This window comes from Paenibacillus cellulosilyticus, from assembly GCF_003182255.1.
Lineage (GTDB): Bacteria > Bacillota > Bacilli > Paenibacillales > Paenibacillaceae > Paenibacillus_T > Paenibacillus_T cellulosilyticus.
On sequence record NZ_QGTQ01000033.1, the window covers coordinates 1 to 57671 of the forward strand.

At 51.1% G+C, this 57671-nt stretch carries 50 protein-coding genes, 5 tRNA genes, 1 rRNA gene and 1 riboswitch (1 of these 57 running past the window's edge); of the genes, 12 read left to right on the top strand and 44 right to left on the bottom strand.

The genetic code is table 11. The features are described 5' to 3' along the window. The 13 genes from DFQ01_RS26210 to DFQ01_RS26270 all read right to left on the bottom strand — a co-directional run. Window positions 1-241 (bottom strand): 16S ribosomal RNA (locus tag DFQ01_RS26210); the annotation flags it as partial. A 435-nt stretch (window positions 242-676) separates the two neighbouring features. Next, window positions 677-2314, bottom strand: a complete 1638-nt coding sequence (locus tag DFQ01_RS26215; RefSeq protein ID WP_110046958.1) for a cellulase family glycosylhydrolase — start codon at window positions 2312-2314, stop codon at window positions 677-679. Window positions 2315-2361: 47 nt separating this feature from the next. Next, on the bottom strand, window positions 2362-3918 hold the full coding sequence (locus tag DFQ01_RS26220) for a response regulator (RefSeq protein ID WP_174812542.1): 1557 nt from the start codon (window positions 3916-3918) through the stop codon (window positions 2362-2364). Next, entirely contained in the window at window positions 3893-5803 is a 1911-nt protein-coding gene (locus DFQ01_RS26225) for a sensor histidine kinase (RefSeq protein ID WP_245946889.1), read from the bottom strand. Before DFQ01_RS26225 ends, DFQ01_RS26220 begins: the two co-directional genes overlap by 26 nt. Before the next feature lie 78 nt (window positions 5804-5881). Beyond that, a complete protein-coding gene (locus DFQ01_RS26230; RefSeq protein WP_245946890.1) occupies window positions 5882-7591 on the bottom strand; it encodes a type 2 periplasmic-binding domain-containing protein in 1710 nt (569 codons plus the stop codon). Between the two features lie 90 nt (window positions 7592-7681). Next, the gene (locus DFQ01_RS26235; RefSeq protein ID WP_110046906.1) at window positions 7682-8569 is read right to left on the bottom strand and encodes a carbohydrate ABC transporter permease; all 888 of its coding nucleotides are present in this window, start codon (window positions 8567-8569) and stop codon (window positions 7682-7684) included. A gap of 19 nt (window positions 8570-8588) precedes the next feature. Further along, window positions 8589-9557, bottom strand: coding sequence for an ABC transporter permease (locus DFQ01_RS26240; protein ID WP_110046907.1), 969 nt, complete (start codon window positions 9555-9557; stop codon window positions 8589-8591). A gap of 230 nt (window positions 9558-9787) precedes the next feature. Continuing rightward, window positions 9788-9873 (bottom strand) — tRNA-Leu (locus tag DFQ01_RS26245). Window positions 9874-9917: 44 nt separating this feature from the next. Beyond that, window positions 9918-9993: transfer RNA gene (locus tag DFQ01_RS26250), tRNA-Lys, on the bottom strand. 5 nt (window positions 9994-9998) lie between these two features. Further along, window positions 9999-10073: transfer RNA gene (locus tag DFQ01_RS26255), tRNA-Glu, on the bottom strand. A 179-nt stretch (window positions 10074-10252) separates the two neighbouring features. Further along, window positions 10253-10343: transfer RNA gene (locus tag DFQ01_RS26260), tRNA-Ser, on the bottom strand. 1 nt (window position 10344) lies between these two features. Further along, window positions 10345-10420: transfer RNA gene (locus DFQ01_RS26265), tRNA-Asn, on the bottom strand. A 44-nt stretch (window positions 10421-10464) separates the two neighbouring features. Then, entirely contained in the window at window positions 10465-10929 is a 465-nt protein-coding gene (locus DFQ01_RS26270) for a SprT family protein (protein ID WP_110046908.1), read from the bottom strand. A gap of 114 nt (window positions 10930-11043) precedes the next feature. On the opposite strand from DFQ01_RS26270, the gene DFQ01_RS26275 reads away from it, so the two are divergent. Further along, complete coding sequence (locus tag DFQ01_RS26275) at window positions 11044-11397, top strand: hydrolase/acyltransferase (RefSeq protein ID WP_110046909.1); 354 nt, start codon at window positions 11044-11046, stop codon at window positions 11395-11397. A gap of 431 nt (window positions 11398-11828) precedes the next feature. After that, window positions 11829-11969, top strand: coding sequence for a cortex morphogenetic protein CmpA (gene cmpA, locus DFQ01_RS26280; protein WP_110046910.1), 141 nt, complete (start codon window positions 11829-11831; stop codon window positions 11967-11969). A gap of 571 nt (window positions 11970-12540) precedes the next feature. On the opposite strand, the gene DFQ01_RS26285 is transcribed toward cmpA, so the two are convergent. The 4 genes from DFQ01_RS26285 to uptA form a co-directional block, all read right to left on the bottom strand. Next, entirely contained in the window at window positions 12541-14787 is a 2247-nt protein-coding gene (locus DFQ01_RS26285; RefSeq protein WP_110046911.1) for a Tex family protein, read from the bottom strand. Between the two features lie 131 nt (window positions 14788-14918). Then, window positions 14919-15560 (bottom strand): MBL fold metallo-hydrolase, encoded by a 642-nt coding sequence (locus tag DFQ01_RS26290; RefSeq protein WP_110046912.1) that lies wholly within the window; start codon window positions 15558-15560, stop codon window positions 14919-14921. Between the two features lie 4 nt (window positions 15561-15564). Continuing rightward, entirely contained in the window at window positions 15565-16137 is a 573-nt protein-coding gene (locus DFQ01_RS26295) for a thioredoxin family protein (RefSeq protein ID WP_110046913.1), read from the bottom strand. Window positions 16138-16459: 322 nt separating this feature from the next. Beyond that, entirely contained in the window at window positions 16460-17074 is a 615-nt protein-coding gene (uptA, locus tag DFQ01_RS26300) for an undecaprenyl phosphate transporter UptA (RefSeq protein ID WP_110046960.1), read from the bottom strand. Between the two features lie 157 nt (window positions 17075-17231). Here uptA and DFQ01_RS26305 point away from each other — a divergent pair, with 157 nt between their 5' ends. Continuing rightward, complete coding sequence (locus tag DFQ01_RS26305; RefSeq protein WP_110046914.1) at window positions 17232-17687, top strand: cupredoxin domain-containing protein; 456 nt, start codon at window positions 17232-17234, stop codon at window positions 17685-17687. Window positions 17688-17793: 106 nt separating this feature from the next. Then, window positions 17794-18105: a dehydrogenase gene (locus DFQ01_RS26310; RefSeq protein ID WP_110046915.1), complete on the top strand. Its 312-nt coding sequence runs from the start codon at window positions 17794-17796 to the stop codon at window positions 18103-18105. Here the strand turns inward: DFQ01_RS26310 and DFQ01_RS26315 are convergent. The 8 genes from DFQ01_RS26315 to yyaC all read right to left on the bottom strand — a co-directional run bounded on the left by DFQ01_RS26315 (window position 18102) and on the right by yyaC (window position 27108). Then, window positions 18102-19568, bottom strand: a complete 1467-nt coding sequence (locus DFQ01_RS26315; protein WP_174812541.1) for an O-antigen ligase family protein — start codon at window positions 19566-19568, stop codon at window positions 18102-18104. The two genes, DFQ01_RS26310 and DFQ01_RS26315, sit on opposite strands and share 4 nt — an antisense overlap. Before the next feature lie 106 nt (window positions 19569-19674). Beyond that, complete coding sequence (locus tag DFQ01_RS26320) at window positions 19675-20499, bottom strand: PilZ domain-containing protein (protein WP_110046917.1); 825 nt, start codon at window positions 20497-20499, stop codon at window positions 19675-19677. A 145-nt stretch (window positions 20500-20644) separates the two neighbouring features. After that, window positions 20645-20737, bottom strand: a riboswitch (cyclic di-GMP riboswitch). Between the two features lie 37 nt (window positions 20738-20774). Further along, window positions 20775-21857, bottom strand: coding sequence for an HD-GYP domain-containing protein (locus DFQ01_RS26325; RefSeq protein ID WP_110046918.1), 1083 nt, complete (start codon window positions 21855-21857; stop codon window positions 20775-20777). Window positions 21858-21931: 74 nt separating this feature from the next. Next, entirely contained in the window at window positions 21932-23740 is a 1809-nt protein-coding gene (locus DFQ01_RS26330; protein ID WP_110046919.1) for a histidine kinase N-terminal 7TM domain-containing diguanylate cyclase, read from the bottom strand. Further along, window positions 23740-24933: a class I SAM-dependent methyltransferase gene (locus DFQ01_RS26335; protein ID WP_110046920.1), complete on the bottom strand. Its 1194-nt coding sequence runs from the start codon at window positions 24931-24933 to the stop codon at window positions 23740-23742. The genes DFQ01_RS26330 and DFQ01_RS26335 overlap by 1 nt, the downstream gene beginning before the upstream one ends. Before the next feature lie 13 nt (window positions 24934-24946). Further along, window positions 24947-25666 carry a DUF6483 family protein gene (locus tag DFQ01_RS26340; protein WP_110046921.1) on the bottom strand — a complete coding sequence of 240 codons (720 nt, stop codon included), beginning with the start codon at window positions 25664-25666 and terminating at the stop codon, window positions 24947-24949. 12 nt (window positions 25667-25678) lie between these two features. Then, a complete protein-coding gene (locus DFQ01_RS26345; RefSeq protein WP_245946891.1) occupies window positions 25679-26503 on the bottom strand; it encodes an alpha/beta fold hydrolase in 825 nt (274 codons plus the stop codon). A 26-nt stretch (window positions 26504-26529) separates the two neighbouring features. Continuing rightward, window positions 26530-27108, bottom strand: coding sequence for a spore protease YyaC (gene yyaC / locus DFQ01_RS26350; RefSeq protein WP_245946892.1), 579 nt, complete (start codon window positions 27106-27108; stop codon window positions 26530-26532). A gap of 215 nt (window positions 27109-27323) precedes the next feature. Between yyaC and DFQ01_RS26355 the strand changes: the two genes are divergently transcribed. Beyond that, window positions 27324-27548, top strand: coding sequence for a DUF1128 domain-containing protein (locus tag DFQ01_RS26355; protein ID WP_110046924.1), 225 nt, complete (start codon window positions 27324-27326; stop codon window positions 27546-27548). Window positions 27549-27661: 113 nt separating this feature from the next. Here the strand turns inward: DFQ01_RS26355 and DFQ01_RS26360 are convergent, their stop codons facing one another. The 4 genes from DFQ01_RS26360 to DFQ01_RS26375 all read right to left on the bottom strand — a co-directional run bounded on the left by DFQ01_RS26360 (window position 27662) and on the right by DFQ01_RS26375 (window position 32268). Continuing rightward, window positions 27662-28126 carry a hypothetical protein gene (locus DFQ01_RS26360; RefSeq protein ID WP_110046925.1) on the bottom strand — a complete coding sequence of 155 codons (465 nt, stop codon included), beginning with the start codon at window positions 28124-28126 and terminating at the stop codon, window positions 27662-27664. A gap of 274 nt (window positions 28127-28400) precedes the next feature. Continuing rightward, complete coding sequence (locus tag DFQ01_RS26365; protein ID WP_110046926.1) at window positions 28401-29987, bottom strand: UDP-glucose--hexose-1-phosphate uridylyltransferase; 1587 nt, start codon at window positions 29985-29987, stop codon at window positions 28401-28403. A gap of 53 nt (window positions 29988-30040) precedes the next feature. Further along, window positions 30041-31027 (bottom strand): UDP-glucose 4-epimerase GalE, encoded by a 987-nt coding sequence (gene galE, locus DFQ01_RS26370; RefSeq protein WP_110046927.1) that lies wholly within the window; start codon window positions 31025-31027, stop codon window positions 30041-30043. 68 nt (window positions 31028-31095) lie between these two features. Continuing rightward, window positions 31096-32268, bottom strand: a complete 1173-nt coding sequence (locus DFQ01_RS26375) for a galactokinase (protein ID WP_110046928.1) — start codon at window positions 32266-32268, stop codon at window positions 31096-31098. Window positions 32269-32506: 238 nt separating this feature from the next. Here DFQ01_RS26375 and DFQ01_RS26380 point away from each other — a divergent pair, with 238 nt between their 5' ends. Further along, entirely contained in the window at window positions 32507-33361 is an 855-nt protein-coding gene (locus DFQ01_RS26380) for an AraC family transcriptional regulator (protein ID WP_110046929.1), read from the top strand. A gap of 9 nt (window positions 33362-33370) precedes the next feature. Here DFQ01_RS26380 and DFQ01_RS26385 read toward each other — a convergent pair whose 3' ends face one another. Continuing rightward, on the bottom strand, window positions 33371-34432 hold the full coding sequence (locus DFQ01_RS26385) for an asparaginase (protein WP_174812539.1): 1062 nt from the start codon (window positions 34430-34432) through the stop codon (window positions 33371-33373). A gap of 180 nt (window positions 34433-34612) precedes the next feature. Here DFQ01_RS26385 and DFQ01_RS26390 point away from each other — a divergent pair, with 180 nt between their 5' ends. Continuing rightward, the gene (locus tag DFQ01_RS26390) at window positions 34613-35863 is read left to right on the top strand and encodes an NAD(P)/FAD-dependent oxidoreductase (protein WP_110046961.1); all 1251 of its coding nucleotides are present in this window, start codon (window positions 34613-34615) and stop codon (window positions 35861-35863) included. A 64-nt stretch (window positions 35864-35927) separates the two neighbouring features. On the opposite strand, the gene DFQ01_RS26395 is transcribed toward DFQ01_RS26390, so the two are convergent. Then, the gene (locus tag DFQ01_RS26395; RefSeq protein ID WP_110046931.1) at window positions 35928-36488 is read right to left on the bottom strand and encodes a general stress protein; all 561 of its coding nucleotides are present in this window, start codon (window positions 36486-36488) and stop codon (window positions 35928-35930) included. Window positions 36489-36623: 135 nt separating this feature from the next. On the opposite strand from DFQ01_RS26395, the gene DFQ01_RS26400 reads away from it, so the two are divergent. The 4 genes from DFQ01_RS26400 to DFQ01_RS26415 all read left to right on the top strand — a co-directional run bounded on the left by DFQ01_RS26400 (window position 36624) and on the right by DFQ01_RS26415 (window position 39661). Further along, a complete protein-coding gene (locus tag DFQ01_RS26400; RefSeq protein WP_110046932.1) occupies window positions 36624-36959 on the top strand; it encodes an STAS domain-containing protein in 336 nt (111 codons plus the stop codon). A 17-nt stretch (window positions 36960-36976) separates the two neighbouring features. Beyond that, complete coding sequence (gene rsbW / locus DFQ01_RS26405) at window positions 36977-37456, top strand: anti-sigma B factor RsbW (protein WP_110046933.1); 480 nt, start codon at window positions 36977-36979, stop codon at window positions 37454-37456. Next, complete coding sequence (locus DFQ01_RS26410) at window positions 37447-38226, top strand: sigma-70 family RNA polymerase sigma factor (protein WP_425452447.1); 780 nt, start codon at window positions 37447-37449, stop codon at window positions 38224-38226. Before rsbW ends, DFQ01_RS26410 begins: the two co-directional genes overlap by 10 nt. Before the next feature lie 142 nt (window positions 38227-38368). Next, window positions 38369-39661 carry a CorA family divalent cation transporter gene (locus DFQ01_RS26415; protein WP_110046935.1) on the top strand — a complete coding sequence of 431 codons (1293 nt, stop codon included), beginning with the start codon at window positions 38369-38371 and terminating at the stop codon, window positions 39659-39661. A gap of 68 nt (window positions 39662-39729) precedes the next feature. On the opposite strand, the gene DFQ01_RS26420 is transcribed toward DFQ01_RS26415, so the two are convergent. The 4 genes from DFQ01_RS26420 to DFQ01_RS26435 all read right to left on the bottom strand — a co-directional run bounded on the left by DFQ01_RS26420 (window position 39730) and on the right by DFQ01_RS26435 (window position 43977). Then, window positions 39730-40908 carry a fused response regulator/phosphatase gene (locus tag DFQ01_RS26420; RefSeq protein WP_110046962.1) on the bottom strand — a complete coding sequence of 393 codons (1179 nt, stop codon included), beginning with the start codon at window positions 40906-40908 and terminating at the stop codon, window positions 39730-39732. Between the two features lie 175 nt (window positions 40909-41083). Further along, window positions 41084-41548 (bottom strand): disulfide oxidoreductase, encoded by a 465-nt coding sequence (locus tag DFQ01_RS26425; RefSeq protein WP_110046936.1) that lies wholly within the window; start codon window positions 41546-41548, stop codon window positions 41084-41086. A gap of 3 nt (window positions 41549-41551) precedes the next feature. Then, the gene (locus DFQ01_RS26430; RefSeq protein WP_110046937.1) at window positions 41552-42286 is read right to left on the bottom strand and encodes a DsbA family protein; all 735 of its coding nucleotides are present in this window, start codon (window positions 42284-42286) and stop codon (window positions 41552-41554) included. Window positions 42287-42630: 344 nt separating this feature from the next. Then, window positions 42631-43977 carry a GH1 family beta-glucosidase gene (locus DFQ01_RS26435; RefSeq protein WP_110046938.1) on the bottom strand — a complete coding sequence of 449 codons (1347 nt, stop codon included), beginning with the start codon at window positions 43975-43977 and terminating at the stop codon, window positions 42631-42633. A 230-nt stretch (window positions 43978-44207) separates the two neighbouring features. On the opposite strand from DFQ01_RS26435, the gene DFQ01_RS26440 reads away from it, so the two are divergent. Next, window positions 44208-45011, top strand: a complete 804-nt coding sequence (locus DFQ01_RS26440; protein WP_110046939.1) for a lipase family protein — start codon at window positions 44208-44210, stop codon at window positions 45009-45011. Between the two features lie 64 nt (window positions 45012-45075). On the opposite strand, the gene DFQ01_RS26445 is transcribed toward DFQ01_RS26440, so the two are convergent. The 9 genes from DFQ01_RS26445 to DFQ01_RS26485 all read right to left on the bottom strand — a co-directional run. Continuing rightward, window positions 45076-45852, bottom strand: a complete 777-nt coding sequence (locus DFQ01_RS26445; RefSeq protein ID WP_110046940.1) for a GTP cyclohydrolase II — start codon at window positions 45850-45852, stop codon at window positions 45076-45078. Between the two features lie 362 nt (window positions 45853-46214). Further along, window positions 46215-46853: a PAQR family membrane homeostasis protein TrhA gene (gene trhA, locus DFQ01_RS26450; RefSeq protein WP_110046941.1), complete on the bottom strand. Its 639-nt coding sequence runs from the start codon at window positions 46851-46853 to the stop codon at window positions 46215-46217. 4 nt (window positions 46854-46857) lie between these two features. Beyond that, entirely contained in the window at window positions 46858-47256 is a 399-nt protein-coding gene (locus tag DFQ01_RS26455; RefSeq protein WP_110046942.1) for a hypothetical protein, read from the bottom strand. After that, window positions 47256-47999, bottom strand: a complete 744-nt coding sequence (locus DFQ01_RS26460; protein WP_110046943.1) for a pirin family protein — start codon at window positions 47997-47999, stop codon at window positions 47256-47258. Before DFQ01_RS26460 ends, DFQ01_RS26455 begins: the two co-directional genes overlap by 1 nt. Window positions 48000-48044: 45 nt before the next feature. Continuing rightward, complete coding sequence (locus DFQ01_RS26465; RefSeq protein ID WP_110046944.1) at window positions 48045-48737, bottom strand: lipase family protein; 693 nt, start codon at window positions 48735-48737, stop codon at window positions 48045-48047. Between the two features lie 237 nt (window positions 48738-48974). Next, entirely contained in the window at window positions 48975-53246 is a 4272-nt protein-coding gene (locus DFQ01_RS26470) for a glycosyl hydrolase 53 family protein (RefSeq protein ID WP_245946894.1), read from the bottom strand. Between the two features lie 203 nt (window positions 53247-53449). Beyond that, on the bottom strand, window positions 53450-56320 hold the full coding sequence (locus DFQ01_RS26475) for a glycoside hydrolase family 3 protein (RefSeq protein WP_245946895.1): 2871 nt from the start codon (window positions 56318-56320) through the stop codon (window positions 53450-53452). 155 nt (window positions 56321-56475) lie between these two features. After that, window positions 56476-57423, bottom strand: a complete 948-nt coding sequence (locus DFQ01_RS26480) for a TRM11 family SAM-dependent methyltransferase (RefSeq protein ID WP_342770016.1) — start codon at window positions 57421-57423, stop codon at window positions 56476-56478. A gap of 15 nt (window positions 57424-57438) precedes the next feature. Further along, window positions 57439-57671 carry the 3' portion of a hypothetical protein gene (locus DFQ01_RS26485; RefSeq protein WP_110046945.1) on the bottom strand. 1 nt of this gene lie beyond the right edge of the window, so 233 of the gene's 234 nt are visible here — the last part of the coding sequence; only part of the start codon is in view: it crosses the right edge, with 2 bases visible at window positions 57670-57671; the stop codon is at window positions 57439-57441.

The window sequence follows — 57671 nt, forward strand, 5'->3', positions numbered from 1 at the left end:
CCATCCACAGGTGACAGATTGCTCCGTCTTTCCCGATCTCCCCATGCGAGGAAATCGATTATCCGGTATTAGCATTCGTTTCCGAATGTTATCCCAGTCCTGCAGGCAGGTTGCCTACGTGTTACTCACCCGTCCGCCGCTAAGCATCAGAGGTGCAAGCACCTCATCAACTCCGCTCGACTTGCATGTATTAGGCACGCCGCCAGCGTTCGTCCTGAGCCAGGATCAAACTCTCCATAAAAGAAGTGCTTGTATAGCTCATTTAAAACATTTAAACTGACAGTTTCGCTCGTTGTTCAGTTTTCAAAGAACAATTTCGACAACTTTTACATCTTACCAGATGTTAATCAGCGTGTCAACAATTTCTTTTGTTTTGTTTCGACAACGTTCATTATCATATCAGATAACTTCATGTCGTGCAAGCTCTTTTTTTAATCTTTTTTCGAAGTTATTCACTTCAAAAATTCGATTTGTTTTAAGCTTGCCGGCGTTGTGTTTCTCGGCCGGAATTAGAATATATCACGGATAGAATGTGTATTGCAACTACTTTTTATTATTTATTTCGATTTATTTTGATTTTTTCATAGAACAACAGCATCAACATCAAAGGAATACCTAATACTAATATAAAACCGGACTCACTGATCATTCTCCTCTGAGCCCGGTTTCTTCTATATTATACGATATCAATCCATTCTACTTGGATAGGTCCGTCTACCGCTTCAATTACAATCCGATGCAGTCCTGCATCAAGCATCACAGATTCATCCAGTCGGACAATAGTCCACTCAGCATTACTCGGCCGTGCCGTACCGAGCTGCCAACCATCAAGGCTGACGGTTAACCCGCTCCAACTCCCCGACTCTACAGTTGCACGCAGGCGAATCTCTACGCCAAATGGACTCACCTCTACGTTCTCGCCGCTGCCGCTATTACCGGAAGTGAATTCATACGCGAGCCAATCACCAGCACCCAACTGTACAAGCAGCCGCTGGTCCATCGTCCATGGACGTCCGCCATTATGCTGGAAGTTCGAACCCTCTCGCTCGCTATCTACGAAACGAATATCGGTTTTATCATTTACGCGAAAGCCCACGTTACGATCAGCTTTCGCTCCGATGTGATAACCAATCCCCGATCCCTGATAGCCGTAGAAAATAGCAGGAATTCGTACAGGCGCTCTTCTAAACAACGCATTTACTACTTCAGGGTGATACGTACAATTCTCGATGCCGATATTATCAAGGTATGTCCACAAAATCCGTTGCGCCTCTTCCATACTCGGACGTTCTCCGCCAGACAAATAGTCTACGAGTCGGTCCCAACCTTCCGGCCGATTCACAGAACAAGGCGAATTGATCGTGTCCATCTTCTTCCACGTCCAGAAGTTCCACGAGATGTCGTGATCCTCGAACAAGCGAAACGCACCGGAGTACCAATCGATATTGTTCTCTCCGCCTTCGCCCATGAAGATTGGCGCATTCAACCGCTCACGGTCATTGATATATGTCTGAATACTCTCTGTGTCCGGGTTATTCCAGTACTTATGAAACTGCAGAAGCGTATTATCATCGATCATTTCATCGAAAATAGACCAATCCGTCGACCAATGTGCGCCTTCTAGGACGATCATATGCTTCTGATCCACTTCTCGAATGGCCTTCACGATGTCACGGTACAGCGGCATCAACTCTGAATTCAGTGCAGCATTCCAATCCGGCAGCGGCTCATTGAGCAGGTCGTAACCCGCTACAATCCATTCCTCCTTATAGCGATCAGCCAGTTGGCGCCATAAATCAATCGTCATCCGTCGGTAGATCGCATTCGTAAACAACTCAGGCTGATCATTCTCGGAGTCGTCGATATTAGCTCCCGTCTGCCCGCCTGTTGCCCCATGCAGATCCAGTATGGCGTAAACGTTATATTTGCGGCACCAATCGATGCATAAATCTAAACGATGTAAGTTATTCCCCCTGAATCGTACAGGCTCTCCATCCTCGATGAAAGCTCGCGCATTAATCGGAATACGAATAGAGTTGAAGCCCTCTTCTGCAATTTTGCGAATATCCGCTTCTGCCGTGTAACGGTCGTAATACGTCTCCCAGAACTCAGCCGCTTTCTCTGATCCAATAAGCTCTTCAACTATCCGCTCTATTTTTCTCGGCCGATCGCCCTGCTCCGGGAACTTCCACATGTAACCTTCTGGGAGAAACCAGCTTCCAAGGCCTACACCGCGCAAAATAAGCTCTTCCCCATCGCCATTCACCAGCTTCTTGCCCTGTGCACGTACAAATCCAGCCACGTTATTGTTCATCAATACCACACTGATCCTCTCCTATCCTGGTAGTGATCTCGGAGTATTCACTCGGCTCCCAACGCTTCGTTCATCGCACGGTATTCCAGCGGTGATACGCCTTCTACTTCCTTGAAGACACGCGTAAAATGCTTCACATTCTCGAAGCCGACGCTTGCGCTGATCTCATACACCTTCATATCCGATGTCATGAGCAGCTCCTTCGCCCTCTGAAGACGCAGCTTGCGTAAGTAAGCAACGAACGTATCGCCTGTATGGTCCTTGAATGCCTGGCTGAAGTACGAGTAATTAAGCGATACATGGTTAGACACCATCGCCATATTCAGATCCTCATGATAACGCTCTTGAATATAACTGATTGCACGTCCCATCTCACTCTTATCGTTATAGACCGAACGCACTTGGCGAACATAATCATTAAGAAGCAGCAGTAAGCTTTGCACACTGTAATAGTAGTCATGGAAAGGCGCGTTATAGATATCTCCAACTGTCCGATGAAGCTTTAATATTTCGAGCGACCCTTCACCGTAAACCTGAAATACTTTGTCGAACACGTGCTCATTCAATAGGTGGCTAATGCCCTCCAAATAGCTGATGTCATATCGCATAATGGTCTTAATATCAAGAACATGCTGCAGCAGCCGTTTGATATCCGCTTCTCGATCGAGTCCAAGCAAATTGGATATTTTGTGTATATCTTCAACCGGAAGCTTATAAGACTTGCTCTTATCGACAAGCTCTTCTGCACGAATCACATCGGGTGCTGTCAGCAGTACGGAATAAGCAACCGCCGCAACAGCTTGCCGATATCCCTGTCTGACTGCTTCCATAGGCGACATTCGCACGCTGACACCAGCTTGAAACCCACAAGCTGGATGTTCCTTCATATAGGTGGACAGCCGTTCAATCAGAGTTGAACTGTCCGTTATGATGACCAACCGTTCTTCTCTGTCGTAGAACCGGATGCAGCGTCTCTCATTCTCATAACCGATTATTTTATCGATCCGATGCATAAACTCCGCACGCTCAGCTGCTCTAGCGCCGCCATTCATCCGTACAATTGCAACCTGGAACCCCTCATCCAGCCAGCATAACGCCGCCCGTCCTAATAGCTCTCGAACTTCTTCTGCACGGTACCGATCATGCATTAACACATTCTGAAGTTGGGTAATCGCAAATTCAGCCTTCAGCGCGATTGTATTACGAAGCTCATCGGCCACTTCATTCTTCTTCTGCCATTCTTCCTCTAATCGGCGAAGCACTCGAAATAACTCTTCTCTTACGATCGGCTTGAGCAAATATTCTTTGACATCGAACCGAATCGCTGCCTTTGCATATTGAAAATCATCAAAGCCGCTTAATATCACCACATCCGCCCGAGATTCACGTTCCTGCAACCGTTGGATGAGCGTAATGCCATCCATAACAGGCATCCGAATATCGGTAATGACGAGGTCGATCTCCGTCTCATCCAACACCTGCAAAGCTTCTTCCCCATCCGCAGCAAAATAAAACGTATACGCCCCGGCAAACTCTCTATCGATCATCGATTTCAAGCCAACTCTAATGTTCCGCTCATCATCCACGATTAATAGGCTTCGCATAAGCATCTTTACCTCCGGCTATGTTTAAGTACGGCAGCACCATCGTCACGCGAGTATAAGTGCCTTGAACACTATCAATTCGAATGCCGTGCCCTTTGCCATAATTCATGACGATTCTCTGATCCACGTTGCGAAGACCAATTCCGCTGCCTTCTCTCTGTCCGGCGTCCGCGGCGTTTCGCATCTCCTGATACACGGCGTCATCCAAACGGATGAACATGTTCACATCTCGCAGTCTACTTTCCTCAATGCCGTTGCCATCATCGATCACTTCGATTACCAAATCGTCATTCAGCGCGTAGGCTTTAATTGTAATCGTTAATTTACCTTTGCCTCGATGCCCGAAGCCATGCTTCACTGCATTCTCCACAACCGGCTGCAGCGACATTTTCAGCACTTCTTGATCCTTATAAATGTCTGGCACTTCCACATTCAACTCAAGGCTATTATCATAGCGAATGTTCATAATCGCGATATAGTTCTGAATATGAACCAGCTCATCCTGCAGCCGAACATGGTTGCTCGTCCACTGCAAGTTGTAACGCATCATGCCACCTAACGAGGTGAGCGCATCGGAGATGGCGTATTGGGACTCCACTTCCGCCAACATCTTAATATTCTCAAGCGTGTTATATAGAAAATGAGCATCGATCTGATTCTTCAGCGCGTTAAGCTCTGCTTCCTTCGTTGCAGCCTGGCGGCTCACGGCCTGCGCAATCAGCTCGTTCATTTTCTTAAGCATCTGCCTGAAATGGAAAGCTATCTCTCCGACCTCATCCATGCTCGTAATCGCGATATCGACATTGAAGTCTCCTTTGCGTACTTTCTTCATCGATTCACGCAATATCTTCAGCTTCTTCAGAATGAGCGAGTGGAGTAAATATGAAATCATCGACAATAAAGCGATGAGTATAATCGTTGCAATAATAATTGTATTCCGCTGCTTGCTAATGTCGGAAAGCGTGCTCTCCAGCGAAACAATGTTGAGCAAATAGCTATCTAATAGCTCGACATGACTGTAGATTCCAATATACGGCTTACCCTCATAAGAGAAGGAGAAGCTTGCAGATTCGCCCTCCGTGCGATGAGATTCAAACTGCTTCAAGACTTCGTTCACAGGAAGCTTCTGAAACAGCGGTGATGAATCCTTCGTGAACGGCATACCTTCTCGATTCACGACAAGCATTTGGGAGTCGTTGTCTTGTACATCGCTGAAAGTCTTCATAAAGAACTTGCTTATTTCCATACTGACTTCGAGCACGCTGTTATGTCGTATATCATCGGAATATTTGCGCTCCCGCAGCAAGGACACATAAATCGACTCCGGAACATCATTGCCGCTATCTAGAATGCTTTCCGTACTGCGGCTGATGTCCCACCATACGATGCCATTCTGCTTGATCACGGTATCATACCAAGGTTTATTCTTAATCCGATTTTCTTTAAAAATAACAGGCCAGAACTCATACACATTCGGATTCTCGGTATACAGCCGTATATTCGCAATATTAGGGTTGTTAAACAGAAAGTATTGGAACATAGAGAATGTCTTCGTCTTAAAATCAACCAAGCCAGCCGTATCTAAATCTACTCCGCTTTCAAGATAATCCTTGATATCGTTATTCGAAATGGCTAATTCAGCAGTCCGCTGCATAACCTCCATGTTGTTTGCGACATTCATTTTCTCGATATCGAGAATGTACTGATTCTTCTTCGTCATATCTTTGATCGTGTTCAAATAAACGTTGTGGAACAAATACCACGACACCAAAATGATTGGGATAAGAATGATACAAATAAAAGATACAATCAGCTTGAATTGAATCGACATTCGACCAATCTCTAGCGAAGCCTTGGAACCCCATTGCCGAGCAAGTTTTATCACAATGTGTACACCATCCTTGCCCGTTATTGTAATAAGCCTGAAGTCTGCACGGACAGACTTCAGGCTATCACAGTATGATTACTTATTGAAGGCTTGAAGTTTAGCTACATTCGTTTCGTATGCTTTTTGACGATAAGCATCAATTTTGTCTTGTTTGTTGCTATTACGTTCTGCAACGTACTTGTTCCAGATCTCATCGAATTCAGCATCCGATTTGGACAAGATCAGCTTCGGAAGTGTTTTACCCCAGCTGCGTGCGTTTTTGCTGCCTGCGATACCTTCTTCAGAGTTCGCTGGCGCATCGAGGTTATCGAATTCAGACATACTGATCGATTTGCCTTTCGTCCAATCTTCCATTTGCTTAGCTGGATCAACGCTAGGAGGCGCCCATGCCAAGTTCATGTTCGTGTCCATCAGCATCCAGTACGTATAGGAAGCGCCATACTTCTGGTCGAATGCAGCACGGTCTTTGTTGAGCAGGTCAATAACTTCAGGCTTGAACTGGTCTTTGCCGTCGATCGTATCGTACGTTACACCTTTCTCGCCGAGGTACATATCTTTGTTGCCCTCTTCCGAGATGAGGTACGTCAGGAACTCAATTGCTCTCTTCTTATCTTTAACATCCTTGGAGATGAGCGTTACAGTCCAACCGGAAATACCTGGGCCAGAAAGCGTAGGCGCTGCTTTCGACGAGTTCGCAGGTCCGTTAATTGCGATATAAGCCGAATTCGGATCCTTCTGATAGAGCGAGATGTTCTGCGTTGCAAAGTCAGAACGTTGATACAGCATCGCGAAGTAACGGCCTTGCGCAATTTTCTCTTCCATTTGCGCACGTTTGTCGATGAAGATATCTTTGGACAGCAGGCCATCTTGGTTTGCTTGACGGAAAGTCTTCAGCCAGCTGATATACTCAGGATCTAGGCGGCGGTCATACAGCTTGCCGTCCTTCACTTGCGGAATGGCTAGGAAGTTCTGCAGGTAGCCTTCGAGCGAGTAGTTACCCGTCTCCGTGAACTCATGCAAACCAAGCGGAATAAGCGGTTGACCATTCACTTCCGGGAATTTCTCTTTCGCCAATTTCAGTGCGTTCAGGAAGCCTTCCGGCGTGCTCATATCTGGGCTGCCGATTGCTTCGTACATATCCTTACGAACGACGAACGTTTGGTTCGACGTGAAGTTACTGCCGTATTTCTCATAGTCAGCAGGCGAGGACGATGCATTAGGGTAGCCATATACATTGCCGTCTGCTTGCGTGTACCAGCCCAGTTTAGCAGGGTCTGCTACTTTAATGAAGTATGGATCGTATTGATCGGCCAGTTCATTCAGCGGCAGTACGAGATCGCCTTCGATCATTTTGCGAACGCCTTCTTCATACCATCCAAGTGTCAGGAAGTCAGGCAGCTTGCCAGATGCGATCATCGTGTTCAACTTCTCATTTTCGTTGCCAGCTGGCACGATGAAGTTGATGCCTACGCCCGTTTTCTTCGTAATGTATTCGGCAGTAGCGTCTCCGCCCCACTTCTTATTGAACCACGAGAAGTTAATATACCAATCAAATGTGATCGGATCTTTGGCATCTGCTTTCCAGCCTGGCTCATCTGCATTAGCTGTCGTCGTCGTTGCCGTATCCGTATTGTCTGTCGTCGTTGCAGTTTCGTTATTCGTCGTCTTGTCCTCTGTCGTCTTCTCGCCATCATCGCTGCTTCCACAAGCTGCGAGAGAGAACGCCATCGCGAACACGACAGTCAATGCCATCATCGAGGTCCACAGTCTACGTGTTTTACTCATTGATAAGTCCCCTTTTCTGAAATGATTTCATTTATTAGCAACCCGACCACAAGTAGCAGCCAGACTGATAATTAAAGTTAGACAAGTCTCCTAGCCCTTGATGGAACCGATCATGAAGCCTTTAACAAAGTACTTCTGCAGGAACGGATAGACAATGACGATTGGCGCGGTCGTAACGACCATCGTCGCCAGCTTGAGCGATTGGCTTGTAACCGATACCGATACGCCGCTTGGCATTGCTGCCAGCATCTGATTCGAGCCAGATTGCGCAACAACCCGGTACAAGAACGTCTGAATCGGTTGAAGATCCATATCATTCATGTAGATCATACCGGTGAAATAGTCGTTCCACTGGTACACACCATGGAATAACGCAATTGTTGCAACGACCGGCATTGAAACAGGGATGATGACTTTGTAAAAGATTTTGAAATCATTCGCTCCGTCAATTCGTGCTGCCTCTTCTAGTCCGGCAGGTATTTCTCTAAAGAAGGAGAGGAAAATAATAAGATCGAAGAAGCTGAAAGCTGCCGGGATAATGTAGACGAGAAAATTGTCTAGCAGGTGCAGGTCACGAATGAGCAGGTAGTAAGGAATGAGACCGCCACCGAAGAACATCGTAATCGTACCAATCAGCATGTACACCTTTCGCCCAATAAGCTCCTTGCGAGAGAAAGCGTACGCTACCATTGCGGTGAAGAATACGTGTACAACGACTCCGATTACCGTCTTCGCCACTGTGATCCACATCGCCGTCATAATGCCGTCGCTGCGGAATACAGCTCGAAAACTTGTCAAACTGAACACCCTCGGAACCCAGTAGATCCCTCCGCGCATGGCGTCCTCGCCGTCATTGAAGGCATTGACTAGGACATACCAGATTGGATACAACGTGATGAAACATATGATAAGCATCAGAACGGAGATGAGAATCTCGAATGTAAATTCTGATGCCGACTGCCTTTTCGCAGAAAACATCCTTAGGTCACCACCTTGATCAGAATAGAGACGTGTTGTTTAAACGCTTCGTTATGCCGTTAGCTCCCAGCAGCAGAATGAGAGCAATGACGGATTTAATCAATCCAACTGCCGCCGCATAGGAATATCTGCCTGACAACAAGCCTGCCTGATAAACATACACGTCGATGACGTTGCTGGACGTTTCGTTCAACTGGTTGCGGAGGACGAGAATCTGATCGAAGTTCGAGTTGAGCACACCGCTGATTGCGAGAATGAACAAAATCGAAATCGTCCCTTTGATCGATGGCAGCGTAATATTCCACATTTTCTGGCCGCGTCCCGCACCATCAATCGTTGCTGCTTCATATAGTTCGGGAGAGATGCTCGAAATAGCAGCCAAATAAATGATTGCCGACCAGCCGAGCTCTTTCCAAATATCCGAAGTAATAACAATGCCCCAAAAGTACTTCGGTTCCGCCAAGTACGTGATCGGTTCATGTATGACGTTAATCGCCATCAATATCTTGTTCACGATACCAACGTCCGACAGCCACGTTGCCATAATACCGCCGAGAACTACCCATGATAGGAAGTGAGGCAGGTAAGTAATCGTCTGCACCCACCGTTTGAAAACCATAGAGCGCAGCTCGTTGAGAAGCAGTGCGAATAAGATTGGCAGCGGGAAGCCGATAACGAGCTTGATTAGACTCATCCCGATCGTATTCTTGATGACGTAGCCTAAACTATCGTCCTCAAAAAATTCTTTGAAATGATCGAATCCTACCCATGGCGCTGCTGAGATCGGACGAATAATGTCAAACTCTTTAAATGCGATTATGATTCCATACATCGGGATGTAGTTGAATACAATCATCCATGCAACACCAAGCAGCGCCATCACCTGCAAATAACGCTGCGCTATTAATTTCTGCACCCATACCTGGATGTTTGATCTGCCGGCCCTTGATTGCTGCGTGCTCGGCTTCGTTTCTACTTTGACGCTCATACTTGAGGTGCACCTCCATTTCCATCTGTCTTTCTGCCGAAAGCTCTTACACGAGTAATTGTAATCGTTTACATCAGACAGTAGTAGGTGTGAGTTTTCAGGTATGGTGATGTTTTTTTAGGAACTTTTGCGACTCTATGAAAGGACGGTGAATTATGCGGAAAACAAAAAAAATCACTCTGCTACGCGCCAATCGGCACAGTAACAAGTGATTGTTGTTTAATAAGTTATGGTGCGGTAGAGAGGACTCGAACCTCCACGGGCGTACGCCCACTACCCCCTCAAGATAGCGTGTCTGCCATTCCACCACTACCGCACATTTAGAAAATCATCACATTCGCTTCGAGGGTAAGAAGCAAATGGTGAGCCATGTAGGACTCGAACCTACGACACCCTGATTAAAAGTCAGGTGCTCTACCAACTGAGCTAATGGCTCATAGATGGTGACCCGTAGGGGATTCGAACCCCTGTTACCTCCGTGAAAGGGAGGTGTCTTAACCCCTTGACCAACGGGCCTCACATTGTTCAACACGCCCGTTTGAATCAGGCGACTTGAAGATCATATCATGTACCAATTCGTTTTGCAAGCACCTTTTTCTAGGATAACTGATCGCTCAACGCGATTCAACATCTGAACAAAAGAAAAAGACCGATCGAGTTGCACGGTCCCTAGCCTGCAAATCAGATAAAAAATGTGGCGGAGAAGGAGGGATTCGAACCCTCGCACCACTTACGCAGTCTAACCCCTTAGCAGAGGGTCCCCTTGAGCCACTTGGGTACTTCTCCATGGCTCCCCGAACAGGACTCGAACCTGTGACAACTCGATTAACAGTCGAGTGCTCTACCAACTGAGCTATCAGGGAAAATCGTGCAGTGACATTTAATAATTTACCATGCCTGTCCCACTCTAGTCAAGTACATTTAATATTAATTTTCCGGAGCATTTGCCACAGCGGAATCGGGTCGGGTCAAGCCGGCGTCGACGCAAGTATTCCATACCGCAAGAACGGCATACAAGCTTATACTTAAACGGCTTAGGCTTGCGCGCTTCACGCTCCGGCAGCGTACGGCAATATCGGGACGCCCCCACTTGTACGAGCAATTGTTTGAAATCCTGATCACGATGCTGATAGCCCCGCTTCATAATATGAAGATGATAATGGCACAGCTCGTGCTTAATGATTTTCTCCGTCTCTTCGGCTCCGAATGCCTCAAGCTGATGCGGACTGATTTCGATGTTATGCGATTTTGTAAAATAACGCCCGCCAGTCGCCTTCAATCGGCCATTAAAAGTAGCGCGATGCTTGAACGGTATACCGAACGACTCCAGCGATACTCGTTCCACCCACGCCTGCAGCGTCTCATCATTCATTGATAATCTCCTCCACCTACTTGAATTGTAAAGGTGGGCTGCGATACACTTCAAGTAGAAAGTTCGATCTCGTTCGAGCTGTTTTTGTTATTAGAGGGGAGAATCTTTACTATTATGCCAACTATGCGCTACGTTCTGATGAAACAGAATGACACGGTTCATTTCGTTGAAATGCCGGAATCGCACGCTTACCAGCTTAGCGCGCTCAATCTGCGTTTGCATAAAGAAATCGACAAGCTGACGGCAAGCAATGTCCCTGCACTTCCATACGCCATCGCTGAATGCGACAATGTCGAGCTGCATGATGCAACGATCCAAACGATTTCCGGATTGGATTACTTGAACAAGCTGGAGCAGGATTTTGCCCAAATTAAAGAGCAATCGTACCCGCTCATCTCGCTGCTGACCGAAATTCGCGCACTGCAAGCACAGCTGGAGCAGTGGTACGAAGAGGAATACGAGAACTAACAAGATGAAACGCATTACGCTGACTTATAATGGCGCAGTGCGTTTTTTCTTTTATACGGTGTGAAACCTCTATCGAAGCATCTCGATGATGTGCGACCGCGTTTAGCGGTAGGTTTTGACGCCGATAAAATTCGCGGTGTGAAACCCTTTATCGAAGCCATTCGATGATGAGCGACCGCGTCTAAAGGTAGGGTTTAACGCCAATAAACATTGTGGTGTAAAAACCTCTATCGAAGCATCTCGACGATGATCGACCGCGTTTAGCGGTAGGTTTTGACGCCGATAAAAATTTATATTTCCGGGTACACCCGGAAATTATTAATTTTTATGCGGTCGAATTCACGCGAATGAAATCGTTTCGGACCTGCACTTCTACCCATCCATGCCCATATGCTATTCATACAGTACGGTCCGGGAGGGGGACGACGCATATGCCGCAGTGGCTGTGCAATCAACTGATGCGCGCGTACCAGAAGAAGGATATTCGGCAGATCCGTCTGCTGAATGACTGCTGGTATTTTTACCGCGCGAAGCAGCGTCCGAGCGAAGAATCCGTAACAACGAATAGTTAAGCTAAGGGGCTGAGCCCCTTTGAACCCTATTACTTTCAGCATAATCAACATTTCTTTCTAACCGCTTTAAATCAACATTTCTACCCATCTAGAGGATTTAATCCCATCTAGAGGATTTCTACCCCCCTAAATCCTCCCTGCTAGGGAGGATCCCATGGGACTCCCGTCCCCTGGACCCCGGAAGGGGGAACGTGGGATTGGCAGAGACGCCGTCGCATTCTTTGGTGGTAGGAATCGCGTGCCCCTGTGGGGCAAAGCTTACTGGTTGCGCGTGATATAGATCCAAAGAATTAAGCGTTGTTGAACAACGCTTAATTCCGTTTAGACTGTGTTAAAAGAGATATAAGTGTAGGGAAACATAACTTAATGTATCTCGATGTGTGGATTTTCGTGCATAGTGCCGTATTAGGTGTGATTTTACAACACTTATAGGGTGGCGAAGATGCGAGTATATAGAGTAAGAGTGGTTATACCGCGCTTATTCCTGGCTAAGCTTGCTTGAATTGCTAAGTTGGAATACAACAAAAGCCGATCCCCTGTTGCGGGATCGGCTTTTTATTGCATACATCCTCTAGTCGGGTTTGACCATGGTGAGGCTGACGCGGCCTTTCTTCGCGTCGGCTTCGAGTACCCAGACGGTGACGGCATCGCCAACGGATACGACGTCCGTCGGGTGCTTGACGAACTTGGTGCTTAGGCGCGAAATGTGGACAAGGCCATCGTTCTTGATGCCGATGTCGACAAACGCACCAAAGTCGATGACGTTGCGGACGGTGCCTTGCAGCTCCATGCCCGGTTTCAAGTCCTCGAGCTTGAGCACATCCGTCCGGAAGATTGGTGGTGGAAGCTCTTCGCGCGGGTCGCGGCCTGGACGCTGCAGGGAGTCGATGATGTCGCGCAGTGTCGGTACACCAACCTCAAGCTCAGCAGAGAGCTTCGTTACATCCGCCTCAGCCAGCTTGGCACGCACAGACTCGGTGCCCACATCCGCCAGCTTCAATCCGAGCGCGCGGAACAGCTTGTCTACAACCGAATACGATTCCGGGTGAATCGGCGTACGGTCCAGCGGGTTGTCCCCCTCTGGAATCCGTAGGAAGCCGATGCACTGTTCGTAAGACTTCGCGCCAAGCCGAGGAACCTTCGAAAGCTCCTTGCGCTGCGAGAATTTGCCGTTCTCATCACGGTACTTTACGATGTTGCGGGCAATCGTCGCATTGACGCCTGCTACGTAGGACAACAGCGACGGAGACGCCGTATTCACATCGACGCCGACGTGGTTAACCGCAGACTCTACAACGCCGCCTAAGCTTTCCTCCAGCCGCTTCTGACTGACGTCATGTTGGTATTGGCCAACGCCGATCGCTTTCGGCTCGATTTTCACAAGCTCAGCCAACGGGTCCTGCAGACGACGTGCGATCGAAACCGCACTCCGCTCGGATACGTCAAGCGACGGGAACTCCTCTGCTGCAAGCTTGGATGCCGAGTAGACCGAAGCACCCGCTTCGCTGACGATCATATATTTCAATTCATTAGCGCCTGCCGCTCCGGCCTGACGCCGTTTGCCGATCAGGTCTGCAATGAACTGCTCCGTCTCCCGTGACGCCGTACCATTGCCGATTACGATCAAGCCAACGCTATACTTGTCCAGCATGCCATTCACAATGCGCTCTGCATCAGCTACCTTGTTGTTGGGAGGCGTCGGGTACGAGACGGCTACTTCGAGCAGCTTGCCAATGTCGTCAACGACAGCGAGCTTGCAGCCTGTACGGTATGCAGGGTCGACACCAAGCACAACCTGGCCGCGAACTGGCGGCGACAGCAGTAGATTACGCAGATTAACAGAGAAGATCGAGATTGCATGTTCTTCCGCCTTCTCCGTCATCTCGCCGCGCACCTCACGCTCGATGGACGGTGCGATTAAACGTTTGTAAGCATCCTCAATAACCGAGGTCAGCACCGCCACAATCTGCGGTGCGGTATGCCGGCGGACAATCGTGCGGTTCATCCAATCATGGACGCGGTCAGCTGGAACGTCGAGCGCTACGCGAAGCACCTCTTCGCGTTCGCCCCGATTAATGGCGAGTACACGGTGAGGCGGCAGCTTGCGTACCGGCTCCTGGTAGGCATAATACATTTCGTATACCGTCTCAGCGCTCGCATCCTTCGCTTCCGTCCGGAGCACACCTTGATCATGCGTAAACTTGCGGACCCATGTGCGGATGGCAGCGTCGTCGGCAATATTTTCAGCAAGGATGTCCATGGCGCCCTGTAGAGCTTCCTCTGCACTGTTAACGCCTTTCTCCGCATCAATATAACGCTGCGCTTCTACTGAGGGATCTCCCTGCTTCGGTTGAGCCCATATCCAGAGTGCAAGCGGCTCGAGGCCACGTTCCTTCGCAACGCTCGCTCTCGTCTTCCGCTTCTGACGATAAGGACGATACAGGTCTTCGACCTCCTGCAGCTTAACAGCGGATTCGATGCCTCGGCGCAGCTCGTCCGTCAGCTTGCCCTGCTCGTCAATAAGCCGAATAACCTCGCGCTTGCGCTCTTCCAGGTTGCGCCGATATTGCAGCTTCTCTTCAATATCGCGAAGCGCATTCTCGTCGAGCTCCCCCGTCATCTCCTTGCGGTAACGCGCAATGAACGGAATCGTATTGCCCTCATCAAGCAGCGACACGGCTGCCTTCACTTTCGTCAGCGGAATGGACAGCTCAGCCGCAATATCGCGTATAATCCGTTCCCGCTCGGCCGCCGCTTGCTCCTCCGATAATTTCGTTACATTCGCTTCTGTCGGTGCATCCTGCTTCTCAACCGCCACTTCAGCAAGCCCCTTCCATCTCGTACTTATAAAGCCCGTGTTCAAAAAGTTCGGTTTTCAGCACCTGATGTCGAATATGCTTCTTGTGATGCTTCGGGATCAAAGACGTACTTTTTGAACAACCTCTTAAACTAGCGGTGTAAGCCAACGAACGGATTATTCGCCTTTTCGAATCCGATCGTCGTCTTCGGACCATGTCCGGGATATACCGTTACATCGTCCGGCAGCTTGAACAGCTTGAGCCGTATCGAATCATAGAGATCCCGCTCGCGACCACCTGGCAGGTCGGTACGTCCAATAGATGCGCGGAACAGGACGTCGCCGCCAAATAGATCGGAGCCGCAGAGGAGGCTGACGCTGCCCGGCGAATGGCCAGGCGTATGCATCACGGAGAACTTGTGTCCGATGAGATCAAGCGTCTGTCCTTCGTCCAGCGCATATTCCGCAGGGTCCGTCGTCAGCGGCGGCGTTACGTCTTTCCAACGGTAAGAGCCGTTCAACTGCGCATTGGTCAACCAATCCGCCTCTAGATCATGTATGTAGACCGGGCACCCCTTTGCTTTGCGCACTTCATCAACGCCGCCCATGTGGTCAAAATGTGCATGTGTCAAAAGGATTGCCTCTATCTGAATCGATGCAATTCGTTCGAGCAGACGCTTCGGCCCCATGCCAGGGTCGATAATAACGCCTCTCTCGCCGGATTCATCCGTCAATAAGTAACAGTTCGTCTGCAGTGGGCCAAGTGAGAAGGTCTGTATATTCAGCTTCGTCATCGGCTTAAATCGTAGTGAGCAGCTGACGCAGCTCGCTAACAATATCAGTTTGGTAGGCTGTGCCTTCGCCTTCGCCATAACGACGCATGATTTCTTCCCGCGCCGCAGTTAGATTCTGCTGATAATCTGACGCTTCCCGATCAGGATTGCCTAGCTTGAACGCGATCATCGGTTCTTGAACATGCTTTGTACGTGGGCCCCACTGTCCGCGTACAACACCGTCTGCTCCAGCAAAAATAACGACTGGGATCGAGCGTCCGCCCATTGTCAAAAACTCATCCATCGTATCGAGATGCTGCTCCATAATAAGCACTTCTGTCTTGACGCCGCTTACCGCAAGCGCATGAAATACGACCGGCAGGTTGCGAACTACGTCGCCGCACCAATCTGCAGCAAGAATCAAGCAGCGCAGATCTTCGCGGCCATTGAGCGATTCGAAAAACTTGCGGTCTTCCTTATTCGGCCATTCGAAGGATTCGTATATGGAACGGAATTGATCTTGGTTTTTGGTCATGCCGTCGATGAACTGCTGAGGCGAAATCCCTTGGTTCAGCTTCGCGCTTACATTTTTACCCATGATGGCGAACCTCACTTTCATATCCGATATAATTAGTTGTCATTCTTCTTACTATTGAGTGTTCAAAATGATCGGTTTCCAGCACCGAGAAGGTTGGAGCAAGCGGGGAATGAGGATCGGAGCGTAGTGATTTGCTACGTGAGAACCGGAAGTCTCAGCTTCATCCAAGATTCGATGCCTAGTCTTGTGATGCTTCGTGATCAACAACGGACTTTTTGAACGACCTCTAAATATTGTAGCAGATTTAGGCAGATACAGGCAAAGAAACGGACATGCTCTCAGCCAAAGGCCGGGTCCATGTCCGCTTATTCCAATAGGTGTATTAAGCTGATTTCTTGTTATTGCGGGAACGTACAATTTTGAACACCACATAGACGATTAATAGGCCAAGCGCGACCAGAATGCCTTCGTGAATATACTTGCCCGCTTCCTCTTCGATCGTATCCCAATTGTCGCCAAGGGATCGTCCCAAATAAACAAACAGAATCGACCATGGCAGCGAAGCCAGCGCCGTCAGCAGCGTGAAAATGCCGAAGGACATCCGCGCCATGCCTGCAGGAATCGAGATGACCTGACGCATGACAGGGACGAACCGCGCTGTAAAGACAATGCCTTTGCCATACTTGTCGAACCAGCCTTCGGCAATATCGATATGCTTCTTCTTAATCTTCAGGAACTTCCCGTACTTATCAAGGAATGGACGGCCGCCGTATCGGCCGATCGCGTACAAAATCCAGTTCTGAAGAACAGCTCCGACGGTACCGAAGATAACAGCTCCTAAAAACGATATTCTCCCGTCATAGACCAAGTATCCCGCATAGGCTAGCACAACCTCACTCGGAATGACCTCTACCATTAAGCCGAACAAAATGCCGAAGTAGCCGAGATCCTTCATCCATTCGAGCATCGTCGCCACAACATCTGACAATACGTGCATGGTTTCTCCTTTCGCCTCTCCCATAGGCCTGTCTTGTCTCTTGTTTCGTATTCTAGCATACCCTTATGCCAAGTCCAAGTGCCTGAGGGGGCATGTTCAGACAGGCCTGCGCATAGACTAGCCTCGAATAGATACGTATAAGTGGAGGAGAAGTTGCATGACAAAATTTCTCGTAATCAAAAAAAGAAATATCCAGCTCCTTGGCGCCTTTCTCGTCGTGACCCTGCTTGCTGTCGTCGTGTGGCGCGTTCAACTGACCAAAGTTGAGCCTGCTGCGGCTGCGCCAACGGCTGGTACGCAGGTGTTCACGCTCGTGACGGGAGAGTTCGAGACGAAGGACAAGAACGGCCAGATGCTTGAAGCCTATCGCTTCGACCCAGGCTCGATCGTTGTGAAGAAAGGCGTGCCCGTCGAGCTGCGCATTATCGGCATTAGCGGCGACACGCACCCATTCGTCATCGAGGGACTTGGCCTGAAGGGCGAAGTGAAGAAAGGCGAAACGACCGTTGTCCGTTTCACCGCAGAGCAAGCTGGAACGTATGAAATCAGGTGCCTGACGCACGCAGATATGCGGAGCGACGGACCGATGGTTGGGTATATTTTCGTCCAGTAGTTTGGTGGATGGGTGAAAAATATCGTCCGCACCGTTCAACGTTCAGGCTAGTGTCCGCATCCTAAATTAGTGCATACGATAGCCGTAGAGAGGAGGCGGTTGTCGTATGAAGCCCACGAACGAGAAGCATTCTACCGGGTACCCGACCGCTCGCAAAATTAAGAGAGCTTGCAGCAACGAATTGTATCGCACCGCCAAGCGGCTGAACAAGTGGATTCCGAAGGAGAAGCAGGAGGAAGCTGAGAAGCTTTACTTCAAGAAGGTAGCGCTTAATCTCCCTTGGATTCATGAGAATCAAAGCAATCGTAAAGTATTATCCGACTGGTGGGACGAGAATGTCAGCGCCGAAATCGCCGAGTTGTGGGAGGTTGACCGCACGGCGCTGTGCGAGGCGTTCCGACACGCTTTTGGCGGCTAGGAAGCTTGTAGGACGCTTCGCGAATCTGCTTGGGCGGCTTGAGCGTTAATTCCGTACCCTGCAATCGCGAACAGCAGCAGCCACCAGCTGCCATAGCTCATATCGAAATCAATTGCCGCGTGCAGCAGCATGGCGAGCATAGGTGCTAGCAGAAGGCGCTGCTCGCCCGTGCGCCAGATAGCAGTAAGCAGTGCGCCGAGCATCAGCAGCACTAGCGATAATCCAAGCAGGCCATGATTGAGCAAAATGTCGAGGTACCCGCTGTGTACCTCGTAGATGCCGAATCGTGGGCCTGCGAGCTGCCGCCAGGTGTCACCGCCGCGGCCAAGTAGAGGCGCTTCCCGCCATAGGCGAAGCGCCTCTTGGTATAGAGACGCGCGCGAAGCCGCCGTCTCGTAATGCGCGCCGAGCCGCGCATACAGCTGCTGCGGTGGCAGCAGCGCCAGCGCGGCGAGGCCGGCTGCGAGCAGCATCGCGCTCGCAGCGATAGCGCGGCCCGGCCGCGCTGCGCCTTCGGCGAGCAGCCTGCTTCGCAGGGCTGCGAGGCCGATGGCGCTGGCTGCGAAGCAGCCAAGCAGCGCGGCGAGGCGAAGCGCCGCGGGAGGCGCCAGCGCGATGCGGCACGCGAGCGCGGCGCAGACGCTGGCCCAGCCTGCGCTGGCCAGCCATTGCGCGAGCCGGCGCCCGCGCAGCAGCAGGCAGCCGGCGGCGAAGCCTGCGATGCAGGCGAGCCCGGCGCCGCGCGACTCGGCGAGCAGCAGCGTAAGCAGCAGTGGCGCAGGCAAGCTGACGGCTGCCAGCTTCATAAGCGGATGCGCCGAACGGGCTGGTCCTACCGCTAGCAGCAGTAGCAGCATGGCCGCAGCGAAGATGCCCTGTGCATTGGGATATTGCAAGAAGCCAGACAGCCTTACGCCCATGCTCGCTACGCGTATATCAGATTCAGCCAGCAGAAACCCATCCGATAACGGAGACGGAAGCATGCCAAACCACCCCGCAATCGTCACAGGTCCGATCAGTACCCCTGAAGTCACAAGCACGCTGATCCGAGTGATTGAAATGGTCCTAGTCGTCTTCCGACGCTGCAGATCATATAACAACAGGCCTGCTAGTCCTATAACACCGAGCCATCGAATGCACGCCTCTGCCACAGCAGCCCTATCCAAGGACTGACTCATAGCGAGCTGACTTAGGCTGCATAAGGCAAGCCCAAATAGACTGAACCATACAGCAGAGGTCAGTTGGTCATGTTCGCTGTCATCTACTTCTAGTCTACGATGATCGCTGCTCCAAATCCCTGCAATTGCTAGCCACGCCGAACAAAGGACAACTAGCAACGAGAACAAAGCCGCTGCATCATCATCATACAAGCCCGTATGAATAATAGCCGTTCCCGCTGCTACTGCCGCCATCCCAGCAGCTGCCCCTTGTGCGAACCTGCCCCCGCTGCCATTCTCAAGCACTCGCCATATCACCTCTTGCAATGCGTATATGCAGCACATACGATGCAGTATTGCCTTTCTAGACTGAGGCGAAACAAGCAGCACCCAAACCAAAAAAAGAAGCCGCTCATGAATCTGAGCGGCTTGTCTTATTATTTTTCTTCAACTGCAGTCGACGATTCGTATAGAACATGCTGACTTGCTCGCGGAGAATATAGGCTCGAAGAGCCCTTTGCTCCTTCTCCTCCATACCCTCGAAGCGAGCACCGTAATATTTGCCTTCCGGCGTCGTCTGCGATCGAACGATGGAGAGCGCGCATCGAATGACGCGTTGACCATCGATCCGAAGCTCAACTTCAACATTCTCACCCGTCATAAGCGGCACTGCAGGCTGCTCAATTAAGAAACCGATACCCGAGTTGCTGATGTTGCGAATTCGAATAGATGTGCCTTCCCATTCGTCCAGCTCAACGCCTGCGTCATGAAACAGCTCGTCCAATTCAGCAAGCAGATCGTCTGAGACAAGGCCTGCATTCGCAGGAGCTATTAAATCTGTAATCTTCGGTGCAGCCTTCACTTTCTGCCCTTCTCGTGGAAGCCGCAGTATACCGGTTGCCGCCACTTCAACGCGCGGACTCTCCCGCTTCTCAACGAATTGGAATGCACGCGGAGGAAAAATAACTGCAATCGAACCTTCATCCTTGCCTATAATCGTTGATTGGAGGCGGTGAATGCCCATAGGAGAATAAAAAGTTAGCTGCACCGAATCACCTAGCTCGAAACGCTTGTATTCATTCAGATCAATGCCTAGCAGTTCACCTTCCACATAAGTAGAGATGCCCGTCGTAACATAGTCCTGCTTCTCAACGATCGTTCTGCTATGTACAAGCGCCTTCGGTGCAATCAACTCTTTATCCTTCTTGTGAAGCTCTTGTCCGCTCCTAATCGCCATGAATCTAAACCCTCCCTATGTTGGATAGCACTCGATTACATTTCTCACTGACACGTAATGTAACGAATTGGTCCGAAAACAAGCAAACAAAAAAAGCCGCATTCAAAAAAAGAAGCCGCTCCAAATCTGCCTGCAAGGGAGCGAATTCGGTAACCAGGCTGCCAAACGCTGCGCTTCGCAGGTATTAGGCCCTATGGCTTTGCGTCCTTGCCTTTCGACAAGTTTGCTATTATCGTTCGTTGTCCTCGTATTCAGTTAGTCCGTGCTGGTTACCGTTATAACTCTTCAACAATCAATATGCTTACTTCGTTCTTCAGATCAATCTCATACGGATTAGAAGGGCGAGTTCCGTCCGGCTCCTCCACAACCCGCACTTTCGGGCGATGAACGGCGAGTGAATTGTTCGCGGAAACGACTGCAATCTGTCCTGTACTCAATCGGACAGTCGTCGCAATTGGATAAACCGAGATGTGCTTGCAGAACAGCTTGACCAATTCGAAATCGAAATACGTATTCCCGGCGGCAAATAAAAACTCAATCGCCTCCGACGGTGTGTAACGTTTGCGATGCGGCCTTGGCGATGTCAACGCATCATAGGTATCTGCCAGCCCTACGATCTGGGCGTACAGATGGATCTCATCACGCTTGAGCCCCCTTGGGTAACCCGATCCATCAAACCTCTCGTGATGTTGCAGCGCACAATGCGCAGATAACAAGGAAAGGTCATGCTGCTTCCGGAGAATATCAAAACCGTCCGTCGTATGGCGCTCAATAATCGCTCGCTCTTGATCTGTCAGCGTACCTTGCTTATTCAGAAGCTCTTTAGGTACCTTCGTCATCCCGACATCGAACAATAAAGCCCCTACCCCAAGCTCCTCTAATTGAATACGATTGTAGCCTTTCGCAATACCGATAATGCCTGAAAGAATAGCAACGTTAACTGAATGTTGGAACAAGTAAGCATCCGTAGTATGGATACTTGTCAAATTGACCATGACGTCGCCTCGCACCATCACGTCATTCAGAATCTCGCCGAACACCTGCCGCAGCTGGCGCCCCATCTCAGGAGCAACCGCTCTGCCCTTCATAAAATTCTGATCCTTCAAGTTCGCCATCGTCTGATAGACAGCATCCACTGCTTTTTGACGTGTTTTATCCGAAATTGCCTCTGGCGGTTCAAGGTCATCGGTAAAGGAGTCCTCAACGAACAGAATATCGATGCCAAGATTGCGAAGTCTGTCTATAAACCGTTCGTTCAGTTCAACGCCCACGCCTAGGAGAACATTCCCATTGTCCTGCAAGATCGGCTTCGCCAGCCTCTCACCAGGCTTAATCTGATGAATGTTTACCTTCTTCATTCTAAGTTCCCGCCTTCTTCATGCCAAAAAATATAGAGCGCATTCATATTGTACCATGACGTATTGCCTACTGACTACGTACTCGCGTTAATCGATTCATCATTTTGATATTCGATATTCGTACGAAAGTGTCGACAAACAACTTGATTGCGGCCTGCATGCTTTGCTACGTACAACGCCTCATCCGCCGATGCGAATAACTGCCTCAAGTAGGCCGCAGATTCGATCACATTCTCGGGCTGAACCGCTTCGTCTGCGACAACGCCCATGCTGATCGTAACTGACAACTTCTTGGTGCTTCCTGCTTGGTGATGCGCATGGTCAGTTTCTCTCCCCGCTGCCGCCTCACGTTCAGCCGGTCCGTTCCACTTCATTCCTTCATCGTTCCAGAACAGTTCACTGCGCTCCACCGCAGAACGAATTCGTTCTGCCGCTTCAGCCGCAAGTTTCATGTCAGCACCCGGCATATACACCGTAAACTCTTCTCCGCCATATCTGGCCAACACATCATTGGGACCTAGCATACCTCGAATTGTATCAGCCGTTTGGACTAGGACCATATCCCCAACCAAATGACCGTACGTGTCGTTCACATTCTTGAACAGGTCAATGTCGAACAATAACACGGAAACCGGCTTGCCAATCATCGCAAGTGATGGCAGCTCACTCTCCAGCCTGCTGAGCAGGTACCGACGATTGAAACAGCCCGTCAAGCTGTCGATAACCGCCATGCGTTCCAGCTTACGGTTCGCTGCGGACAGCTCATCCTGCATCATCAGCAGTTCCTGGTTCTGATCCTGCAGCGTCTCATTCTGCCGCCTCGTCTCCTCCATAAGCAGCCGATAATCGGTTACGTCCTGGATCGTTATAATTCGCCCTGCCGTCTCGTCATTGTTCGCTTTGATCGGGGCAGACGCAATGACTACATGACGCTTCGCTGTCGTAAACGACGGAACGAGCACCTCCATCTCCAGACGCTCTGGAGAATTCGCTTCATGCCATTCAATAAACAGCTCCGATTGCTCCGATACAGCCCGCATTGTGCTAAGCATGACCCTAATATCGAATTTGTCCCCAACACGAAACGGCATAACCGGCTGCATAACACGGTTAATGTCAGCAACATTCCCCTGTTCATTGACAACGATAATTCCCGAGGACATCGAGTTAAATACGTCCTGCTGAGCGAATTGCACAAGATCGAACAGCCGATTACGCTTGATCGCGATAACGAAATACAGACCACTTAATGTCATACCCAACGACATTAGACCCGGTACAACATAACCAGTGAATTCGAATATAACGTTAACGCAAATGTCGATAACACCAAATAACAGAAATAAGATTAAACCACGCAATGCCATCTGCACTTGTTTGCGCATTTGCACGACACAGCCACTGTGGTGAATAGCACCGCGCATGAGTTGAATCGCACGTGCCATGTATCCGCAGAGAACCGCCACAAGCAGCCAGAAAAAAGGTCCGTAGTCGGCCTCTGTCAGCCGCGTCCCCGTCTCCTTTATAAACCAATGATAAGGGTTAATCATAACGGCTGCTGCGACTAGGATGGAAGGAATCGCACTTACGAATAACTTAAACCTACTGTACACATAAGATCTTCCTGTGAGGAAAACCGCGAATACAAACCAACCGTAGCCCAGTACAGCCAAACAGACGTACATCATCTTCATAATGTACATCCGGTACTCCGGAGGGTCCGCCATATAGAGCACAGTCTGGCCCAGCGGCCAGTTCAGCATAAACATATGGAACAACAAATAAATTCGATGCAGCGTCGTAAACGATCCCCGCATGAATACGAGTACAAAAAGAGCAAGCAGGATCAAATAGTTGGCAAATTCAATCCAAACGCCAATCATCACTTTTCACCTTCGATTACCGGCCGAGGACGCCTCTCTTCACCCAGCGCCTTCTCCAAATAAGGATCAATTGATAGCATATTGCGATATTGAACATACTCGTCCCATTTGCGACGCTTTACCGATTCCGGAACTGCTGCTGCCACTGCTCGAATAAGCAGGTTTTTCGGCGTGTGCTCAGGATCGATGAACTCGAGCATCTGCACTTTGTAGCCGACTGACTCAAGCAGCGCGCCGCGTGCCGCATCGGTTGCCAGCGCTGCGAACCGCTCTTTCAGCAGTCCGTGCGAGAGCAGCGGCTTCAAGCTGTCGTTCTCGATCTGTCGGAAGAGCTCATGCTGACAACAAGGCACAGACAAAATGACTTGCGCTCCCCAACCGACCGCTTTCGCTAGCGCCGCATCCGTTGCCGTATCGCAGGCATGAAGCGTGACGACCATATCAGCAGAGGCCGTTTCGTCATACTCTGCAATATCGCCGACCATGAACTTCAACCCGTCGTAGCCAAGCTTGTCTGCCAGTGATTGGCAGAATGCAATGACATCCGCTTTCAAATCAAGACCGACTACTTGCAGCTTGTACCCCTTCTCAATAACGAGCAGGTGATAAAGCGCAAACGTTAGGTACGACTTGCCACAGCCAAAGTCAATTACTTTGATTGGACGATCCGTCGGCAAATGAGGCAGTACATCCGTCACCATCTCCAAAAACCGATTAATCTGACGGTACTTGTCCATCCGGCTATCCTTCACTTTGCCTTCGGCAGTCATAATGCCGAGCTCTATTAAGAACGGGGCAGGTGCATCCAGCACGCGATTTTTTTTGCGATTATGGTCTACTGTATCAGCCGCTTGAGCCGTAGCCGGCTTCTTCAACACGGCAGCCTTCCCTTTCTTGCTGAACAAAATCTGATAGTCTGCTTCCTTCGTCTTCACCAGCGCCTGTCGGTACTGCGTTTCCAGCCGCTCAGCCATGCGCTCGCCCGCTTCTGCTATAGGCACATTCTCATGATTTGCTTTGTTCGGATAGTGGTACTCAAACTGAAAGTACAGCCCATCTTTCAATTGAACAGGACGAATCGTCGTGCGGCCCGGAGCATCTCCATCCTTGCGGCGAAGTTGACTGAGTGTCGCTTGCAGCACCAATCCTTCTTCCACCCAGCGCTTCAAATCTAATCGCCATTGTTCTTCCATAACGCTATTACTTTCACTCCTTCATTCGATCAAGCTCAGCTAGGCCAAGCTCCAGCTCTTCCCGAGGCAGCCCACCAGATTCAAGCTGTTCATCGGTCAATAACATTAAACGTGTATAGAAATCTTGCAGATCACTTGAACGGCCAACACCGTCTTCATACATCGCATACAAATAGTTCTCTGCTTTATCGAACCAGCCTCTATTCTCAGCCGCGGCTGCGGCCAGCAACCCCGTGCTCCGCGGCAGCTTCGCGTTACCAAGCCTCTCCATGAGCAGCGCAGCCTCATCGGACTTAACAGACTGATCCGAATCTGTCTGATCTTCTGTCTCTAAAGCGGCGGCAGTTATACCAAGCTCTTCCGCCAGCACACTCACATGGGCTTGCTCCTCTACCTCAGCAGCTAAGTGCATATGCAGCGCTTTGGCTCTGAGTGAAACAGCTTCCGATTCACGCCCAAGCTCCTCCAGCGTGTCTGCCTCTGCAGACATCAGCGTACCAAGCGCACGAAGATCCTCCGGATCGGCAGTGCCTCGTTGACCAAGCATACTAATCAGATCGCCTGCAGACAGCTTACGAGCAAGCTCGGGCTTCATTCGCAGCAGCTTCTCCAGCAGATCGCCAGACAACGCGAGCGCTTCTTCCTGCTTCTGCTGCTTGCGCAAGCCCATCATTTGCCCAAGCGTATCCGTCATACTCTCAATCAAACGCATCATATAGTCACGCTGAAGCATTCGGGTCCCCTCCTAGATGGTTGCTAAGAAATTACGGATGCCTTCCGCAAGCTGTTCTGGAGATTCGAGCATCCCCATATGTCCTGCAGTCTCAAGCAATACTTGGCTGACGCCTGCTCTATCCGTTGTGAACGTGCGCTCTACTGGAATAATGCCATCCTTTGCGCCCGCCACCAGAAGAAGCGGCAGCTTCGACGTCTCTAATACGCCGAGCCGATCTGGACGCTCCTTCATACCAAGTGCCGATGCCTGCGCGCCTTGCGAAGCTGTGCCGTATCCGATCTCGATTGCACGCCCGACAAGTTCGGCTGGTGCGGCTGGAGCGAATAGGTTCGGCACAAGCCCCTCAACAAACGTTGCAACCCCCTGCTGCTCGATCTTCTGTACCGTGCGATCACGGTTCTCACGTGCTGCCTCACTATCAGGCAGGCCTGTTGAATGAACGAGGCCAAAGGCACGCAGCCGGCTTGGATGCTGCTCTGCAAAGGCTAGTGCAGTGTAGCCGCCCATCGAGTGGCCGAGCAGGACGACCTGCTCCAATTGAAGCACGTCGAGCAGCGCCAACACATCGCCCGCCAGCGTCTCCATTGTGTAGACCGATTCATTAGGAGCTGACGAGCTGCCATGCCCTCTCGTATCCGGCACGATCACTCTTGTCCCCTGATGAACCAGCTTCGATACAAGCTGCTCCCAATAAGCCGAGCTGCCACAATAGCCATGCAGCAGAACGACATTGACGTCTGCACCACCTTCTGGCATCGAATCCGCGTAAGCGATCGTAAGTGTTCCATTATGTACGACAGCAGAACGATCTGCTATGGAAAGCTTGCTCATCATAACTCCTCCTGGTCTTACATATCGTATTAAGACTGTACACGCAATGCAGCATCAATTGCCGCAGCTGCCGTCTCCGCCATTCGCATAACAAGATGGAGCGATGTTACTTGCAAGGTGCGGTAAGGTTTTGGACCCTGACGGTTCACAACACCTGCAATAGAATAATCACCAATCGGATCGAGATTTAGTCCGATCCCTTCCCCCGGCTTTAGCGGACCTTCTGCGACCGCGAACATACCGATAGATTCAGGCCGACCAAGGCAGGCGTCGATCGTAATAACGATCGTATGGGGTGGCGGGTGAATGCCCTCAAGGGCGATCCGCTTTGCATCTAGCGGCTGCTCCATCGTACCATTGACGTTTGACCAGCCTTTTGCCTGCAGCGCAGACCCGACTAAGGGTCCGAATGCATCGCCGGTTGAGCAGTCGGTTCCAATGCATACAAAAGCGATTTCTCGGCCTTGCCGAAGCGCTTCTGCAGCGGGTGCAAGAAACGACTGGAGACCTTCGGCGCCCACTGTTATCGATACCCGTTTGACAGCAGCCTGCGGCTGTCTGGTTTTGCTTCGAGATCCCATAATACCGCTTCCGTTCCTTTCCTTCATTCCTCATCCATGATACTTGATTTCATAAGGATCAGCAATGAACGGCAGGCCCAATTCAATAGGAGAAAACCTCTGTCGAGGCTTATCGGGATGAGCGGCCACTTTTGGAGGAAACATTTATGGAAAGGTTACGGATAGACCATTGCGCTTCCATGGCGATGAACGAAAAGGCATGGTACAATACATCAAACGATGGAATAGTGAGGGATTAGATAATGAACTTAAATGAAGCAACAACAAGCAATGTGGCGTTTATGATTGAAGAGATTAAATCCAAGCTCAAAATGGCAACTGCCGCTGCTATGCAGCCAAGCCACTTCGACTTGAACCGGTATGAGGATATCAAGGATATATATGAAGTAATCGCCTCTAAGCCGACTTTCAGCATCTCAGAAGTTGAAGCGCTTGTGTCTGAATTAGGCAAGCTAAGAAATCAATAATTAATTACATTTTATAACATGGATAATCATTATTCTACAAAAATCATCAAAATAATATCGTAAAAAGAAATAAAGACCGAGGCCTATTCAGCGGCCTCGGTCTTCTGTATCAATTATTGTTCGCTTTCACTTGCTTCTGGGTCCGTCGATGCAGTTGGAGCAACCGTCTCAATTGACAGTTTGACCGTTACCTGCTTGCTTTCACCCTTCAGAAACTGCGCTGCACGCTCCAGCTTCTCCGCTAATTCGTTCCCGCTCAGCGTCACATTCAGATGGTAGGAGAAATGATCGCCAGGCTGTCTCGAAGCGCCGTAGCCAGCTTGTGCTGCATAACGGTCACCACCATACAACGCAGGAGCAACTGCCTCGCCCGGGAAAAATTTGTCCGACTTGTTTACAACACGCTCATAGATACGAAGCTTCTTCAGCAGCATATAATATTGCGCGGAATGCTTGAAGCCCCAAGCATCACGGATATCCTTCAAGGTGTAGTCCATCTTCCAACGCTTCAAGTGCTCGATCTGTTCCTCTGTATTCAACTTCAAGAAATCATCTAGTGGAAAAATTGCGCTAGACATCGTTACTCCTCCAATCGCTATATCAGCTTGAAAAAATAAGTTACAAAATGACCGTAAATCATATAAAAATCATTTAGTATTATTTTCTATAAAATAATACCATAAATATTATCTAAAGGCCAACAGTGCAACACGAATAATTTCAGACATCATTCGAGCGATTTAGTGCTATTTACATAGAAAAACCGCTCCCATCTGCCATTAAATGACGAACGAGAGCGATTTGTTGTATTGTATATAATTCTATAATCGTAACTAATTGAATAAACTACAATTATTGTTCAACCAGAGAGAGGGACGTCATGAAACGACGGAATGCTTCGCGGCCTTCCTGCGTCGCCTTATAGACGCCCGCATCCTTCAGAACCGCAAGGAACTTGCCGCCTGTTTCTTGTTGCAGAACATTAGCTGCTTCATCGACGCTCAGCGCGCTGCCATGGCGCTCAATGAGCTCACGAATCCAAGGCGCATGCGGTTTTAATGCGAACGATTCCGAAGCCGCTTCTTCCTCGCTCCACGCTTTCTCACCCGTCAGATAAGCTCCAATTGCTTCAAGTTCCGACTTCAAGCGTCCAGGAAGCACAGCCAGACCCATAACCTCGATCAAGCCGATGTTCTCTTTCTTCACGTGGTGCAGCTCGCGATGCGGGTGGAAAATTCCATCTGGATGCTCTTTGCTCGTCCGGTTGTTGCGGAGCACGAGATCAAGCTCATACTCGCCATTGTTCAGACGTGCAATTGGCGTAATCGTATTGTGCGGAATACGATTGCCACCTTCACCTGCACTATATGCCAGCACATCGGCTGCAGCATCGGAATATTCACGCCAAGCGTCCAGAATCCGGTTCGCTGCTGCAAGCACGTTAGCGCGGTCGCTGCCATTGACGCGGATAACCGACATCGGCCAGCGCACGATGCCGAAGCGTACGCCTGTTGCCGATGGATCAACGAACGAAGCTTCGATCGGCGCTTCCTCCATCGGGAACGTATGTCTGCCCGCTTGGAAGTGATCGTGATGGAGAATCGAACCACCGACGATCGGCAGATCCGCATTCGAACCGATGAAATAATGCGGCATCGCATCAATGAAATCGACCAAGCGGCCAAACGTCTCATGCGAGATGCGCATTGGCGAGTGCTCGCCCTTCAGAACGATGCTGTGCTCGTTGTAGTAAACATACGGCGAGTATTGGAAGTACCAGCGTTCACCGCTCAGCTCAAGCGGCAGCACGCGGAGGTTCTGGCGCGCCGGATGATCGGCTCTGCCCGCGTAGCCAACGTTCGTTTCGCACAACAAGCATTTTGGATAACGGCTTGGAGGAAGCGTCTTGAGCAGCGCAATTTCCTTCGGATCCTTCTCAGGCTTGGACAAATTAATCGTAATCTCCAGGCTCCCGAATGGTGTCTCGTGGCGCCAATACTGATTCTTACGAATACGGTTCATCTGAATGTAGTTCGAGTCGATGTTGAGCTGGTAGAAGCGGTTTGTTGCCGCTTCTATGCCTTCACGCTCCGCGCTTGCGCGGAACGATGCTGCCACTTCCGATGGGCGCCCCATCAGCATGCCCATCATGCGAGCATCCAGCAGATCACGCTGCGTCAGCGTGTTGTCTGGGATGAGTCCAGCCTCTACCGCATAATCAATCAACGGCTCAAGAATCGATACCGGGCTGTCCAGCGCCTCGTCTGGCAGTTCACCTTCATAAGGTGCAGTGAATTGGAACAATTCCAGCAGGGCGTTACGTGTATATGATTCATCAAGCGCATCGATCATCCCGCGCTGCATACCGAATCGAACAAGCCTCTCGATCAATATTGCCGCTTGGTCGGCATCAACCGCCAACTGTAGTTGTTCTGTCATAGCTGTCGCTCCTTCTACCTGTGCATGCTCTAGTGGAATTGCCTATCGTATCATTACTTGCTGTAGCCGTTCGGATTCGCCGAGTGCCACTGCCAAGCGCTGCGGATAATGTCATCCAGCTTGTCGCGTTTCGGCTGCCAGCCAAGCTCCTTGCGAGCACGCTCGGACGATGCGATCAGAACCGCCGGGTCGCCTGCGCGGCGAGCTTCCATGACAACTGGGATTTCCCGTTCCGTTACAGCGCGTGCGATATCGATGACTTGTTTAACGGAGAAGCCTTGACCGTTACCAAGGTTGTAGACGGCGCTCTCTTCGCCGCGGCGGAGACGATCTACTGCGAGCACATGCGCGTCTGCCAAATCGCTGACGTGGATGTAGTCACGGATGCACGTGCCGTCTTCTGTCGGATAATCGTCGCCGAATACCGAGATATGCGGACGCTGACCAAGTGCCGCTTGCAGCACGATCGGGATCAGGTGCGTTTCTGGGCTGTGGTCCTCGCCGATTTTACCGCTAGCGTGCGCACCAGCTGCATTGAAGTAGCGGAGCGATACGTAGTGAATGCCGTGAGCGGTGTCGAACCACTTCATCATTTTCTCCATCGCGAGCTTCGTCTCTCCGTAAGCATTCGTCGGAACTGTACGGTCATGCTCATCGATTGGAACGCGCTCTGGCTCACCATACGTCGCTGCAGTCGACGAGAAGACGATGCGCTTCACACCATTCTTGTTCATTGCTTCGAGCAGGCACAATGTGCCGTACACGTTGTTGTGATAATATTTGCCCGGATTCGTCATGCTCTCGCCAACAAGCGAGTTCGCTGCGAAGTGAATAACTGCATCGATCGAATTTTCTTTGAACACTTGATCCAAGAATGCTTCATCGCGAAGGTCGCCTTCGTACAGCTTGCCGCCGAGTACTGCTTCCCGATGTCCTTGCTGCAAGTTGTCGACAACGACGATTTCTTCCCCGCGCTCCAGCAATGCAGCTACCGTATGCGAACCGATGTAGCCTGCGCCACCTGTTACCAATACTGCCATATCGAATCTCTCCCTTATTTAAAATTATTTTTAATCCGTTAACTGTATAGTTCGTGCTATCCGAGCACTTATACGAGTTCTTCTACCCCGTTGCCGATGCTGCATACGTAGAAGTCAGCTGCGAGGCCTGTCGCTTCGTTATACTTGCGGCCGACTTCTTCCTTGAAGCGCTCAATCGCGTCTTCATGGACGAGCGATACGGTGCAGCCACCAAAGCCTGCGCCTGTCATACGCGAGCCAAGCACACCCTCTACGCTGCGCGCGGCTTCAACCATGGCATCCAGCTCAGCGCCTGTTACTTCGTACAGATCGCGGAGCGAGTCGTGCGAGCCGTTCATCAGTTGACCGAAAGCAACCAGATCATTTGCCTTCAGCACTTCGATCGAGCGAAGCACACGGTCGATTTCTTCAACGACGTGACGAGCACGGCGGCGTACCGTCTCATTCGGAATAAGATGAGCACTCGCTTCGAACTGCTCCACGTTAAGCTGGCCGAGCAGCGTAAGCGATGGGTGTGCCTGCTTCAGATCCGCTACCGCCTGCTCGCATTCGCCGCGGCGTTCGTTGTACTTGGAGTCCGCCAGACCGCGGCGCTTGTTCGTGTTGCCGATGACGAGCTTGTAGGCGCCCGATTGGAACGGAATCAGATCATATTCGATCGTATCGCACATAAGCAGAATCGCGTGATCCTTCCGTCCGTTCGCAACCGCGAACTGGTCCATGATGCCGCACTTGACGCCGTTGAACTCGTTCTCCGAGCGCTGCGCCAGCTTCGCATTCTCAACCGTGTCGATTGGCTGGCCTGCCACGCTCAGCAGTGCAAACGCCGTTACAACTTCGATCGATGCGGAGGAGGACAGGCCTGCACCGTTCGGGATTTCACCGTGATAGAGCAGATCGAAGCCGCTGTCCCACTTCACGCCGCGCTGCTGAAGCTCATTCACGATTCCTTTCGGATAGTTCATCCAGTCATCCTTCTTGTCGTATACGATGCTGCTAAGCGATACTTCACCACGAAGTTCGAAGTTCGTAGAAGCGAATGCCAGCTGATCATCCGTACGTGGACGGAGCAGCAGCGTCGTGCCGAACGTCAATGCTGCCGGGAATACATAGCCGCCGTTGTAGTCGGTATGCTCACCGATCAGATTGACGCGTCCTGGTGCATGAAACACTCGAATTGTATCTTCGGCCCCGCCGAAAAGCGCAATGAATTGCTGTTTCAATTGTTGTAGGTTAGCCATTGTAGCGATCACATTCCTTATCCTGTCGAAATGAATTGCTGTTATCTGAATTCAGTATAACGGAATAAGCGAATGCTCGAAAATGGCGTGAAGTGCTCTTCACATGGATTTATGTGACTTCCTTCCTTGCGATTCAGCCCAACCTGTAGCACAATATAGAAAACTTCATAACCGAATCTCAATTATATGTGACTTTATTAAAAAGGTAAATATTACATAAATACGGAGGGACTGTTCCATGAAGCATCCTTACACGTATATGGTCGCCTCGAATCACTCGTCTGATCGGTTCCATGGACTAAATGTGCTGTTCGCTGGTGAAAGCCAAACAAAACCCAGCCATAAGGTCGGGCCAAAGGTGTATGACTATTACCTCATGCACTACATCCTATCGGGCAGCGGCACATTCACCATTGATGAGACGCCTTATGCCTTAAAGGCAGGCGATACGTTCCTCATTGAGCCCGAACAGCTAATCCGTTATACGTCAAATGATTCGGAGCCCTGGATGTATCGATGGATTGCTTTCGAAGGACATGAAGCAGACAAGCTGCTGGACGCATGCGGCTTCCATTCAGCCAATCAAGTGCTGCGGCAGAAGGTCGATCGAAGAACTGCCGTACTGTACCGCGATGTGTACCGCTCCTTACGCGAAGGGGGATCGATGGCGGCCGTGCAGGCCGTCGGGTACCTTCAGCTGTTGTTCAGCGTATACGGAAGGAAGGCCGCTGGTCTGGAGGGCAGCATCGAGCGCAGCGAGAACGGCGGCGAGACGCTTGTCCGTCAGGTCACCCATTATTTATCCGCTCAATACGCCATGCCCGTCTCGATCGAACAAATGGCAGAGACACTCGGCTACAATCGAGCCTATCTGTCACGGGTGTTCAAGCGTGCCACAGGCATGACGCCTGTCACCTTCCTGCTTCGGCTGCGCATCGACAAGGCGCGGCTGCTGCTGCGGGAGCGTCCAGAGCTCACCGTCGAACAAATTGCAGCATCCGTCGGCATTCCCGATGCGCTCTATTTCTCCAAGCAGTTCAAACGAATCTACGAACAGTCTCCTTCTTCTTATCGCAGAGACGTGCTTCAGTAATCATGCCCTTCATGATGTCTTAGTAAAATGCAGTTGAACGCCCGCTTCTCTTCTTCCGATCATCCGACCCGAGTCGTTGTACATCGACGAAGGGAACGCTTCGCCGATCTGCTGACTTAGCCGATCGGCTTCACTTGTTGGCAGCAGGCCGTTGTCTGCGAGCTGCTGGAGAACAGCAGGCAGGATGACGGGCCAAGCCAATTCGCTGCCGTCTGACATTTTCACAATGATGCCCAATCTCTCCTGCCGGAGCCCCAACGCGAACACGCCTTGTGCGCCACTCTTGGCAACGCAATTGCGATCGCGCAGCAGGACGCTGGCAAGCCTGCCCGTTCCTTCGACTAGATCCGGACGTGCATTCATTGCACAGGTTATACGGTCGAGCATCTGCTGGACGTCCTCATTCAGATTTGTCGGCGGGGAAGCTAATCTCGCATAGAGCAGGGCAAGTTTACGCAGCGGTATCGCGTACACAGGCAGCCCGCATCCATCGAACCCACCCGTCAATTCCGATGCCGACAGATCGGTGAGCTCTGCGATCCAGTGCCGAATCGACTGCTGAATCGGATGATCCAGCTCGGCATAGGTGGCCGATGGCCATTCCTCCAGCTTACATGCCGCGAGCAATCCGATATGCTTGCCAGCACAATTATGAAACAGCTTGCGAGGCTTGCCGCCTGATCGGATGTAGATATCACGTGCTTCTATATCAAGCGGAAGTCCTCTATCGAAGACGAGCTCCTCTTCCTTAATACCTGTCTCGTGCAGCATAAGCTCCAGCATTTGCAGATGGACGGGTTCTCCTCGATGCGAGGCGGTCATCATTGCAATTGCATCCTCTGGTAGTTCATAAATATCCATGACGCCTGCACTTAGAATCGGCAGCGCTTGAACGGGCTTCGCCGTCGAACGCATGAACGTTGGGACAGCAGGATCTCCTGCCCATGCAATCAGCTTACCCGCAGCATCAACAACGGCAATATGGCCATGATGTACATTCTCTGTCTCCGCTCCTCTAATCGTTACGGCTAGCGGAATTCCGCCTGTCTCTTGTTCTGCGTTTGTATTCATCCGTAGCATCCCCTCTCCACCAAATCCGACTAACCGCCACAACTCGCTTATCGTCCGTAATGTTCCCGTCTTGCTAACGATTATATTCGGTTCTCTGCTAGACAAAGACTTCATGCCGCTCCCTCGCAGAGCATTGTATGGCCGGAATTGGACATAGTAAATAGCGGGAGTGATTGCTGGATGACAAGGAAACAATTGCATACAGGTTCAATGTATTGGCCGACTACATCAACGCATCCTGCCCCGTCTTATGAACCGCTTGGCAAGCGAAATGTCCACTACGATGTCGTCATCGTCGGAGGCGGCATGTCGGGCATTCTTTGCGGGCACGAGCTTGCATCCAAAGGGATACGGGCAGCAGTCGTCGAACGGGAGACGGTTGCTGGCGGAAGCAGTACCGCGAACACAGGGCTTATTCAATTCTCGAACGACATTATGTTATGCGAGTTAGCAGAACTGATCGGGGAACAGAAAGCCGTCTTATTTTATGAAGCATGCAAAGATGCCGTCAATCAACTAGCCAGCTTAGCTGCGCGATTGCCGAACAAAGGTGGACTCATACGCCGTTCCAGTCTGTACTTAGCCAGCTCGGAGCATGAGCTGCCGAAGCTTCGAACTGAATATGAAATGCTTCAGAAGCATGGCTTCGATGTGGAATGGTGGACGCAGCACGACATAGAGACCCACTTCCCATTCTCGAGATCCGGTGCGATCGTAACGCATGGTGATGCAGAGCTCAATCCTTACCTGTTCATTACGGAGCTTGCAGAGGATGCCGTACTTAAAGGTCTTGATCTGTTCGAGCATTCTGATGTAATCTCCCATAGCGCGAACACGAACGACAGCATGCATATTCTCACCACATCGGACGGCGGCTCAATCATTGCAGCACATGTTGTCTTCGCGGTCGGCTATGAGCCAGAGGAACTGCGCTGCCAATTAATCAAATCCGATCTGAATCGCAGCTTCGCCATTGTGAGCGCCCCTCAGTCTGCTTCAATCGACGTCTGGCACGAGCGGATGATGATCTGGGAAACTGCCCGGCCTTATATCTATATGCGGACGACTCCGGACAATCGGGTTATTATAGGCGGACTGGATGAGGAGCCTCCAGCTCCGATCGAAGGGTCAAACGCTCGAAGCAAACGAGATAGCAAGCTCTACAACCTTCTAGAGAAGATGTTCCCAACCTTGTCTGCGCCTATCGAGTACGAATGGAGCGCAACGTTTGGTGAATCATGCGACGGCCTTCCTTTCATTGGACGCGATCCAGCTCATACCAACGTTTACTATTGTCTTGGCTATGGCGGAAACGGTACGGTCTACAGCGTCATTGCTAGTCAACTGCTATACGAGTCGATACAAGGTCGGACATCAACACTTGCCGATATATTGCGGCTGGACCGTCCATCGATTCAGAATCTCTCGTGAAACAACAGTAGCCGGCCCTCCTGCAATAAACAGGATGACCGGCTGCTTCGAATCTGCCAAGTCTCTATATAATTTGCGTTGCACCTGTCGCTCGATAAATCGCTTCAGCATTGCTTAACACCGATAGTTCGGGGCCGCCATCGACCTCGAGCAGCGTTTTGCTTTCGGTTGTAGCGGCCATTACAGCAATGGCGCCGTTCTGAACGGCTGTGCGGCATTGATCGAGCTTCTCGTCCTCAACACCCAGCGATGACAGGATACGATCATACGTGGATTCATTGCCGTCTGTACGAACTGCAGCCAGATAGGATGCAGCCGCGTAAGGCATGCCGCCTGCATAGTACATGCTGCCGAAAGCGATGCCTGCTGCAGCGACCGAAGTGCCGATAAGTGATGACTGACGAAAATCGCCGTTGGAGTAACCGTCCGAGTGATTGCCGGTTGCATCAACAATGTCGCGAAGCTCATCCACATGCATGCCACATTCTGCTTCAAGTATGCGTGAATGGTAGCCATCCTTAGCGATGACGCGAAGCTCACCGGTTGTAAATCCAGCCTGAAGCAGCTGCTGCACGGCGTTAACGGCATGCCTTTCTGAATCAAAAATGCCGATTTTGCTTGCCATATAAGGACCTCCTGTCCGATGGGATAAATCGGTTACATTATGCCCTGTTTCACAATTCGTTATTTGCGGTTATGGTTATTTCATAGATATTATATAGGTAAACGTTCTGCATTCCATTGAAGTGGGGTATCGGTTATGAAATCACCCGATAAATTTTATCTAAGAACAGAGAATCAGGAAGGACGCTGTACGGTATACCTGAATGGCGAGCTTGACCTTGAGACCGCATCCCAGATGCGCGCTGCGATGTCAACGCTCGTGGAACTGACGGACCGAGACCTCGTGCTTAATTTGCGCGACCTGCGCTACATCGACAGTACAGGAATCGGCATCCTTGTGTCCGTCGTGAAGGCACGCCACGCGAAGAGCGCTCCTTTCCTTGTTGAGGCGATCCCGCCAAATATACGGAAGCTATTCGATATGACAGGCATTTCACCATTCTTATCTGGCTCTGCGCCATCATCGTACTGAAAGGAGATCATGATGCAATGCGTATGAAGGATGAAATCATTACGATCTTCGTTCCGGCTGCAGCAGAATACGTTGATCTTGCTCGCCTGGCGTTATATGGGGTTGCAAGTAAAATGGGATTCTCCTTCGAGGAGATTGAAGATATGAAAGTTGCATTGTCAGAGGCGTGCAACAACGCCGTGCTCCATGCTTACGGCGATTTGCCTGGCGGCACAACGATCGTGGCGCCAGAAGAGCAGCCGCGTGTCGAGATTCGTTTCATTAAGCAGGCGGATGCCTTGTCGATCATTGTAAAGGACGACGGCAGCAGCTTCGATGCGGCTACAGCGGCGCGCAGAGCCGAATCCCTGCACGGTAAATCTGTCCTTGAGCTGGAAGCTGGCGGACTTGGACTTTATCTCATGCAGGCTCTAATGGATCAAGTCGAAGTATCCAGCGGCTCAGGCACACAGGTCATGATGACCAAACGTTTATCCAAAAGCGGGGAATGGGCATGACATTCCCTCCGTCCCGGCAGCTTCATGATAGCGCCGCGCGGATTGCGGAGTATCAGAGGAATCCGACCAATGAAGCTGCAACGATATTAATTGAACATCATGCCCCGATCGTACGAATGGCTGCCAGCAAAATTGCACGCAACCGTCCAGACCTGTACGAGGATCTCGTCCAAGTCGGCCAAATGTCGCTCCTGCGACTGTATCGGCAATACGATCCAGCGGTCGGTGTGCAATTCGAGCCTTATGCAATGAAGAGCATTATCGGTCATATGAAGAATTATCTTAGGGACAAATCCTGGTATATCCAGGTGCCCCGCCGCATTAAAGAAAAAGGAATCTCCGTCCAACAGACGATTGATGAACTAACCGTCCGGCTGGAGCGATCTCCTAAGGTTGAAGAAATTGCAGCCCATATGGAGCTCACTGTCGAGGAGACATTGGAAATTCTCGGCGGACGTGATCTGTACCATTACGTATCGCTGGATACGCCAATCAGCGAAGAGGACAGCACGACGACGCTCGGAGAGCTGCTGCACTCCCAGCTAGATGAATACGAGCATATCGATAAGAAGCTCGATATCGAAGCAGCAATGGCCCAACTTAAGCCCGAAGAACGGCAGGTGCTGAAGCTCGTGTTCGAAGACGGTGTCCCTCAACGCCTCATTGCGGAGCAGCTTGGCGTCTCTCAAATGAGCATCTCGCGCATCCAGCGCAGAGCGATTGAGAAGCTCCGTCGCAGCTTAACGGAAAACCATCATCCCGATTCATGAATAAGCGCACCGACGAATGACGCATATGGCGGCATGATCGGTGCGCTGTTTCGCTATTTTCGTTGAACACTTCGGCCTGTTCGGGTTATGATGAAGAAATGAGAAAACCTCTATCGGGGTCGATTCCAACAGGAGGCATTGTATGAACGAACGAACGTTTCGATTCCCAGCTGGCTGGGAGTGGCTGCAGCTTCGGCAGCCGTTCGCGGAAGACCTGCATCAGCAATCGACTGACGCTCGGGAAGACGTGCAATTGCAGCTTGAATTGATCCCATCGATGCCGTCACGAACGAAGCGAACCTCTACAGATAAACTGCCGGACAGCGCAGCACAAACAGATATAGCAACGAAGCGGGAACAGCTTAGGCAAGAGCAAGCTCGCGAGCGGCTCCTTGCATTGAAGCTGCGTATGCCAGCCTGCTCGGCTTGGCTTGATGACTGCTATGAGCGAAGTGCAAACCATATTGTCGTACATCGGCTTGAAGATGGACAACCCCTGCTCTACGGGACGCTGCTTGTTCAGTTATCCGATGACAAGAAGGATATTCAGCCGCTGCGCTATTGGGTAACAGCAGGACAACTCACGACGATCCATGAGGACTGGCGGCTGTCGATTCGGACACAGCAGCCTCCTTGGGATATGCAGCTCCAGCAATGCTCCAATAGCTACGAGGCATTTGCAACCATTCTGAGCGTTGTACTCGATCAGCTGCATCACGGACTGGACAGCTTCGAGAAGAAGCTGATGGATCAGGAACAGGCGCTTCGCAGCCGTGATCAGCAGATTGAGCGGATGAACCTGTTGTTCGACTGCCGATATGATCTGCTGCATTGGCAGCGGCTGTTCGTACCCGTCTGCGAGCTGAACAATGCGTTGAAGGAAGCTTTCTCAGCGAGTACCTTGATCAGGAGCGAAGCTTATACTCGGCTTCAGCATAAGCTGGAACGGATTGATGCGCTCATTCAAACGTACGCACGTGAGCTGGACACGCTCATCGCGATGGGCGAAGCGGCTTCAACACAGCGCGGCAACGATACGCTCAAAGTACTAACCAATGTCGCTATCCTGCTCGCACCAACCATTGTGGTCGGCGCATTATGGGGCATGAACATTCGCAGTCTCCCTTATATGGAGGAAGCATGGAGCTTCCCAGCGATGTGTGCCATTGATCTGCTCGTGACCATCATTGCCTGGCTGCTGCTGAGGCGATCTGGCTGGTTGGGGCGTCGTCCTCCTCAAACAACGGCTCCATCGACTGCTGAGATCGGTCGCACATCTCATATTCGTGCTGATCTATCAGTCGGAACGTTATCGAGAACGCGTCGAGGTACGAAGAAGAAATCTGTTAGCGATTCCGTCGCAGACCGGCCTTCACCAGCGATCTTGAACCTGACGGAAACGGGTGCCGTCGATAAGCCGCGCAGCCGTCAATAATGCATGCAAGCCTCCTCAGTGCTGAACAACCGTTCGGCGCTGGGGAGGCTTTCTTTGTGCGTGCTATTTTATTTCAAGGCAATCCACAGCAGACATTGGTCGTCGGAATGACCGCGGCCTTCTGCCGGCTCCCCGAATAACGCTTCCCGCCACTGTTCTGGGAAGCTGCCGCAATCATCCGAGCAACTGCTGCTGCTCAGCTTCTGGCCCAGCATCTCAATAGGGTCCTCGGTAACATCGTCAGACCGATCGAGCAATCCGTCCGTCACAATGACCATTCGGTCACCTGGCGCAATACGAAGCGATTGCTTATTGACAGGAATGCCATCAAACAAACCAATGGCGGGGCTGCCGCCCTTCAATTGCTCCACCTGATCCGTACCCAAGCGAAGGAGCAGGCCTGGCGGATGCCCTGCATTCACATACTCCACGATACCGCGCTCCATATCGATCACCATGTAGATGCCAGTGAAGTAATATTGAATGAGCTGGTCGGAAAAATGCAGCTGCATCGCCCGTCGATTCAGCTCTCGTACGACATCCTCCGGATCGGACAGCTTACTCATCACTTCCTTCAGGACGGAGGCGATGAACATACAGACGAGCGAGGACGAGATGCCGTGTCCCATCGCATCGATAACGGCAACGGCATAGCGGTTCTGATCGATTCGATGCCACGCGTACAGATCGCCTGACAGCTCCTCCGAAGGACGATAGATCGCATCGATGACGATCTGCTCATTCTCCAGCCGCTGGGGCAGTACCGCGTATTGTACCTCACGCGCCAATCGCAGCTCATCGCGCAGCCGGCGGTCCCGCTCCCGATGCCAGTTCTTCTGCTGCTTCAGCCGCAGCGCAGAACGAATCCGCGCCATCAGCTCGACCCGATTGATCGGCTTGGTCACATAGTCTGACGCACCTGCATCAAGCGCCTCTGCCAGCTTCTTCGAATCGCCGATTGCCGTTACCATAATGATCGGAATATCTTTGAGCCGCTCGACGCCGAGAACGGTCCGACATGCTGTAATACCATCGATGCGAGGCATCATCATGTCCAGCAGAATAAGATCGACATCCGGCTCCTCATAGACCGGCTTCAGGTCCGTTCCATCCTCGCTAATGCCCAGCAGTGTATATAACTCAGAGGCTGACGAGCAGGAGCTCAAATTCCGATAACCTGCCCGCTTCAGCATTTCCTGTACGACCGTCACATTCATTGCATTGTCGTCCACTAGGACGACGCGCATATTCAATCTGCCATTGCTTCGTTCTTGAGCTTGCATACTATACCCTCGTTTCTTGTCCGCAAGTCCGTCATTGTTATGTTATTAATACCCGCCCCTCACGCGATCGAATCAACAACACAAAATAGCTGCCCAAGCGGGGAATCAACCGTTCCGCCTGAGCAGCTATTCGCTGCTATTATTCTGCTGCCGCTTCCAGCGCTTCCTCACGCTTGTAAGCGCGATTCGTAAGCCAGAGGTTGCCTGCGATCAAGATGAAGGCAACAAGTGCCATTAAAGGAATTGTAATGACACCAAACCAATCGAGATAATCCTCGTTGCATGGAACGCCGACGTTGCACGGCGACATTTCATACAAGCCCGGCACCTTCTGTTCGGCATAATGCCAAGCGGAGATGCATCCGCCAACGATTGCGAGCGGCAGCACGTAGGAAGCCATCCGTCTATCGCCTCGATAGGCTGCCATTCCGAGCAGAATCACTTGCGGGTACATGAAGATGCGTTGGAACCAGCACCACCGGCATGGCGTGAAATGCAAGACTTCGCTCATATATAAGCTGCCTGCCGTTGCGGCAATGCTGACGATCCAAGCCATGTACAGGCCATAGTTATAAAAGAAAGACGAGCGATTGTCATCATTCATCGATTATTGGCCCGCCTCATCGACTTCTTTCAGTGCCTTCTCAATGGCTGCTTTCACTGGCTCGTAGTTCATCGCGTCGGAGCCGCCGACCTTCGTCCCGTTAACGAACAGGGTTGGCGTGCCTGTAATGCCAAGCTGCGGAACGCGGCTCATCTGATCGGACAGTTCCTTCGCATACGTCTCGTTCTCAATGTCGCTGCGAAGCTTATCGTAATCGATGTTCAGCTTCTCATCCTTCGCGAGCTGAACGAGATAATCGACCGTCGCCCACTGCTCACTTTCGTCTGGCTGCTTGTCATATAGCGCCTGATAATATTTCCAGAACTCGTCATTGCTCTGATGATAAACGGCAAGGCCCGCAAGCGCTGCTGTCTTGGAGTCAGGGCCGATGAAGTGATAGTTCATGAACGATAAGGATACGATGCCTTTATCGATATATTCTTTAATCAGTTCAGGCTTAACGTCCGTTGCGAACTGCTGGCACGCAGGACATTTGAAGTCTCCGAACTCGACGATTTTCACCTTTGCGTCTTGACTGCCAAGCGTTGGAAGGTTCGCATAATCAAAATCCGCTGGATCCGGCTTCGGTGCTAGTGCAAACAACAAAATAATAGCAACTAAGAGGATGCCGCCCGATGCCCACATCAACGTTCTGACTTTCTTCTGGCGTTCTTTGCTGCGTATTCGTAAGTCCTTGCGGTTCTGCTTGTAAGTCGATTTGCTTACTGCTTGTCCCACTCAAATTCCCTCCGATCGATATAAGTGCATAGATAGATCCATTATACCTGCTCAACGTTAAATTAACACTAAGAGGTTGTGAAAAAGTACGCTTTTGATCACGGTGTATCACATGAATGCTTAATCGACATCGAATCTTGAATGAAGCAGTGACTTCCGGTTCTCACGTAGCACAACACTTACGCTCCGATCCTCATTCCCCGCTTGATCCAACCTTCTCGGTGCTGAAAACCGAACTTTTTGAACACATACTTTAAGATAGCAAGAAAAAGGGAAAATGAAAAACCGACAGCAGGATCGTGAGATCCCGCTGCCGGCCTGTCCATTAAGCTCCGAAAGAGCATTTAAATTTTGAACCAATTGAGCGCTGCAACCTTGCTGTAGAACTTGAAGCTGTCCTTTGGAATACGGACTTGTGTATCATAATCCACATACGTCATACCGAAGCGCATCGAGTAGCCGAATGCCCACTCATAGTTATCCATCAGCGACCATGCATAGTAGCCTTTGACGTTAACGCCAGACTCAATAGCACGGGAAACCGATGCCAGGTGAGATTTGATGTAACGCGTACGACGGTCGTCATGCACTTTGCCATCAGCGGATGGCTCATCGTTGTAGCAAGCACCGTTCTCCGTAATGTAGATCGGAATCTCGCCATAGTTGTTCTTCAGGAACATAAGCGCGTTGTACAGACCTTGCGGATAGTACGTCCAACCGATGTCCGTGCGATCCCAGCCCATGTCGACCTCTTCCCAATCGAACAGACCTTCATTTTCTTTATAACGACCAACCGTACCGGTGTAATAGTTAACGCCGAGGTAGTCGATCTTCTGCGAAATGTCTTCCATATCGCCAGCTTGAATCGGCACTTCAACGCCTTTGCCGCGGAACCATTCAACCAGCATCTCCGGGTAATGGCCATGCATAACTGGGCGGATGAACCATTCGTTTAACCAGCCTGCTTGACGCTCGCAAGCATCGATATCTTCTTGGCGCGTGCTGTAAGGCTCGCGCCATTCCATGTTCGGTACAATACCGATTTGGCCTGGAATGCCAAGCTCGCGGAATTTGCGAACTGTGCGGCCGTGCGCAACAAGCAGGTGATGCGATACGTTCGTCGCCAGCTGCAAATCGCGGTTGCCCGGAGCATGCTCGCCCAGGTAGTTCGATAGGAAGGATACGCACCATGGCTCGTTGAACGTCGCCCACAGGTTGATTTTACCCTTCAAGGATTCGAAAACGGTTTCGGAATATCGAACGAAATGATCGATCGTTTCGCGGTTATCCCATCCTCCGCGGTCCTGCAGCGCCTGCGGCAAGTCCCAATGGTACAGCGTAACCATCGGCTCGATGCCGTATTTGAGCAGCTCATCAACGAGACGGTGATAGAAGTCCAAGCCCTCTTGATTTACTGCGCCGGAGCCATCCGGAATGATACGCGGCCAAGCGATCGAGAAACGGTACGTTTGGATGCCCATATCGGCCATCAACTTCACGTCTTCTGGATACTTGTGATACATGTCGCAAGCAACATCACCATTGTCGCCCATGAATACTTTGCCTGGCGTACGTGCGAACGTATCCCAAATCGACAGCCCGCGGCCGCCCTCTTGATACGCGCCTTCTACTTGATACGAAGCTGTTGCTGCTCCCCATTTGAAGCCTTCTGGAAACTGTACAATTGCCATGTCTAACGTGTCACCTTTCCTCTGCCTTAGTGTATAACCATAATGACTTAACTCTCAGTATAGTGCCAAAAGTCACAGCATCCTATGTGTGATTTTGGCACTTCATGATGCAATTTTGTTGCCGAATGTAGATTTATGTCGATGGTTCCGAATTGCCCTGCTGCTTCATAAACTGTATGGATGACCATTGGAATCCGTCTGTGTGGCGCAGCTTAGGGAGGGAATGGCAGATGGCAGAGAAAAAAAGTGATAATGGGCAGCGGTTCGACACTCGCACGGCGTTGTTCCTAGCGGCGGTATGCGGACAATCCCGAGTACAATACAGCAACCCTGACGGTGCATTCCTCATCCCTGCAGGCTACCAGCTGGCAGGTTCATTCAAAGCGCAGTCATACGAGAACAAACCGGAATATTTCGGCTTCGTCATCGAATCCGATCATGCTGTCGTCCTTACCTTCAGGGGTTCCTATTCCCCAACGGACTGGGTGTCGGATTTCATCTCGCAGCAGGTTCCGTTCAAACCGGTGAAAGCTTCCTGCCAATCGCATAAAGGCTTCACCGATATATATATGACGTGTCAACAGACCGTTCGCTCGATTCTAAAGGAGACCGATCCCGATAAGCCGCTGTTCGTGACAGGCCACAGCCTTGGCGGAGCACTCGGAACGCTGGCAGCCTTCGATATAGTCACGAATACGGATAGAGAACCCATCGTCTATACCTATGGGTCTCCTCGAGTCGGCGATGTTAAATTCGCCCGCTTGTATAATAGAGCCATTAAGCAGCACTGGCGGGTGCAAAATGAGTACGATATTGTACCTCACTTGCCGCCTCTCGTTTATCGACACTCGAAGCCAAAGAAGGTTTTTTACTATATGCATGTGAAAGGTGAAGTAAAACGGTCGTTTCGCATGGGTTCGGTGTCCAACAATCATTTGATCGGCAGTTATTTTGCAGATCTGTCGAGAGAAGATCCTGCTTATGCTTCGATGATATGCGAAGGGCCTCCCGGCTGGTGCCCGTCGCCCAGCTGATCCTCCCCTAAAGAGGAAAAGGACGGGCAAGCGCCCGTCCTTCGTGGTTCGTATTAAGTTGCCGCTATGATGATGGGTTTGTTCGGCTGCTGCTGTCGAAGTGACCGGAGCGGCGAACTTTGGTTTCCAAGTATCGCTTGTTGAACTCGGATACGTCGCCCCATAACGGTACACGTCCCGAGACGTCTGCACCTGAAGCGACCAACGCGTCTAGCTTGCGCGGGTTGTTGGTGATAAGCGTAACAGGTTTCGAACGAAGTTCCTTCAGCACTTGAATCGCATCGTCGTAGCTGCGGATATCGTCTTGGAAGCCGAGCTGCAGGTTGGCATCGACAGTGTCGTAGCCTTCCTCTTGCAGCACGTACGCCATCGCTTTGCTGAACAGGCCAATGCCGCGGCCTTCATGGTTCGCCAAGTAGAAGAGCGCGCCATTGCCGTGCTTCACGATCATCTTCATTGACTGCTCCAGCTGGTAGCCGCAATCGCAGCGCTTGCTGCCGAAGATGTCGCCCGTATGGCAGATGCTGTGCATACGAATGAGCGCGTCTGGCGCGTTGGCGAAGTCACCGTACACGAGTACGCTCGATTGCTGCATCTCAGCAAGATTAGATGCCGACAGACGCGAAATAATTTGCTCCGTCGACTGCGGTTCATCTTGGCATGTATCGCCTGCCATTTTGTCACAGCGAAGCCAGCAGTACCATTGGAATATATGCGTTTCGCCACCCAAGGAAACAGGCAGTCGAACCGGGCCGACCAAGTAAATCATCTTGTCGCCGCTTGGCACAGTGGTAATTTTACGCTTTAATATCGAAATGATGTCCGTTTGAATGGTGTGCATGCTGCTTCCGCTCCCCTCCACCATCGGCGTTTAGTTCTATCTAGTGTTGCCTGGCGGTAATGATCAAATTCATTTGCGAGTTGTGGTTACTTTTTGTAAGTATATAAAAGTATATGAATATACCATCCTTTTGTCAAATCGGCATTGCCGATCGGGCAACCATTTTTAGTAAAGCATGACCTCGTTCTCATCTATTGTACGCGCTGCTGCGGCGTTGGAACTAGACCTTCCCCATAAACGGCAATCGTCCCGAGGTAGAGCTGCTTCATTCTTTTATGCCGGCTGCGTTTGAATGAATAGCTGGTTATACATAAAAGGTGGTCCATCCATTATGGGCCACCTTTTGTCGTATCTATAGATGATTATAGGATAAACAACAAAATCGCAAAGAAATGCAGGATAGATCCGCCGAGTACAAACAGATGCCATACGGCATGATGGTAAGGGAAGCTTCGCCATACGTAGAATACGGTGCCGAATGTGTAGAGCAGTCCGCCAGTGATCAGCAGATGCAAGCCACCTGGGGCCAGCCCCTCCACGAGCGGTCCCCATGCGATGACGATAATCCACCCCATCGCGATGTACAACAGCGTCGAAGTGAAGAGAAACCGACTGGCGAAGAACGATTTGAACACAACGCCTGCAATTGCGACACCCCATACAACACCGAAGAGCGACCAGCCAAGCGCCCCCTTCACAATATGGAACAGAATGGGGGTGTACGTACCAGCGATAAACACATAAATGAACGAGTGATCGAGCACCTCGAACAAATTTTTGACTTTACCTTCAGGAAAGCTGTGGACGAGTGTTGATGCGGTGTACAGCAGCAGCATGGAGGTTCCATAAATCGTAAAGCTCACGACATGCACGGCCGTTCCTTTCCACGCTGCAAAAACAATCAGCAGGACGAGAGCAGCGATGCTGAGCGCAGCCCCGACACCATGCGTAATGGCGTTCGCAACTTCCTCGCGCCTCGTATACGTATGCGTATTCGCCATAAGGCTACACCTTCTCGTTCGAATAGGCCATATAGGAACCGACATTCAACGTAAGCGCTGCTCGTGCAGCATCATAACCCACAACAGGCTGATGCTCATCGTACATCCAATATTTCTGGACCGAGCCTTGGCTCAATGCAACTTCTGGTGGCAGTGCTTCGAAATAAAATAAGTTCAAGAAAGCTGCATTATCTGCAATAAAGGCTGCGTCCTCTGCATTCACGCCATGGACCTCTAGCGTCCATCGTCCATCTGACTCGCGAACATCAATGACCAGTCCAGCAATCGCGGTATCGATTAGCAATCGTCCGATCGCCAGTTTAATGAGCACCTTGGACCCGGCTGGTGGCGGTGATTGATGACCTGGACGTTTCGGCTCATAGATAGCTTGTGCCCCTGTCATTACGCTTCGCCTCCCTCGCGTACCGGCTGAGGCGTCATATCGATCAGCAGGGCCAGCAGCGGATGTTCACCGATCGCCGACATTCGGATGCCCGTCTCGTTCGTCATTCGAACCGTGTCGCCTTCTGACAACGTATTGGATACGCCATTGATCGTTAGTTCAGCAGAGCCTCTCGCGATATATAAATAATGCAGCCGCTCCGCCTGTGATTCATAGCTGACAACTTGACCTGGCTCCAACTGGGTCAGGCTGACGGTAACATCCTGATGAATGGCTGCAATATTCGGACCGCCTTCACGACTTACAACCGGCAGCCAGCGTCCGCGCAGTGCGTTCGTATCATAATGTGTCGTCTCATAGTCCGGCTTAAGACGGGCCTGCTCCGGCAGGAACCAGATTTGCAGCAGCTCAACTGGCTCTTGGCTTGGATTCACCTCTGAATGGATAATGCCCGTCCCCGCGGTCATCCGCTGAATGCCGCCAAATGTCGTCAAAGCCGTGTTCCCTGCACTGTCCTCATGCTTCAGCTCGCCGCGCAATACGACCGATACGATCTCCATCTCGCGATGCGGGTGGGCACCGAAGCCTCTTTCACCGGCAATAATGTCATGGTTAAAAACGCAAAGAGGACCGAAAAACCGGTTGCTCTCGTCAAAATAACCTGCGAACGAGAAGTAATGCCGGCTTTGCAGCCATCCTGCGTCATTAGAAGCGGCCTGTGCCGCTCTGCGAATATCGATCATAGCGATCCCTCCGATACTACTACTTAATACCCTTAGTGTATCGGATCAAATCCAACCGTTCAACCGGCTTCGAATGCGATCAACCGTTTTGTCCAAATTACAAACTGCTTCCTCATCAATAAATGGGTTCAAATGTTTAAAATAATCGGCGTGCCCGCCAACGATCGGCATTCCTTCTACGTAGCCTGGTGCGTATTTGTAATGGTTCCAGTGCGGAATCGCGCCCCGCTTGCTTCGGCTCCAGCCTCCCCAGCTGCCGATCCGGGTAATGGGATCGTTCAGCTTGCCGCTTGCATCAATCGAATGAAAATAACTGACGCGATCCTTCAGCGCTGGCAATACGCGAATGCGCGGCGAACCAATTTGCACAACTCGGAAATCACGCAGGACTCCGTCCTTATGCAGCTTAACCGCCGCCTGGTAAGCCGCTGCGCCACCGCCGCTGTGGCCGACCAGAAGTACAGGACCATTGCCGTGATAGGTTGCTTTTATGCCATCTACAGCCTTGCGCCCACCTACTCGGAACAGCGAAGGCCGATTCGTCAAATCACTGCCCACTTCAAGCACCTGCGCCCATACATTGCGGCTGTTGTTGCCATAAGGGAACAGCACATGAATATCCAGCTTGCTCGTTTCCTGCTTCAGCATGTTCTCCAGCTTCCGGCAGCATTCGTTGAACATTTGATTAGCCGTCGCTACGCCAGCCATTAAGTAAACCGTCAAGGGTGTCGTCATCATCGTGTTTTCCTCCGCGACCGTCATTGGAAGATGAATAAGTTGTATCTACATTATTTGAAGCTCGCATACGTTTTCATGCAGAGCCCTATGTTCCAATTCGAGCACAAACACTCATGAAATTTACAATATCTTATTCCTTCTACTGATGAAACGCAAATAAAACGTATAGCCGAATGCCAGCTGATAAAAAAAGAACAGCTGATTGTTGTTCAGCTGTTCTCTCTCTTGGTTCACCTGCTATTCTTTTGTACCAGATGCCGCTTCAATCGCTTGGAATGCCCAATGCGTGGATGGAACATCCGACCATGTCGGTGTCGTTACATCCGCGGTCAGTTCCAAGCCTAGAATGCGGTTAATGATCGTGACCGCTTCAGCACGGCTCAAGTATTGGTCTGGCTTGAAGCTGCCGTCAGAATAACCTGTCATGATGCCTGCATCAGCGACAAGCGCGATGTACGATGCCGACCAGTGGTCCGCTGTATCCGTGAATGCTGCAGAGGTATCGCCTTTAAGTCCGAGCCAACGCGCAACGATGGTTGCCATCTCTGCTCTCGTAATGGACTTCGTTGGTTGGAAGCTGCCGTCCTCATAGCCCGTCATCAGACCCCATGTGGATGCAGTCGCAATGGCGTCCGCCGCCCATCCGAACGAAGCGCTGTCCGTGAAGCTGACTGGATCGGAGCTTCCTTGTTCACTTGCCACACGCGAGAGAATGGAAGCCATCTCGGCACGTGTCACAGCCTGACTAGGACGGAACGTACCGTCTGGGTAACCATTCACATACGGCTGCTGCGATTCCATCTGCTGCAGGAACGAAGCCCAATTGTCGATTTGAAGAATCGAGAACGTACTGAACTTGTCTACATAGAACTTCAGACCGTAGCCCCCGTCTGCAACCTGCACAAGCTCCGGCTGCACCAGCTCTTTGTCACCATCGCTATGCTCGATATAAATCGCGAGGCTTGCAAGGAAGTCCGCACGTTTCGCTTCGTCCGTAGGGATCACGTCGCTTGGGAGTGGCAAAATCAGATCGACTGGTTTCACATTCGATTCGATCATCACTGGGCGGCCGACGATTTGCGTACCGCCATCGCCTGCCACCGTTACAACAAGCTGCTCGCCTTTCGCACGATCAAGAACCTCTTGTGCATCCTTGCTGCTCTTCAGCGGTGTAACCGTAAATACCACTTCTCCATTTTGCGAACGAATTGTTTCTTTCGATACGCTAATAGTAGCGCCGCCGGCCGTTAATTCAAGACCGACACCGCTATCCGCCAGCGCTCTGACTGCATCCGCTGGCAGCGTTACATCAATCTCAGAAACTTCATCCTGCGAGTCTGGGATGACGATCTCCACCGAATGCTGGCCGTCGGCAGCTGCCTTCGAGGCTGCAGCCTTCGCAATGTCAGCAGGCAGTGTCAGCTCATCCTTCTTCGTGCCATCCGACTTCGTTGAACGCTGCACGTTAACGGACGATCCACCATTAAGCGTAATACCGATTTGCGAATTACCCGAGCTAATGATCGTTACCGACGATGAATTCGTTGGTTTCGTTGGTTCTGACGGATCTGTTGGGGCCGTATAATCCCCAGCATAGCTCAGATAGAAGTCATCCAGCGTTCCCCATGCACCAGCATCTGCCTTAATGTTGGCGCCGATCGTGATTGTGCCATCCGTGACGAGAATGTTCTGGATCTCCGGCGTATTCCATACTACCCATCCGTTAACGCCAGTTGCTGCTTTCGTTTCCGTGCCACCGGCAATTGCGAACAGGTTCATATCCGGATTGGCTGCGTCGCCGCCTTGAATATTCATCGACAGGTTGTAATAGCCTGTCTTCAGACCTGTAATCGTCTGTTCTACTTTGAATTGAACACCTTTTGCAGAATAAAAGTGAAGGGAGTAATTACCCGTCTTCGCATCGCTTGCTTTGTTCTGATAGTCCGGTTCTGTAAAGCCTTCTGGATACGTAATCTTCCACATGCTGCGATCGCTTTGCTCGAAGCTTCCGTTTACAACGTAGTTCTGTGCCTTGACTGTCAGCAGCGCCTTCACAGCTTGTTGTCCATCGACTACACCATTAATAACGTAGCTGCCAGCACCACCGGCAACCGCCGCCGCGTACTGCGTCTGATCCCAAGTTACCGCTGCCGATCCAGTCGTGCTGTCGTTATACGTTACCGTAACGGAGGATGGCAGCGTGATTGACTCGCCCGCGATAGCTTCAACTGTAACATCTTTAATCTCATCGATACGGAGCGGCGCAACCGCACCGTTATTCACGTATTGGAACACCTTCAATGAAGGAAGCGGATGTCCCGTGAAATCGAACAACGCTTGATTATCGACCGCGCTGCCGCCGTACCATTCGCCTGCATCATCTGGGTCGTATTCCGCTGCATAGCTGGATGCCCAGCCAGAGCCGAACTGTTCCCACTTCAGCTTGTTCTGCTCAAGCTCAGATGCAGGTCCTACTGGCAGCCATGCTGGCTCCCAATAGAATACGCCAAGTCCCGCAGCGCCTACATTCGCAACCGCCTCGATAACGTTACGAACAGAAGTGGCTTGTCCTTGTACCGTAATTGGATAATCCAGCGTCTGTCCGCTGCTCTTCGGAGCCGTATTGCCGTGGCCGTCTCCATCCTCAGCGGTGTACGCATAAGACGTCTCAGCTACCATAACTTTCTTGCCATACGTATCCGCCACATTTTTCAGTACCGACGTCAGATTGCTGAGCGTACCGTGCCAGAACGGATAATAGGAGCTTGCGAATACGTCATAGTCGACGTTGTTGTTTTGCAGCGTCTGCGCATAAGAAGCATAGCGGCCCGATGTTTCCGGATTCGTAAAATGCAGAGCGATTAAGATCGAAGGATCGATTTCACGGATCGCTTGGCTGCCCGCGTTGAACAATGCACTCATTTTCGTCCAATCCGTCTCGCCGACGAATCGTCCATTCGTTTCATTGCCGACCTGTACCATACCGATGTCGATGCCAGCATCCAGCAGCTCCTGAAGACTTTCTTTCGTGTAGTTGTACAAAGCCGTTTTCTTATCATCAAAGCTGAGGTTCGCCCACGCCTTCGGCGCTTTCTGCTTGCTTGGGTCTGCCCAGAAATCAGAGTAATGGAAGTCTACAAGCAGCTTCATGCCATTGGCAGTCGCCCGCTTGCCGATCTCAATCGCATGCGCTAGATCGTTATCACCGCCGCCATAACCACGGCCTGTCGTATCGAATGGATCGTTCCAAACACGAACCCGAATATAGTTCACACCGTCATCGTGGAGTGTCGTGAAAATATCCTGCTCTTCACCTGCTTCATTGTAGAACGTAACGCCACTCGCTTCGAGCGACAGAATGCTGGAGATGTCTACGCCTTTAATGAAATCATCCGAAAGACCCGCTACCTTCTTCACGAAAATGTCGGCTGCCGCGGGTTCCTCTGGCTGCTCCGTATTCGTGCTCGTCTGCGTCAGCACGAAGCCGTCTACATAACCCCAAGCGCCCGGCGCACCAGTAATGACTCCGCCGACCTCAACATTCTGAGTGTCCTGCGACAAGACGAATGTCAATTGGACTGCATCCCATGCATTATAGCCTGTTGTAGCAACTGAGCTGCCTGATGTGGTACCAGCAAACAGCTTCAGGCTGCCTGCTTGATTGTCAGACCCGCCCATCGAATTAGCTGTCAGCTCATAAGTGCCTGCTGGAAGCGCAGCGATCGTCTGCTTAACCGTAATCGATTGGCTGCTCGTCGCTGCCGACTTGATCCAATATTTGAAGCCGTACTCGCCTTCGCTTGGCGTAAGATAAGAGTCTGTTGCGTACTTGAATTGACTCAGCTCTACGCTATTCCAATCCGTTGGCTCCACCGTCCAGGAGTTGTCCGACCAGAAGTCCGACTCGAACCCGCCATTCGTAATAAGCGGCGCCTCTGGTTCAATCTTCACCAGCTTCACGCTGTCCAAATAACCCCATGCATTGGGCGCACCATTAACGATCGCGCCAATCTCGATGCTGGTTGCGTCCTGCTCAAGCTCGAACGACAAGCTCACCGTATCCCATGCATTGTAGCCGGTCGTTGCCTTCGCTGTACCCGTGTTAGTGCCAGCGTATAATTGTACAGTACCAGCTGCGCTGCCGCTGCCACCCATGGAACGAATCGACAGCTCATAGCTGCCTGCCGGCAGCGACGCAATCGTCTGTTTAACCGTCAGCGACTGATTGCTTGTCGCCGTATCCTTGATCCAATATTTGAACGCATTCGCTCCCTCGTCCGGCGTTATGTACGAGTCATTCGAATATAGGTACTGCTGTAGATCTACACTGCTCCAATCATTTGGCTCTACCGTCCACGAGCCGTCCGACCAGAAATCTGATTCAAATCCGCCGTTAACAACACCTGCATTCGGCGCATCTGCGGCTGATACAACAGCACCTAGGCCAAACCAGGATGAGCTGAACGCCAACAGCAGGGCCATTACCATGCTTATTGCTTTTCTTCTCACGTTCAAATCCCCTCTCTCTTCACGTCATGATGATCGCGTTAATGAAAGCGCTTATCATTTAAGACTATAGCAATCGTTGGGATTCCCGTGAAGTTATTCATTCGCAACATTTTGTATGCAAATGCAAGGATATGCAGCAAAAGGCCGCATCGTTCACCAACTATCGATGAACGAAGCAGCCTTAACTTATTACATCAGCCTAGTTATTGGAAACGTAGACGATTCAAGCGAATCGCACCCTCCAGCTGTACATATAACGTATGTCGTCCGCTAATCGAAACGATGCTGCTGCCGACTGTCGACCAATTGTGCCAGCCGCCCGTCATCGCAACGTTGTACTTGGCAATTGCCGGTCCGTCGATAGCGTCCAGCCAAATATTAATTGTGCCGCCCGCTGACTCCCCTGACGATGCTTTCGCTTCGAAGGTAAAGACCTCTGAATCAAAATCAACGTTATCAAACCGAATCCAGCCTGTACCGCCAACAGGTGCTACTGCAGTTCCGCCCTCGCGGCATTCCTCCAGTCGAACCGATTCATACTCGTTGTAGCTCTCCGCCCATGTCCAAGCTGACAGGCTGCGCGGCGGAACCGTCTCGCCCTCTACTTGAATATGAGCGGTCAAACGAATATCAGTGGACGAGCGGCCGACCAGAATGGAGTATTCTCCGCTCTCTACACAGTACCGCTCACGCGATACGTCCCAGAATGCTAGCTCCGAAGCGGGCAGGCGGAACGTAATACGCTGGCTTGCGCCCGCTTCCGTGCAGGTTCGCGTGAAACCGCGAAGCTGCTTGATCGGACGTTCAACGGTGGACTGCTCTGCACGAATATACAGCTGCGGAACCTCATCGCTCGTCAAGCTGCCAACGTTCTCAATTGTGAACGACAGCTCCAGCGTATCGTCAGCACCTTTCAGCACGCTGCTGCTAAGTGCCAGATCACGATATTCGAACGGCGAGTACGTAAGGCCGTAACCGAAAGGATAAAGCGGCTCTCCGTCAAAATATTGATACGTCCGCTTCCCTTTACGAATGTCATATTCCAGCATGCTTGGCAGCTGCGACTCCGAAGCATACCATGTCATCGGCAGTCTGCCAGCTGGTGCATAATCGCCGAACAATACGTCCGCGATTGCAGTGCCAGCCTCTTGCCCTCCATGTGGCATATAGACGATAGCTTGCACAAGCTCGGCAATATCGCCAAGTGCATAAGGGTAGCTGCCGACAATGACAACGATCGTGTTCGGGTTCGTTTCAGCAACACGACGGATCAATCGCTCCTGCGAAGGAGGCAGCTCTAGACTAAAGCGATCGATCTCTTCTTTTCCGTTAACAACCGGGTTATTACCGACAAAAACGACAGCTGCAGACGCTTGAGCCGCAGCCTGTGCCGCTTCCTCCACGCCATCCTTCAGCACGATCCGTTCATACAAGCTATCTGACGTTTGGTACCCTGCATTCTCTCCAACAATCAGCTCGCCATCATCAGCTGCAGCAATCGGATGACCGTTCCAGCTCAACAAACGATAGATTTGCCCGCCATCCGCCTCGGATGCAGCCTCTTGCAGCACGAGTTGGAAGCTTTCCTTCACGAACCAGCCATATACTTCATCAGCGGACACGGTTGCTTTCATGTCCGTCTCTGTGGTGACGAATTTGCCATTCGACGATGCAAGGAACGAATGCGCATTCCAGCCCCAATCGTTATGGGCAAAAATTTCTGCTCCGTCCAGATCGGCAGAACCCGCCGCCAAAACAGGCTTCTCCCCCTCCGCTGCTTCACGAACCTTCAGGAATTGGCCATTTCGAACGGAGCGCCAAGCGATACGGTCGAGTCCATTTGTTTTCGAAACCGTTTTCGAATTAAGCCGCGATTGAATGCCTTGGAACGGCGTTATTTTGTACGGCAGCTCGCCGCAATACCAGCCACGAAGCATTTCATCCGCAAGCGGTCCAATAACCGCTAACGATTCCAGCTTCTTAGCGGACAATGGCAGCAGCCCATTCTCGTTGCGCAGCAGGACGATCGATTCTCTTGCCGCCTGCAGTGCCGCTTCGCCATGCTCTTTCGAAGCAACAACCGACATCGGAATCGCCTTATACGGATTACCTTCTGCCGGATCCATCATTCCGAGCATGAATCGAACACGAAGCATATTCGTTAGCGCCTCGTCTAGATCAGCCTCTGTCAGCAGCTGTCGCTCTAGTGCTTCGCGAACCGCATCACAGACGAGCTGCGCATCATCCGTCAGCGTATCGATACCCGCTTTGATGGCTGCCGCTGCCGACTCTGCATGTGACTCATATCGTTTATGGAAGTCTACCGTCTGGGACAGGTCACCGCCATCACATACGGCGAAACCTCGCATTCCCCATTCGCCCTTCAATACGCCGCGAATATCTGCATGCTCCAGCGCCGGTGTGCCGTTGATCTCGTTGTAAGCTGTCATGATCGACAACGCGCCGCCTTCAGTGAAAGCCGGCTCGAACGCTTTCAAGTAATATTCTCTACGGTTGCGTGGATCGATGCTGGAGGAGCCATCCAATCTGCCAACTTCGTTGTTGTTACCGTAGAAGTGCTTTGGAGAAGCGACCATTTTCACGTACTTCTCATGGTCACCTTGCATCCCGCGAACGAGAGAAGCAGCCAGTTTGCCTGTCAGATGCGGATCTTCGCCATAAGCTTCTTCATTGCGTCCCCAGCGAGGATCACGCTCCATATCTATCGTTGGTGCCCAGCGCATGAGGCCATGCTGGCTGTTATGATTATTCAGCGCACGAGCTTCATCGCCCATTACGCTTCCGATGCGATACATCAATTGTGTATTCCATGTGTTCGCAAGCCCGATCGGCTGCGGGAATACAGTAGCTGCTGTGCCGCCGCGCGAGACGATACCGTGTGCCGCTTCGCCTCCAACCCATACTTCCTCCAGGCCCAGTCTTGGCACTGCCGCTTGATGCGTTGGCATCAGAGAAATTTTCTCTTCTAATGTTAGTCGTGTGAGGAGGTCGGTAACTCGCACATCAATTGCAAGACTCGTATCTAGATACGGATACTTCATTTGCAGCGTCATGTCCACACTCCTTAATATGTATAGAATCGCGTTGATAGCGCTGTCATCCTAATTCGACTACGAGATCGAAAACCCTTTCGATCCCGTATATTTTCCCATAAAATCGCCTATACTCAACATCTGCAAGTGAGCAAAACATCCGAGGTTACAATACGCTAGTCCCGGCTAACAAGGTACAAATAGCGTACGAAGCTGCTTTTGCGTACTTGGCAGTCATCGATCAGCTTCCAGCCGGTCTGCACCAGCTTGGCATCCAGTGGTGACGTTGCCACAACGACCGCCCGAGGAGCAAGGCGTCCAAGCGACACGAGCATCGCAAGCTCTTCTTCCTCCGGCAGCTTGGAGCATAAATTATAGGGCAAGTCCAGCACAGCCGCATCATAGGTCCCTTCTAACGTCAGCATATCTGCCTTCGCAGCGAGTGTAGTTGGATAGCCAAAGTGCGCCAGATTGATTCTAGCCCCTCGGAGCGCAAGCGGGTTACGATCATAGCCCTGCATTTGAATGCCCATCGACTGTGCTTCAAGGACGACAGTACCGATGCCGCAGCATGGGTCCACAGCACGGACATCCGTCGGATCAGGTACCGCAATGTTTGCAACGGCTCGCGCTATCCGGGTACTCAATGCCGTCGAATACTTCTGCGGCTTATCGTTATGACGCAGCCATACGGCTTCGCCTTCCACAGCCTCGCCTATTACCCAGCGGCCATTTGCATAAGCAACACCAAACAGTCGATCCGATTGGCGCATGCTTGCTCTCCCACGAATGACCGCGCCGATCCGGCGTTCAATCGATCGCTTCTCTTCGAAGTCAGGAGCGAGGGACAACTCGCCCGTGTCCACATACACCACTTTGAACGTACCGCTGCCAGCGTCAAGCTTCGGCGCCTGTTCTACCAGACCATCAAGCGTATCACTTGCCGCTTCCACACGAATTCGCATTTTGACAAAAGGGCTCCGCGACGGCGGCACTTCGAGCGTGCTCACCGCATAACGAATGCCCTCTTCCTTCGCCCACTTCGCCTTCGGTATGTTTAGCAGCGTGCGAAGCTCCATCCCGCACAGCTCAGACTCATCCTCGTGGTGGGCATATACATACACATACTCGCTCATCATCTATTCGCGCAGTGCGTCGCGAAGCCGTGTTGCCATCGTCGACATCGCCTCTGGCTGACGTGCTGCTGCGCCGCTCTTTCCTTTCAACCGATGCAGCTCTCGCTTCGCATTCGCAAGCTCCGACTTGCATTGCGCCAGCTCCTGCTGCAACGATTCAACCTCACGCTGCAGTCGCTCGTTATCCGCTGCGAGGTGAGCAGTTCCTTCATTCATGTTGTCCTCATGGGTCGTCA

Coding starts and splice junctions, on each gene's coding strand:
- DFQ01_RS26460 (WP_110046943.1), bottom strand. CDS start 47,999: ATGATCGATATTCGCAGAGCGGCACAGGCCGCTTCTAATGACGCAGGA.
- DFQ01_RS26215 (WP_110046958.1), bottom strand. CDS start 2,314: ATGAACAATAACGTGGCTGGATTTGTACGTGCACAGGGCAAGAAGCTG.
- DFQ01_RS26420 (WP_110046962.1), bottom strand. CDS start 40,908: ATGCGCGTCGTCCTAGTGGACGACAATGCAATGAATGTGACGGTCGTA.
- DFQ01_RS26455 (WP_110046942.1), bottom strand. CDS start 47,256: ATGACAGGGGCACAAGCTATCTATGAGCCGAAACGTCCAGGTCATCAA.
- DFQ01_RS26340 (WP_110046921.1), bottom strand. CDS start 25,666: ATGCTTCAGCGTGACTATATGATGCGTTTGATTGAGAGTATGACGGAT.
- DFQ01_RS26335 (WP_110046920.1), bottom strand. CDS start 24,933: ATGGAAGAACAATGGCGATTAGATTTGAAGCGCTGGGTGGAAGAAGGA.
- DFQ01_RS26305 (WP_110046914.1), top strand. CDS start 17,232: ATGACAAAATTTCTCGTAATCAAAAAAAGAAATATCCAGCTCCTTGGC.
- DFQ01_RS26390 (WP_110046961.1), top strand. CDS start 34,613: ATGACAAGGAAACAATTGCATACAGGTTCAATGTATTGGCCGACTACA.
- DFQ01_RS26290 (WP_110046912.1), bottom strand. CDS start 15,560: ATGACGAAGCTGAATATACAGACCTTCTCACTTGGCCCACTGCAGACG.
- DFQ01_RS26385 (WP_174812539.1), bottom strand. CDS start 34,432: ATGAATACAAACGCAGAACAAGAGACAGGCGGAATTCCGCTAGCCGTA.
- DFQ01_RS26425 (WP_110046936.1), bottom strand. CDS start 41,548: ATGAATGATGACAATCGCTCGTCTTTCTTTTATAACTATGGCCTGTAC.
- DFQ01_RS26275 (WP_110046909.1), top strand. CDS start 11,044: ATGCCAACTATGCGCTACGTTCTGATGAAACAGAATGACACGGTTCAT.
- DFQ01_RS26345 (WP_245946891.1), bottom strand. CDS start 26,503: ATGATGAGCAAGCTTTCCATAGCAGATCGTTCTGCTGTCGTACATAAT.
- DFQ01_RS26375 (WP_110046928.1), bottom strand. CDS start 32,268: ATGGCTAACCTACAACAATTGAAACAGCAATTCATTGCGCTTTTCGGC.
- DFQ01_RS26270 (WP_110046908.1), bottom strand. CDS start 10,929: ATGAATGATGAGACGCTGCAGGCGTGGGTGGAACGAGTATCGCTGGAG.
- DFQ01_RS26310 (WP_110046915.1), top strand. CDS start 17,794: ATGAAGCCCACGAACGAGAAGCATTCTACCGGGTACCCGACCGCTCGC.
- DFQ01_RS26240 (WP_110046907.1), bottom strand. CDS start 9,557: ATGAGCGTCAAAGTAGAAACGAAGCCGAGCACGCAGCAATCAAGGGCC.
- rsbW (WP_110046933.1), top strand. CDS start 36,977: ATGCGTATGAAGGATGAAATCATTACGATCTTCGTTCCGGCTGCAGCA.
- DFQ01_RS26445 (WP_110046940.1), bottom strand. CDS start 45,852: ATGCACACCATTCAAACGGACATCATTTCGATATTAAAGCGTAAAATT.
- yyaC (WP_245946892.1), bottom strand. CDS start 27,108: ATGAAGGAAAGGAACGGAAGCGGTATTATGGGATCTCGAAGCAAAACC.
- cmpA (WP_110046910.1), top strand. CDS start 11,829: ATGCCGCAGTGGCTGTGCAATCAACTGATGCGCGCGTACCAGAAGAAG.
- DFQ01_RS26475 (WP_245946895.1), bottom strand. CDS start 56,320: ATGACGCTGCAAATGAAGTATCCGTATCTAGATACGAGTCTTGCAATT.
- DFQ01_RS26400 (WP_110046932.1), top strand. CDS start 36,624: ATGAAATCACCCGATAAATTTTATCTAAGAACAGAGAATCAGGAAGGA.
- DFQ01_RS26365 (WP_110046926.1), bottom strand. CDS start 29,987: ATGACAGAACAACTACAGTTGGCGGTTGATGCCGACCAAGCGGCAATA.
- DFQ01_RS26235 (WP_110046906.1), bottom strand. CDS start 8,569: ATGTTTTCTGCGAAAAGGCAGTCGGCATCAGAATTTACATTCGAGATT.
- uptA (WP_110046960.1), bottom strand. CDS start 17,074: ATGCACGTATTGTCAGATGTTGTGGCGACGATGCTCGAATGGATGAAG.
- DFQ01_RS26295 (WP_110046913.1), bottom strand. CDS start 16,137: ATGGGTAAAAATGTAAGCGCGAAGCTGAACCAAGGGATTTCGCCTCAG.
- DFQ01_RS26360 (WP_110046925.1), bottom strand. CDS start 28,126: ATGTCTAGCGCAATTTTTCCACTAGATGATTTCTTGAAGTTGAATACA.
- DFQ01_RS26465 (WP_110046944.1), bottom strand. CDS start 48,737: ATGATGACGACACCCTTGACGGTTTACTTAATGGCTGGCGTAGCGACG.
- DFQ01_RS26325 (WP_110046918.1), bottom strand. CDS start 21,857: ATGAAGAAGGTAAACATTCATCAGATTAAGCCTGGTGAGAGGCTGGCG.
- DFQ01_RS26435 (WP_110046938.1), bottom strand. CDS start 43,977: ATGGCAATTGTACAGTTTCCAGAAGGCTTCAAATGGGGAGCAGCAACA.
- DFQ01_RS26440 (WP_110046939.1), top strand. CDS start 44,208: ATGGCAGAGAAAAAAAGTGATAATGGGCAGCGGTTCGACACTCGCACG.
- DFQ01_RS26395 (WP_110046931.1), bottom strand. CDS start 36,488: ATGGCAAGCAAAATCGGCATTTTTGATTCAGAAAGGCATGCCGTTAAC.
- DFQ01_RS26330 (WP_110046919.1), bottom strand. CDS start 23,740: ATGATTGGCGTTTGGATTGAATTTGCCAACTATTTGATCCTGCTTGCT.
- DFQ01_RS26355 (WP_110046924.1), top strand. CDS start 27,324: ATGAACTTAAATGAAGCAACAACAAGCAATGTGGCGTTTATGATTGAA.
- DFQ01_RS26230 (WP_245946890.1), bottom strand. CDS start 7,591: ATGAGTAAAACACGTAGACTGTGGACCTCGATGATGGCATTGACTGTC.
- DFQ01_RS26410 (WP_425452447.1), top strand. CDS start 37,447: ATGGGCATGACATTCCCTCCGTCCCGGCAGCTTCATGATAGCGCCGCG.
- DFQ01_RS26220 (WP_174812542.1), bottom strand. CDS start 3,918: ATGCGAAGCCTATTAATCGTGGATGATGAGCGGAACATTAGAGTTGGC.
- DFQ01_RS26415 (WP_110046935.1), top strand. CDS start 38,369: ATGAACGAACGAACGTTTCGATTCCCAGCTGGCTGGGAGTGGCTGCAG.
- DFQ01_RS26380 (WP_110046929.1), top strand. CDS start 32,507: ATGAAGCATCCTTACACGTATATGGTCGCCTCGAATCACTCGTCTGAT.
- DFQ01_RS26320 (WP_110046917.1), bottom strand. CDS start 20,499: ATGGCGATTAGGAGCGGACAAGAGCTTCACAAGAAGGATAAAGAGTTG.
- galE (WP_110046927.1), bottom strand. CDS start 31,027: ATGGCAGTATTGGTAACAGGTGGCGCAGGCTACATCGGTTCGCATACG.
- trhA (WP_110046941.1), bottom strand. CDS start 46,853: ATGGCGAATACGCATACGTATACGAGGCGCGAGGAAGTTGCGAACGCC.